53 protein-coding genes and 2 tRNA genes (2 of these 55 only partly in view) are annotated in these 57,671 nt (G+C 34.5%); 24 read left to right on the top strand and 31 right to left on the bottom strand.

Annotated features, from left to right (window positions below; all coding sequences use genetic code 11):
• On the bottom strand, positions 1-654 hold the 5' portion of the coding sequence (locus GQ46_RS07555) for an electron transfer flavoprotein subunit alpha/FixB family protein (protein ID WP_044400043.1). It extends 309 nt beyond the left edge of the window; the window shows 654 of its 963 coding nt (coding positions 1-654); it begins with the start codon at positions 652-654; its stop codon lies beyond the left edge, outside the window.
• A 104-nt stretch (positions 655-758) separates the two neighbouring features.
• The gene (locus GQ46_RS07550; protein WP_044400040.1) at positions 759-1,505 is read right to left on the bottom strand and encodes an electron transfer flavoprotein subunit beta/FixA family protein; all 747 of its coding nucleotides are present in this window, start codon (positions 1,503-1,505) and stop codon (positions 759-761) included.
• A gap of 212 nt (positions 1,506-1,717) precedes the next feature.
• Here GQ46_RS07550 and GQ46_RS07545 point away from each other — a divergent pair, with 212 nt between their 5' ends.
• From GQ46_RS07545 to GQ46_RS07525, 5 genes are all read left to right on the top strand, one after another.
• Positions 1,718-2,698 carry a pyruvate dehydrogenase complex E1 component subunit beta gene (locus GQ46_RS07545; RefSeq protein WP_044400037.1) on the top strand — a complete coding sequence of 327 codons (981 nt, stop codon included), beginning with the start codon at positions 1,718-1,720 and terminating at the stop codon, positions 2,696-2,698.
• 161 nt (positions 2,699-2,859) lie between these two features.
• Positions 2,860-5,361, top strand: a complete 2,502-nt coding sequence (locus GQ46_RS07540; protein WP_044400034.1) for a DUF5686 and carboxypeptidase-like regulatory domain-containing protein — start codon at positions 2,860-2,862, stop codon at positions 5,359-5,361.
• Positions 5,362-5,505: 144 nt separating this feature from the next.
• Positions 5,506-6,033: an inorganic diphosphatase gene (locus GQ46_RS07535; RefSeq protein ID WP_044400031.1), complete on the top strand. Its 528-nt coding sequence runs from the start codon at positions 5,506-5,508 to the stop codon at positions 6,031-6,033.
• Positions 6,034-6,138: 105 nt separating this feature from the next.
• Positions 6,139-6,429 carry a twin-arginine translocase TatA/TatE family subunit gene (locus GQ46_RS07530; RefSeq protein ID WP_044400028.1) on the top strand — a complete coding sequence of 97 codons (291 nt, stop codon included), beginning with the start codon at positions 6,139-6,141 and terminating at the stop codon, positions 6,427-6,429.
• A gap of 104 nt (positions 6,430-6,533) precedes the next feature.
• Positions 6,534-8,045 carry a S8 family serine peptidase gene (locus GQ46_RS07525; RefSeq protein ID WP_044400025.1) on the top strand — a complete coding sequence of 504 codons (1,512 nt, stop codon included), beginning with the start codon at positions 6,534-6,536 and terminating at the stop codon, positions 8,043-8,045.
• A gap of 97 nt (positions 8,046-8,142) precedes the next feature.
• On the opposite strand, the gene GQ46_RS07520 is transcribed toward GQ46_RS07525, so the two are convergent.
• On the bottom strand, positions 8,143-9,309 hold the full coding sequence (locus GQ46_RS07520; protein ID WP_044400023.1) for a VWA domain-containing protein: 1,167 nt from the start codon (positions 9,307-9,309) through the stop codon (positions 8,143-8,145).
• Positions 9,310-9,314: 5 nt separating this feature from the next.
• A complete protein-coding gene (locus tag GQ46_RS07515; protein ID WP_044400021.1) occupies positions 9,315-10,328 on the bottom strand; it encodes an SIMPL domain-containing protein in 1,014 nt (337 codons plus the stop codon).
• 283 nt (positions 10,329-10,611) lie between these two features.
• Between GQ46_RS07515 and GQ46_RS07510 the strand changes: the two genes are divergently transcribed.
• The 3 genes from GQ46_RS07510 (at position 10,612) to GQ46_RS07500 (ending at position 14,202) form a co-directional block, all read left to right on the top strand.
• Positions 10,612-12,714 (top strand): histidine kinase, encoded by a 2,103-nt coding sequence (locus GQ46_RS07510; protein WP_044400019.1) that lies wholly within the window; start codon positions 10,612-10,614, stop codon positions 12,712-12,714.
• A 61-nt stretch (positions 12,715-12,775) separates the two neighbouring features.
• Entirely contained in the window at positions 12,776-13,513 is a 738-nt protein-coding gene (locus GQ46_RS07505) for a LytTR family DNA-binding domain-containing protein (protein WP_044400017.1), read from the top strand.
• 170 nt (positions 13,514-13,683) lie between these two features.
• Complete coding sequence (locus GQ46_RS07500) at positions 13,684-14,202, top strand: gamma carbonic anhydrase family protein (RefSeq protein WP_044400015.1); 519 nt, start codon at positions 13,684-13,686, stop codon at positions 14,200-14,202.
• Positions 14,203-14,301: 99 nt separating this feature from the next.
• On the opposite strand, the gene murI is transcribed toward GQ46_RS07500, so the two are convergent.
• From murI to GQ46_RS07460, 8 genes are all read right to left on the bottom strand, one after another.
• Complete coding sequence (gene murI, locus GQ46_RS07495; protein ID WP_044400012.1) at positions 14,302-15,084, bottom strand: glutamate racemase; 783 nt, start codon at positions 15,082-15,084, stop codon at positions 14,302-14,304.
• A gap of 76 nt (positions 15,085-15,160) precedes the next feature.
• Complete coding sequence (locus GQ46_RS07490) at positions 15,161-15,670, bottom strand: OmpH family outer membrane protein (protein WP_044400009.1); 510 nt, start codon at positions 15,668-15,670, stop codon at positions 15,161-15,163.
• Positions 15,671-15,715: 45 nt separating this feature from the next.
• Positions 15,716-16,705 (bottom strand): OmpH family outer membrane protein, encoded by a 990-nt coding sequence (locus GQ46_RS07485; RefSeq protein WP_044400006.1) that lies wholly within the window; start codon positions 16,703-16,705, stop codon positions 15,716-15,718.
• Positions 16,706-16,942: 237 nt separating this feature from the next.
• The gene (gene bamA / locus GQ46_RS07480) at positions 16,943-19,516 is read right to left on the bottom strand and encodes an outer membrane protein assembly factor BamA (RefSeq protein WP_369793431.1); all 2,574 of its coding nucleotides are present in this window, start codon (positions 19,514-19,516) and stop codon (positions 16,943-16,945) included.
• 10 nt (positions 19,517-19,526) lie between these two features.
• Positions 19,527-20,210 (bottom strand): isoprenyl transferase, encoded by a 684-nt coding sequence (locus tag GQ46_RS07475; protein ID WP_044404714.1) that lies wholly within the window; start codon positions 20,208-20,210, stop codon positions 19,527-19,529.
• Positions 20,211-20,269: 59 nt separating this feature from the next.
• A complete protein-coding gene (locus GQ46_RS07470; protein ID WP_044399999.1) occupies positions 20,270-20,962 on the bottom strand; it encodes a DUF6089 family protein in 693 nt (230 codons plus the stop codon).
• Between the two features lie 109 nt (positions 20,963-21,071).
• Positions 21,072-21,947 carry an NAD kinase gene (locus tag GQ46_RS07465; protein WP_044399996.1) on the bottom strand — a complete coding sequence of 292 codons (876 nt, stop codon included), beginning with the start codon at positions 21,945-21,947 and terminating at the stop codon, positions 21,072-21,074.
• Positions 21,948-21,950: 3 nt separating this feature from the next.
• Positions 21,951-22,610 carry a CBS domain-containing protein gene (locus tag GQ46_RS07460; RefSeq protein WP_044399993.1) on the bottom strand — a complete coding sequence of 220 codons (660 nt, stop codon included), beginning with the start codon at positions 22,608-22,610 and terminating at the stop codon, positions 21,951-21,953.
• 91 nt (positions 22,611-22,701) lie between these two features.
• Between GQ46_RS07460 and GQ46_RS07455 the strand changes: the two genes are divergently transcribed.
• The 7 genes from GQ46_RS07455 (at position 22,702) to GQ46_RS07425 (ending at position 28,933) form a co-directional block, all read left to right on the top strand.
• A complete protein-coding gene (locus GQ46_RS07455) occupies positions 22,702-23,415 on the top strand; it encodes a pyridoxine 5'-phosphate synthase (RefSeq protein WP_044399990.1) in 714 nt (237 codons plus the stop codon).
• Between the two features lie 130 nt (positions 23,416-23,545).
• Positions 23,546-24,310: an alpha/beta fold hydrolase gene (locus tag GQ46_RS07450; RefSeq protein WP_044399987.1), complete on the top strand. Its 765-nt coding sequence runs from the start codon at positions 23,546-23,548 to the stop codon at positions 24,308-24,310.
• Positions 24,311-24,341: 31 nt separating this feature from the next.
• Positions 24,342-24,683 (top strand): phage holin family protein, encoded by a 342-nt coding sequence (locus GQ46_RS07445; protein WP_044399985.1) that lies wholly within the window; start codon positions 24,342-24,344, stop codon positions 24,681-24,683.
• A 110-nt stretch (positions 24,684-24,793) separates the two neighbouring features.
• Complete coding sequence (tig, locus tag GQ46_RS07440; protein ID WP_044399982.1) at positions 24,794-26,122, top strand: trigger factor; 1,329 nt, start codon at positions 24,794-24,796, stop codon at positions 26,120-26,122.
• 209 nt (positions 26,123-26,331) lie between these two features.
• A complete protein-coding gene (clpP, locus tag GQ46_RS07435) occupies positions 26,332-27,006 on the top strand; it encodes an ATP-dependent Clp endopeptidase proteolytic subunit ClpP (RefSeq protein ID WP_044399979.1) in 675 nt (224 codons plus the stop codon).
• Between the two features lie 99 nt (positions 27,007-27,105).
• On the top strand, positions 27,106-28,338 hold the full coding sequence (clpX, locus tag GQ46_RS07430) for an ATP-dependent Clp protease ATP-binding subunit ClpX (RefSeq protein WP_044399976.1): 1,233 nt from the start codon (positions 27,106-27,108) through the stop codon (positions 28,336-28,338).
• A gap of 67 nt (positions 28,339-28,405) precedes the next feature.
• Positions 28,406-28,933: a GNAT family N-acetyltransferase gene (locus GQ46_RS07425; RefSeq protein ID WP_044399973.1), complete on the top strand. Its 528-nt coding sequence runs from the start codon at positions 28,406-28,408 to the stop codon at positions 28,931-28,933.
• A gap of 142 nt (positions 28,934-29,075) precedes the next feature.
• Here GQ46_RS07425 and GQ46_RS07420 read toward each other — a convergent pair whose 3' ends face one another.
• A complete protein-coding gene (locus tag GQ46_RS07420; protein ID WP_044399969.1) occupies positions 29,076-30,683 on the bottom strand; it encodes an OmpA family protein in 1,608 nt (535 codons plus the stop codon).
• A 332-nt stretch (positions 30,684-31,015) separates the two neighbouring features.
• Positions 31,016-32,530: a GH3 auxin-responsive promoter family protein gene (locus GQ46_RS07415; protein WP_044399966.1), complete on the bottom strand. Its 1,515-nt coding sequence runs from the start codon at positions 32,528-32,530 to the stop codon at positions 31,016-31,018.
• Positions 32,531-32,572: 42 nt separating this feature from the next.
• Between GQ46_RS07415 and GQ46_RS07410 the strand changes: the two genes are divergently transcribed.
• Positions 32,573-33,367 (top strand): DUF2797 domain-containing protein, encoded by a 795-nt coding sequence (locus GQ46_RS07410; RefSeq protein WP_044399963.1) that lies wholly within the window; start codon positions 32,573-32,575, stop codon positions 33,365-33,367.
• Between the two features lie 64 nt (positions 33,368-33,431).
• On the opposite strand, the gene rpsU is transcribed toward GQ46_RS07410, so the two are convergent.
• From rpsU to GQ46_RS07395, 3 genes are all read right to left on the bottom strand, one after another.
• Positions 33,432-33,626 (bottom strand): 30S ribosomal protein S21, encoded by a 195-nt coding sequence (gene rpsU / locus GQ46_RS07405; protein ID WP_044399960.1) that lies wholly within the window; start codon positions 33,624-33,626, stop codon positions 33,432-33,434.
• A gap of 101 nt (positions 33,627-33,727) precedes the next feature.
• Positions 33,728-36,415: an AsmA-like C-terminal region-containing protein gene (locus GQ46_RS07400; protein WP_044399957.1), complete on the bottom strand. Its 2,688-nt coding sequence runs from the start codon at positions 36,413-36,415 to the stop codon at positions 33,728-33,730.
• A 161-nt stretch (positions 36,416-36,576) separates the two neighbouring features.
• On the bottom strand, positions 36,577-37,281 hold the full coding sequence (locus GQ46_RS07395) for a queuosine precursor transporter (protein ID WP_044399954.1): 705 nt from the start codon (positions 37,279-37,281) through the stop codon (positions 36,577-36,579).
• A gap of 148 nt (positions 37,282-37,429) precedes the next feature.
• Here GQ46_RS07395 and folK point away from each other — a divergent pair, with 148 nt between their 5' ends.
• On the top strand, positions 37,430-38,605 hold the full coding sequence (folK, locus tag GQ46_RS07390; RefSeq protein ID WP_044399951.1) for a 2-amino-4-hydroxy-6-hydroxymethyldihydropteridine diphosphokinase: 1,176 nt from the start codon (positions 37,430-37,432) through the stop codon (positions 38,603-38,605).
• Here folK and GQ46_RS07385 read toward each other — a convergent pair.
• Both GQ46_RS07385 and GQ46_RS07380 read right to left on the bottom strand, forming a co-directional pair.
• Positions 38,568-39,161, bottom strand: coding sequence for a hypothetical protein (locus GQ46_RS07385; protein WP_156133119.1), 594 nt, complete (start codon positions 39,159-39,161; stop codon positions 38,568-38,570). The genes folK and GQ46_RS07385 overlap by 38 nt on opposite strands.
• A gap of 12 nt (positions 39,162-39,173) precedes the next feature.
• Positions 39,174-39,704, bottom strand: a complete 531-nt coding sequence (locus tag GQ46_RS07380; protein ID WP_044399945.1) for an RNA methyltransferase — start codon at positions 39,702-39,704, stop codon at positions 39,174-39,176.
• 157 nt (positions 39,705-39,861) lie between these two features.
• On the opposite strand from GQ46_RS07380, the gene mutS reads away from it, so the two are divergent.
• From mutS to GQ46_RS07365, 3 genes are all read left to right on the top strand, one after another.
• Complete coding sequence (gene mutS / locus GQ46_RS07375; RefSeq protein WP_044399942.1) at positions 39,862-42,480, top strand: DNA mismatch repair protein MutS; 2,619 nt, start codon at positions 39,862-39,864, stop codon at positions 42,478-42,480.
• Between the two features lie 91 nt (positions 42,481-42,571).
• Positions 42,572-42,643, top strand: a tRNA-Gly gene (locus GQ46_RS07370).
• 30 nt (positions 42,644-42,673) lie between these two features.
• Positions 42,674-42,757: transfer RNA gene (locus tag GQ46_RS07365), tRNA-Leu, on the top strand.
• Between the two features lie 172 nt (positions 42,758-42,929).
• Here the strand turns inward: GQ46_RS07365 and GQ46_RS07360 are convergent.
• Entirely contained in the window at positions 42,930-43,940 is a 1,011-nt protein-coding gene (locus tag GQ46_RS07360) for a type IX secretion system membrane protein PorP/SprF (protein WP_044399940.1), read from the bottom strand.
• Positions 43,941-44,205: 265 nt separating this feature from the next.
• Between GQ46_RS07360 and GQ46_RS07355 the strand changes: the two genes are divergently transcribed.
• Both GQ46_RS07355 and GQ46_RS07350 read left to right on the top strand, forming a co-directional pair.
• Positions 44,206-45,108 (top strand): NifU family protein, encoded by a 903-nt coding sequence (locus GQ46_RS07355; RefSeq protein WP_044399938.1) that lies wholly within the window; start codon positions 44,206-44,208, stop codon positions 45,106-45,108.
• A 111-nt stretch (positions 45,109-45,219) separates the two neighbouring features.
• A complete protein-coding gene (locus GQ46_RS07350) occupies positions 45,220-45,420 on the top strand; it encodes a dodecin family protein (RefSeq protein WP_044399935.1) in 201 nt (66 codons plus the stop codon).
• A gap of 88 nt (positions 45,421-45,508) precedes the next feature.
• Here GQ46_RS07350 and GQ46_RS07345 read toward each other — a convergent pair whose 3' ends face one another.
• The 8 genes from GQ46_RS07345 to kynU all read right to left on the bottom strand — a co-directional run bounded on the left by GQ46_RS07345 (position 45,509) and on the right by kynU (position 54,083).
• Positions 45,509-46,150, bottom strand: coding sequence for an O-methyltransferase (locus GQ46_RS07345; protein ID WP_044399932.1), 642 nt, complete (start codon positions 46,148-46,150; stop codon positions 45,509-45,511).
• Between the two features lie 87 nt (positions 46,151-46,237).
• Positions 46,238-47,323 (bottom strand): amidohydrolase family protein, encoded by a 1,086-nt coding sequence (locus GQ46_RS07340; protein ID WP_044399929.1) that lies wholly within the window; start codon positions 47,321-47,323, stop codon positions 46,238-46,240.
• A 135-nt stretch (positions 47,324-47,458) separates the two neighbouring features.
• Positions 47,459-47,992: a 3-hydroxyanthranilate 3,4-dioxygenase gene (locus tag GQ46_RS07335; RefSeq protein ID WP_044404711.1), complete on the bottom strand. Its 534-nt coding sequence runs from the start codon at positions 47,990-47,992 to the stop codon at positions 47,459-47,461.
• Between the two features lie 242 nt (positions 47,993-48,234).
• The gene (locus GQ46_RS07330) at positions 48,235-49,017 is read right to left on the bottom strand and encodes an SDR family oxidoreductase (protein ID WP_044399926.1); all 783 of its coding nucleotides are present in this window, start codon (positions 49,015-49,017) and stop codon (positions 48,235-48,237) included.
• A 139-nt stretch (positions 49,018-49,156) separates the two neighbouring features.
• Positions 49,157-50,596, bottom strand: coding sequence for an aldehyde dehydrogenase (locus GQ46_RS07325; RefSeq protein ID WP_044404707.1), 1,440 nt, complete (start codon positions 50,594-50,596; stop codon positions 49,157-49,159).
• Positions 50,597-50,662: 66 nt separating this feature from the next.
• Entirely contained in the window at positions 50,663-51,070 is a 408-nt protein-coding gene (locus GQ46_RS07320; protein WP_044404704.1) for a RidA family protein, read from the bottom strand.
• A gap of 179 nt (positions 51,071-51,249) precedes the next feature.
• Positions 51,250-52,653: an NAD(P)/FAD-dependent oxidoreductase gene (locus tag GQ46_RS07315; protein ID WP_044399923.1), complete on the bottom strand. Its 1,404-nt coding sequence runs from the start codon at positions 52,651-52,653 to the stop codon at positions 51,250-51,252.
• Between the two features lie 158 nt (positions 52,654-52,811).
• The gene (gene kynU / locus GQ46_RS07310) at positions 52,812-54,083 is read right to left on the bottom strand and encodes a kynureninase (protein WP_044399920.1); all 1,272 of its coding nucleotides are present in this window, start codon (positions 54,081-54,083) and stop codon (positions 52,812-52,814) included.
• A 113-nt stretch (positions 54,084-54,196) separates the two neighbouring features.
• Between kynU and GQ46_RS07305 the strand changes: the two genes are divergently transcribed.
• Positions 54,197-54,616, top strand: a complete 420-nt coding sequence (locus tag GQ46_RS07305) for a (4Fe-4S)-binding protein (RefSeq protein WP_044399917.1) — start codon at positions 54,197-54,199, stop codon at positions 54,614-54,616.
• 26 nt (positions 54,617-54,642) lie between these two features.
• On the opposite strand, the gene GQ46_RS07300 is transcribed toward GQ46_RS07305, so the two are convergent.
• Positions 54,643-55,299 carry a hypothetical protein gene (locus GQ46_RS07300; RefSeq protein ID WP_044399914.1) on the bottom strand — a complete coding sequence of 219 codons (657 nt, stop codon included), beginning with the start codon at positions 55,297-55,299 and terminating at the stop codon, positions 54,643-54,645.
• Between the two features lie 61 nt (positions 55,300-55,360).
• Between GQ46_RS07300 and GQ46_RS07295 the strand changes: the two genes are divergently transcribed.
• A complete protein-coding gene (locus GQ46_RS07295; protein ID WP_044399911.1) occupies positions 55,361-56,161 on the top strand; it encodes a bifunctional 2-polyprenyl-6-hydroxyphenol methylase/3-demethylubiquinol 3-O-methyltransferase UbiG in 801 nt (266 codons plus the stop codon).
• A 92-nt stretch (positions 56,162-56,253) separates the two neighbouring features.
• Here GQ46_RS07295 and msrA read toward each other — a convergent pair whose 3' ends face one another.
• Together msrA and GQ46_RS07285 are read right to left on the bottom strand one after the other, a co-directional pair.
• Positions 56,254-56,919: a peptide-methionine (S)-S-oxide reductase MsrA gene (msrA, locus tag GQ46_RS07290; protein ID WP_044404701.1), complete on the bottom strand. Its 666-nt coding sequence runs from the start codon at positions 56,917-56,919 to the stop codon at positions 56,254-56,256.
• A gap of 119 nt (positions 56,920-57,038) precedes the next feature.
• Positions 57,039-57,671, bottom strand: partial view of a zinc ribbon domain-containing protein gene (locus tag GQ46_RS07285; protein ID WP_044399908.1) — the 3' portion only. 147 nt of this gene lie beyond the right edge of the window; only the last 633 of its 780 coding nucleotides appear in the window; its start codon lies beyond the right edge, outside the window; its stop codon occupies positions 57,039-57,041.

Raw genomic sequence — 57,671 nt, 5'->3', positions numbered from 1 at the left:
TTCTTCTATCATGCCCCAGTTCTCTGGTCCTTTCATTCCACGACCAGCAGACACTACTATTTCTGCATCTGCAATAGTTACTTTGTCGGTTGCTTTGTCAACAGACTGTACTGTTACTCCAGAATCTGGAATGACAGGAGAAAAGTCTTCTGTAGTTGCACTTGCAGCGGTCTCAACCAAACCAAAAGAGTTATTAGAGACACCAACAACTTTAACGTCTGTATCTATAGTAGTAATGTTAAATGCTTTGTTTGTGAACGCGGTGCGTTTCACTGTAAACGGAGAAGTACTAGAAGGCGCTTCAACAACATTAGACGCATAACCGGCCTGTAAACCAACGGCTAAAATAGGTGCTAAGTACTTACTGTCTGCACTTTGACTAACAATAACTACTTTCGTACCTTCTTTTTCTGCGGCTTGCTTAATGGCAGCAGCGTAAGATTTTGCGTTGAATGTGTCTAAAGCTGAATTGGATACCTTTAAAACTTTATCGACTCCATATTTTTCTAATTCGCTGGTGTCTCCAGCATTTACTGCAATTGCAGTTACTGTTGTTCCCATTTGGTCTGCAACAGCTTTGGCATAAGAAGCAACTTCTAAAGCTGTTTTCTTAAATTTTCCATTTTCTGATTCTGTATATACTAAAACTGACATAATAAATATTTGTATTTGTCATTCCCACGAAGGTGGGAATCTAATTAATGTTACTGTAAACTTCAAGCGCTCTCAAAACAAGTTTGGGCCACTTTAGTTTACAACTAAATTACCTTAGCCTCATTATGAAGTAAGTTCACTAGTTCATCTAAATTATCTGCATCTACTAAAGTCACAGCGCCCTTAGGAACTGGCTTTTCAAATTTAACCGTTGTCGTTTCTGTCTCAGCCGTAGCCGGTTCAAGTACCGTTAAAGGTTTTTTACGCGCCATCATAATACCTCTCATATTTGGGATACGTAAGTCACTTTCTTCTACCAATCCTTTTTGTCCTCCAATAACTAAAGGCAAACTTGTGGTTACCGTTTCTTTTCCGCCATCAATTTCTCTAGTCGCTTTAGCAGTTGTACCATCAACATCTAAACTAATGCAATTGGTAACAAAATTAGCGTTCGTTAATTCGGCTAACATACCTGGTACCATGGCACCATTATAATCAATAGATTCACGACCGGCAATAACCAAATCGTAACCACCGTCTTTTACAACTTTAGCTAATTCTTTAGCGACTTGAAAACCATCTTTTGCTGTTGTGTTAACTCTAATCGCAGTGTCTGCGCCAATAGCTAAAGCCTTTCGTAATGTTGGTTCTGTTTCTGCACCCCCTACATTTACAACATCTACTGTTGCGCCTTGCTTTTCTTTAAACCACATCGCACGGGTTAAACCAAACTCATCATTAGGGTTGATTACAAATTGAACGCCGTTCGTATCGAATTTAGAATCTCCATCTGTAAAATTAATTTTCGATGTAGTGTCTGGAACGTGACTGATACACACTAAAATTTTCATATTTCTATAATTAAATTAAGACTATTTTATTTGAGAAGGCGAGAACTATAACGTTATCGTTTATTATTCGCTTCGCGCTTCTTTTTTCAAGTTACGAAGATAATTATTTTATTTTGGAAATATACTATGCATGCATAATAAATTTTAAATAAATTGTTAATGGAATAGTTTCGTTTTATTCTTATTTTTGTCCTTCAATTTTTACATGTAATATGAAGACTATTCAATTTAGAGAAGCTATTTGCGAAGCCATGAGTGAAGAAATGCGCAGAGATGAAAGCGTTTATTTGATGGGTGAGGAGGTCGCTGAATACAATGGTGCTTACAAAGCCTCTAAAGGGATGCTTGACGAGTTTGGCGCAAAACGTGTGATTGACACGCCTATTTCCGAACTTGGTTTTGCGGGTATCGCTATTGGGAGTACGATGACTGGTAACAGGCCCATTGTAGAGTATATGACTTTTAATTTCTCTTTAGTTGGAATTGATCAAATTATAAATAATGCAGCAAAGATTAGGCAAATGTCTGGTGGACAATTTAAGTGTCCTATTGTTTTTAGAGGTCCAACAGCTTCTGCAGGCCAATTAGGAGCAACACACTCTCAGGCATTTGAAAGCTGGTTTGCAAATACGCCTGGTTTAAAAGTGGTGGTGCCTTCAACACCTTATGACGCAAAAGGTTTATTAAAATCCGCAATACGTGATGACGATCCGGTTATTTTCATGGAAAGTGAGCAAATGTATGGCGATAAGGGTGAAGTGCCAGAAGGAGAATATACAATTCCTATAGGTGTTGCAGAGATAAAAAGAGAAGGTACAGATGTAACGATAGTCTCTTTTGGTAAAATTATTAAAGAAGCCTATAAAGCGGCAGATGAACTAGCTAAAGAAGGTATTTCATGTGAAATTATTGATTTACGTACCGTGCGACCTCTAGATAAAGCGGCCGTTTTAAAGTCGGTTAAAAAAACAAATCGTTTAGTGATTTTAGAAGAAGCATGGCCTTTTGGGAATGTGTCTACAGAGTTAACTTACATTGTACAGTCTGAGGCCTTTGATTATTTAGATGCGCCAGTGGTAAAAATAAATACAGCAGATACGCCAGCACCATATTCACCAGTTTTATTAGAAGAGTGGTTGCCAAATAGTGATGAAGTGGTAAAGGCAGTAAAAAAGGTAATGTACAAGAAATAAAATATTAAAACAGTGACTTAAAGCTTCATTAGCATAATTGTTGATGAAGTTTTTTGTTTATATTCGAAACCTATAAACCATTTATAGCTTATCATTTTTCGCAAAGTGGTATAATTAAATGCATGTTCTATAGGACCTTTGAAAAACATTAAAACCCAATCATGAAATTGAAATACCTATTACTCCTTTTATTCTTCGGAAGTCTTTCCGCTTTAGCTCAAACAAAAGTGAGTGGTCATATTTATGATGAATCTAAAGAACCTATTGCTTACGCAAATGTCTATTTTCAGGGTACCAGCATAGGAACGATTACCGATGAAAATGGGACCTTTTATCTGGAAAGTGATGAAAACTATGACGTCGTTATTTTTTCATTTATAGGGTATAAAACCCAAGTTGTCACCCTTGATAAAAAGGTGAATTATGAATTTAATGTGACTTTAAGTGAAGATGCAGCGGCACTAAACGAAGTTATCTTGGTGACTGGGAAACAGCCTAAAAAAAACAATCCAGCCATAGATATTCTAAGAAAAATCTGGGCAAACAAACGTAGTAATGGTCTAAAACAATACAAACAGTACCAATACGATAAATACGAAAAGGTAGAATTCGATTTAAACACCATCGACAGCGCAACAGTAAATAGTAAGTTGTTTCGTGGTATGGAATTCGTTTTCGAGCAAGTGGATACCTCAAGAGTAACGGGTAAAACGTATTTGCCAATGTTTATTAACGAGGCTTCAAGTGAAGTGTATGGAGATAATGTTATCAACGAAAAGCGTGAAATTTTAAGAGGAAATAAAAATTCTGGGTTTAGTAATAATCAGATTATTATAGACTTTATTGATGATTTATATAGCGAATATGATGTTTATGAGAACTACTTAAAGTTTTTTGATAAAAGCTTCACGAGTCCGTTATCAAGAACGGGAATACAGGTCTATAATTATGTATTGGCTGACAGCTCATTTATAGGTGATAAATGGTGCTACAATATTATTTACTACCCAAGGCGAAAGAATGAACTTACTTTTAAGGGTGATTTTTGGGTGGCCGACACGACCTATGCCATTAAGAATATAAATTTGCAAGCCTCAAAAAGTGCTAATATAAACTGGGTTAAAGAGATTTATATTGAGCAGGAATTTGACGTTTTAAATGACTCTACATTTTTAATTAAACGTGATTATTTCATGTCTGACTTTGCGTTAAATAAAAAGGAAGCGTCAAAAGGTATTTATGGAAAACGTACTACTTTATATGATAATTACGAATTTAATAAAGTTAAAGAGCCAGAATTTTATAATAAGAAAGTTTATAGTTTTGATGAAGATCTATACAACCAAGATGATGCTTTTTGGGAGAAGAATAGAATGGAGGAGCTAAGTAAAGATGAAAAGGGCGTTTACGTGATGTTAGATTCTTTAAAGCAAACTAAAAAATTTAAAAAATTATATAATTTAGGGAGTATTTTGGCTTCTGGTTACATAGAATTTGATCAATTAAATTTGGATGTTGGTCCCGTATTTTCGGTTTTTGGATACAACGATGTTGAAGGTGTGCGTTTAAGAGCAGGAGGACGAACGTATTTTGGACAAAATGATTTATGGCGATTAGAAGGGTTTACGGCTTATGGTTTTAAAGATAATAAGTTTAAGTATGGCATTTCAGGAAAATGGTTGTTAGACAAGAGAAGCCGACTTATCATCTCTGGAGGGAATAGGCGAGATGTCGAGCAAATAGGTGCAAATTTAACTTCATCTACCGATGTTTTGGGGAGGAGTTTGGCTTCGTCATCTGTTATCGGAACCGGTACAAATGATAAATTAACCAATGTAAATTTATCCACATTAGCACTAGAAGCAGAACCCTTTAGAAATTTTGTCACGCGAATTAGTGGTACTTACAGAACCTTAGAATCTGCATCATCAACTTTTAGTTTAGATTATTACACTGATGCTTCTCAAACCACGACAGAAAGTGAAGTTAAACAGTATGAGACCGCGATATCATTATCGTATTTTCCTCAGCGGGAAATGACCGGTTTTGGTGTTGAGCGTCGTACAAAAAATGATGATTTTGCAAGGCTTTTTGCACAAGTGACAAAAGGTGATAAGAGTGTTTTTAATAGTGATTTCGACTATACCAAGCTACAATTTTCATATTTACAACCCTGGGCTATTGGTGCCTTTGGGCGTTTAAGCACAACTGTTGAGGTTGGCAAAACCTATGGTGACATTCCCTTAGGTTTAATGAGTGTTATACCTGGAAATCAAACCTATTTCTCAATTTATAATACCTTTTCTCAATTAGATTTTTATGAATTTGTAACCGATGAATATGCTACTTTACACGTAGAACATAATTTTAATGGAAGATTATTCTCTCGTATACCGCTATTAAAAAAATACAACTTAAGAGCTATTTTAGGCTTTAGAGGTGTTGTTGGTAATGTCTCACAAGAGAACCGAGATATTAATGCTTCAGGTTTAGTGTATAGAGCACCAAGTAAAGAAGCGTATTATGAATATAGTGTGGGTGTTGGAAATATTTTTAAAATTTTAAGAATAGACTTTAATTTTAGAGGCAATTATTTAAACCCTGTTACAAATCCAGAGGCTAGAAAATTTGGTGTGACTGGAAGTTTTGGCTTTTATTTTTAAGTTAATAACAAGAATAAAATATTTCTTGCCAATACTCAAATCATTACGTATTTTTGCAGCCCGAAAAACAGTAGGTTCTTCAGGAAAATTAAGCAATAATAATAAGATTCCCACTGTCGTGGGAATGAAAAATAAATTTTTTCAATGAGTCCAGCAGGAAAATTAACGTTTGACGTTTTAATAGAAATCCCAAAAGGGAGTAGAAACAAATACGAATACGATTTTGATTTAAAGAAAATACGTTTCGATCGTATGTTGTTTTCTTCAATGATGTACCCGGCAGATTATGGTTTTATTCCAGAAACTTTAGCATTAGATGGTGATCCATTAGATGTTTTAGTTATGGGTGGTGAACCCACGTTTCCAATGTGTGTTGTTGAGGTAAAACCAATAGGTGTATTTCATATGGCAGATGAAAAGGGACCAGATGAAAAAGTAATTTGTGTACCGGTAAGTGATCCTATCTGGAATAGCTTAAATGATTTGTCTGATATGAATCCACATCAAATTAAAGAAATCGAACATTTCTTTCAGGTTTACAAAGACTTAGAAAAGAAAAAAGTAGACGTTGGTGGTTGGGGAGATGCAAAAGAAGCTTACATTATTTTAAATAAATGTATTGATCGTTACGAAAATAGCGTACATAAAACCAATGGAGACTTCACTATCTAGTAAGTTTTACAAATGAAACAAAAGCCTTTCAGAATTTATTTTCTGAAAGGCTTTTCTTTTTAACTTAGAAAATGTTTTAAACCCAATACAACTTATTATATTTGCATGGTGATACAGTTAGTAACCTTTTTATTTATAAGCGGCGCAGAAATAGCAGTAATACTACTTATTGTGGTTATGGTTTTTGGTGCCGATAAAATTCCTGAAATCGCCCGCGGTTTGGGTAAGGGCATGCGCACACTTAAAGACGCGACTAATGATATTAAGGGGGAGATTACAAAATCTGCCGACAAACACGGTATCGATACCAGCATCACTAAAGATGTCAATGAAGAGCTGAAAAAGGTAAAAGACGATCTTGAGGATTTTACGGGTTCTATCAGGCGTAAACTATAGATTTACAAATATTTTCACAACATATTGTGAATTTCATATTTCAAAAGCTAAATAAATGTTAAATATTTAATATCTTGAGGGTCTAATCCATTAAAAGATATTAAATGAAAACCAATTTTTCAAAACTACTTTTATTAGTAGCAGTATGTATGCTGTCTTCCTGTGCAGAGGATACGACAAACGATTTTAAAGAAATCGAAGAACAAACTATTGATCAATCAAAGCCCTTAACCATTGCTGAGATTAATGCAGAAATCGAATTGCAGTTGAGTAAGGGTCAGGAGTTTGATTGGAAAAACGAATCCAATCATTTTCTTTGGAGTGCTGTAATACACGGTAATAACATTTTAACGGTAGGTTACGGTAACGACAATGAAAGTTTTAGTGAAAATCGTTCGGCTGCCTTGGAAACAAAGAAAGATAATATCTTGAAAATAATCGAGGCCAACGAAAACTACTCCCGCGGAAAGGAAACGGTTGTAGAGCATGAAATTATTAATGTGATCGATGTAAAAGTAGAGAACATTAAAACAATCGAAGACTTAAGAAAAGCAGATAACGTTCGTTATTTAGAACCAAATGGATACAATCATTTTGGAGCAGACAATGCCATGCGTTCAAGTTCTGGTTGTAATAAAGATGGTGCGTCTATTAATAGTTCACATTATACTACCATAGCACCAAACAACGCTCAGGTAGCCTGGAATTTTCAAAAGCACAACATTCCACAAGCCTGGAACTATAGTACAGGTGCTGGAGTTACTATTGGTTTAATTGATACGGGAGTCTCTCAATCTCAATCTTTGCTAAATTCTGGTGGTATAAACGATGGGTATTCAAATGGGCGTTTTGTACAAAAGTATGGGACGTTTATAGATTCTGCTTGGTGGTGGTCTAATAATTATGATGGCCCACATGATAAATGTGGTCATGGGACGCAAATGGCATCAACAATGGCAGCACCAAGAAACGATAACGGCATGCCTGTAGGTGTAGCATACAATTCGAATTTAGTAGCGTATCGTGCCACAGAAGATGTATTGCTAAATGACTATCATGAACGTAAAGGTGTTTCTAAAGCATTAACTGAATTGGCTAACAGAAGTGATGTGAAAATTATTTCAATGTCTATTGGTTACGTGTGGTCTATTGGTAACATTAAAGATGCTGTAAAATATGCCTATAGTAAAAACAAATTAATTTTCGCAGCTGGAGGAACGTCTACTAGTTTTACCAATGGTTATGGTGTTATTTTTCCAGCGACTATGAGTGAAGTTGTGGCCGTAACAGGAGTTGATGATGGCCCTAATTACGAAAGATGTGAGACTTGCCATAGCGGAAGCAAAATTGATTTCACCATTATAATGGAAGGTGATAATAACACAAGTAAACACCCACCGGTTTTAGGTTTCTACGATAATCAAAGAAGTTATACCGGAGGTTCTTCTGTAGCAACAGCAACGACAGCAGGAATTGCAGCCTTAGTTTGGTCAATTCACCCAAGTTGGAGTAGAACACAAGTACTAAATAAATTAAAGCAATCTTCAGAATTCTATCCTAATAGAAATGGAAGTTTTGGCTACGGGAATATTGATGCATTACAAGCAGTACAATAACCATAGTTATACTAATTTGTTTTAAGAATATAAGTTATGTTGAAAAGTCGCGACACTGTCGCGGCTTTTTTTTTGCTAGTACTCTTAATAAAAGTGATTACTTCCAGCTGTAGTTTTTTTTCTCAGCCTGTGTTTTAATAGCTTTAACCATTACACTCTCTAAGCCATTAGTATTCTCTGTATTGCTTTTTAAAAGGAACGCTTTACGCTTTGTGTTTAAGGCTTGTATTTTACTTTGAATCGCTTCTCGTTCCGCTTTCTTTTTAGAGATATAGGTTTTAATTTCCGTTTCAGATTTACCCTGTAATTCGGCTGGAAGTTCAGATTTATCTAAATTTCCATATTCAAAATCAGCTTCTTTTGAAGCATCCACTAAATCCCAGGCAGCATTTTTATATAAGTGCGAACTTTTACTTACCGTTCTGCTCACCGCATTGGCATCGCTGTAAGTCTCAGCATTAGTATCTTGTTCTGCTTGTAAACTCATTTTTTCCCGCCCGCTTTTTCCATAAGCAATATAGGTATCGTTTAGTTTTTTGTTTTCCTTTAAAATAGTCTCATCATAAGGGGTAGAAACATGTACCGTTTCCTGGTTGTGATTAATAGCCATATAATCGCCATGGGCTAGATCTGCACCATCCTTCCAAAAGCTGGAAACACCTTGATTGTAGTCCCCACAAAAAATAGTGTTTACAGTAATGTCTTTATTGTGTGCACGTTTAGAAGCCGCTTTATAATTAACTTCCCCTTGCGTAAAAGGCTCGTTTCCAGCAATGAAAATAAATTTAAGATCGTCAGGGTTGTCATTCCATTTTAATTGGTCTAAAGCGGTATTAATAACGTAACCACAATATTCATTACCGCCTTTTGTAGTTAAAGAAAAGAGCTGTTTGGAGATTTCATCTAAATCATCGCTAAACGCTAAAACTTGGCGAATATAACCTTCCTCAGCATTCAGTCTATCGTTACCATATTCATAAATAGCGATTTGTAAATTTGGTTTTTCATCTTTACATTTTGCATAGGATAACTCGTTTACAATTTCCCAAAGTTGGGCTTTTGCCTGATCTATTAACCCATCCATACTATTACTGGTGTCCAGTAATAATGCGACTTTTATGTATTGCTTGTTAGGTTTGTGGGTGCTTGTTTTAGCTCCTTGGTTTAAACCATACCTGTCGCTTTGTTTTTTGTTATTGGCATTACAGGCGGTTATACCGAATACGGTGAGCAAAATTATGCCCGTTTTAAAAATTGTTTTCATAAGTTCTAATTTTCTAATTTTAACTCCTTTACGTTAATTGTACCTTCGTCTGAAACCATAAAGAATTTATTTTTAATCACTTCTTTTTCTTTTGGTGCTTCTTCTTTTGGCCTTTCAGCATACTGCAGTTTTATTTCCATACCTACTTGAATTACAGGCTCGACGATAGCAGCATTTAAAACTACATCATACGCCTTAAAAGATAAGGGATCATAATAGTAAGAGATTTGTTTTTCTGCTGAGAGTACACCCTGATTTTTCTTTATAGCTTCTAAAGAAGTACAAGCAAAGGCCTCATAATGTTTGTAGAATTCTTTTGGGAAATAACAATATTTTGTATCTGCTATAATGGGTTTATAGTCCGTTAAATCAAAACCCAGATCTTTATAAAATTGTTGCTTTTCCTTTAATACTTTTAATATTTCGGCTCTTAAATTGGTGTAAACCGCTTTAATATCCTCAATAAAGTAATCGACTTTTACTAAGTTGTAAATTTCGTTATTAGCGCAAGCCGACAGGATTTTCTCAAATTGATTTACTTTAGAAAATTTTACATGAATGTTTTGTTGTAGTTCAAAACCAACAGGGACTTCATTGTATTTTTTGCTAAATAATTTTTTCTCAACGACGGTTTCGTAAACGGGCACGAAAGAAATAACATCGATCACGATGTCGTTGCTATTTATGCCATGAGTAATTAATTCCGTTTTAACTTTATTCACACGCTCATTCATTAAGGTGTTAGTGTCTTGACTGGTTTCTCCAATTTGCACCAAATTAAAAACAGCAGTATAGGCATCTGCGACTACATTATTAAGTGCCTTTACATCAATAGTTATGTTTGCGTTTGGTACTAATTGCTGTTGCCTAAAAGCCGTAGTAGCACCATAGACTTGGGCGTTGCCTAAATCTGCGCTACTCATCACATTCTGTCCGTAAACAGCAGGAGCATTGCCTTTAATTTGTGCCGAAGCAAATGTGCTAAGTAATACCAATAGGACATAAAATTTTAGTTTCATTGTATCTCTTTTTAAGTGAGTTACAAACCTATGTGTAATGTTTAAAAGAAAAAATCCAGAATGAGTGAATGCTATATAACAATGAGTGTGACTCCTTTTTTGAATGAGTAAACAAGGCAGAGTGTTGCTTTTTATACGTGATTTGATGAAAACGTATTTTAATATGCCAATTAAAGTGTGTAAGTTTATCGAATAGAAATAATAAATGAAACAAATCACCACCTATATATGTAGTCTTTTTTTTCTTTTGTGTCCAATAGTAATACTGGCTCAGACTCAGGATATGAAAAGTTCAACAGCTAAAGACAGAGACGCTTTTTTTTCTGTAAGAGGTTTTGTGCGTGAAAATGCAACATACGAACCGGTAAGTGATGTGAATATTCAGGTAAATGGGGGTGCTTATACGGCTTCTAATAATGCTGGTGAATTTAGAATTAAGGTAAAGCAAGGAGACGAACTCACCATAAGTCATGAAGATTTTGAAACCATTTACTACACCATTAAAGACGATGATCGTATTACTGTAGATGTTATGCCCAGGACCGGAAGTAGCGATGTAAACCTATTCAAAGCGAAACAAAATAACACCTTTAATAATTTAATAGACTCTGCAACAACTTATAAAAAGATTTCTGCGGAAAAAAGCATGCAGTTCATTGCCGAAGGCATAAAAAAAAGCAATTCTGTAAAAGAAAATGCTGAGGCTTTTGAAGTATTAGGAGATGTAAATATGTATTGGAAACAGTACGATCTTGCGGTATCTAATTATCGTATTAGCTTAAATAGTTATCAGTCTAACGAAGTAAAACTTAAGCTTGGTGAGGCTTATATGAAGAATAATAATTACCAAGAAAGTGTAGCCATCTATAGTAAACTAAATACCCGTGAATTATCAAATTACCAAAAAGTAGAACTCTATGAAGGATTAGGTGATGTGTATTTTAAAATGAATGACTATAAAAATGCTATTACAGCCTATAAAGAAGGCTTGGGCCTAGCGCAAAAGCATTTAATTATGCCAAAAGTCACCGATTTAAATTCTAAAATTGCAGAAACTTTTGATGCGAGCGGAAAGACTAATAAAGCAAAAGAGTTTTACGGTAATTCACTTAGTTTAGCTTCAAAAGAAAACAAAAAACGAGCGGTTGAAGAAAAAATAAAGGTTGCCGATTTTAATAATTCTAAAGAGGATTACGCCGATGAGATTAAACTTCGAGAAGAAGCTATTCTTGATATTAAAGATATAGAAACAGATGCGATAGTAGGCAATGAAAGTGATTTCACAATTCAAAAACAAAATTATAAAATAGGGAATGCCTTATACCTTCAGAAAAACTATGTAGAAGCCATTCCGTATTTAGAAAAAAGTATTGCTGAGGCAGATAAACGAGAGGATTTAGTAGTAGAAAAAGATGCAAAAAGAAAGCTGTCTGAAGTGTACGATGTCACTGGAAACTATGAAAAGGCATACGAAACATATAAAGCGTATACTGAGTCTGTAGAGGAGTTATATATTAAAAAAAATCAAGAAATCACTCAGGCGACAAGATTAGCAAAACGCATTTCTGAAAATCAAAATCGGATTGTTTCTCTTGAAAAAGACCGGGAATTGTCTGAAGGTAAATATCAGCTTAATATTGAGCAAAATAAGAATCAGAAAATAATTATCTATTCACTTATTGGCGGTTTATTACTGTTATTATTAACCGCTTATTTAATGTATAAATACATCAAACAACAAAAGCTGGCTAATAATTTGTTGGCTTTAAAATCGTTACGCAGTCAGATGAATCCGCATTTTATATTCAACGCACTAAATTCGGTTAACAGTTTTATTGCAACGAACGATGAGCGCACAGCTAACCGATATTTAAGTGATTTCTCTAAACTTATGCGAGCGGTTTTAGAAAATAGTGAGCAAGATTTTATTCCGTTACAAAAAGAGATAGAATTACTGGAACTATACACCAAACTCGAGCATTTTAGATTTCAAGATAAGTTTGATTATAACATCACAATAGCTGAGTCGGTAGATGTAGATAGTTATCAAATTCCTCCCATGTTGTTACAACCATATATAGAGAATGCGGTTTGGCACGGCTTACGTTATAAAAAAGAAAAAGGGTTTTTAGACATTTCAATAACTAAAACTGCTAAAGATGAGATTTCTATTACCATTGCAGATAATGGTATTGGACGCGAAAAATCACAGGCTTTAAAAACCGAAAATCAACAAAAGCAAAACTCTAAAGGCATGGGCAATATTAAAAAACGGGTGTCTATTTTAAATGAAATGTATAAAGATAAGGTTGACGTCTTTATTGACGATTACCAAGTAGAAGGTGATACAGGAACAAAGGTTGTCGTAACTTTGAGACGCGATTAAAAAAGGATTAAACCAGAAATTTCAAGCTTTAAAGGCTAAGCTTCCAACTCATAAAAAACAAATGAAACTAAAATCAATACTAGTAGAAGACGAAGAAACCAGTAGAGAAATCTTAAAAAACTATCTCAATAAATACTGTCCCAATGTTGACATTGTAGGAGAAGCATCTAACATAAATGAGGCTCTAGAATTAATAAGAACTCAAGAACTGGATTTGGTGTTCCTAGATGTAGAAATGCCTTATGGCAATGCGTTCGATTTATTAGATAAAGTAGGCGATCGTCATTTCGAAACTGTTTTCGTTACCGCTTATAACCATTATGCCCTTGATGCTTTAAATGCCCATGCCTCTTATTATTTAATGAAGCCAATTGATATTGACGAGTTAATTAAAGCGGTTGACTATGTCGTTGAAATAAAAACAAAAGAAGATGCATTGCAAGATCAGGTGTTAGTGCCTAATACCACAAATAATATTGATGGAAAAATAACCATTCCTCAGCAAGATGGTTTTGAAGTGATTAGTACAGCAGATATATTATTCTGTAAAGCAGATGATAATTATACCGAAATCTATCTCAATAATAACAAAAAGAAAGTCGTTAGTAAGACACTCAAGTATTTTGAAGAGGCACTACAAGATTCAAACTTTGCGCGGATTCACAAAAGTTACCTCGTCAATGTCAATGAGGTGGTTAAGTATGTTAAAGGTAAAGGAGGAAGCGTCATTTTAAGTAATGGAAAAGAAGTCATGGTCTCACCCTCCAAAAAATCTGAACTCTTATCTTATTTTAAGTAACTAATAAATGTCTGCTATAGACAGAGAGGTCATGAATGAATTATTAAAAAGGAATTCCTCTATATAATATGTACCACAAGCAAAGCCCGTGGTAAAAAAATTGAAAATAATTTAACTCTAAAGGAAACTCAACAACCAAAGGTATGAGTCTCCTTTTTTAAAGAAAGACTATGCCAATAATAAAACCAGTAAACGGAAAATCACCAAAATTACCAGAAGATTGTTACATCGCAGAAAATGCTACCATTGTTGGCGATGTAGAAGTAGGAAACCAATGTAGTATTTGGTTTAATGCTGTTTTACGAGGTGACGTTAATTACATAAGATTAGGAAATAAGGTCAATGTGCAAGATGGAGCAGTGGTGCATTGTACCTATCAAAAATACCCAACGGTAATTGGAAATAATGTCTCCATTGGGCATAATGCTATTGTACACGGGTGTACTATTCACGATAATGTGCTTATTGGTATGGGAAGTATTGTGATGGATAATTGTATTGTGGAAAGCAATAGTATTATAGCTGCTGGCGCGGTAGTGACGCAAAATACGAGAGTAGCATCTGGAAGTATTTATGCTGGTGTTCCTGCGAAAAAGGTAAAAGATATTAGTGAGGAGTTAATAAACGGTGAAATTAATAGAATTGCTGAGAATTATGTGAAGTATTCAGGTTGGTTTAAAGCTGAATAACCTTTCCGACTTTTGAATTTCTTTAAAATTTAAAAATCGCCGTTTCTTTAAAAGGAAAGCGTTATCAGTTAGAAAATTATAAATTAGGAGAATAGCATACTAAAACATTAAATATTCAACATTAAATGTATCACCCAAAAGTGATTGCATCACTTCGGTATTCTTTATATTGATATAAAATTCATTTTTAGGTTTTAAAGTTATAGTATTTAACAACTCTTGTTTTTCTAAGATCACTTTAGTTTGCCTGGCTACGGCTTGACCAGAATCGATAATCTTAACGTGATTAGGAAGTATTTCTAATAACTCTGGTATCAAATACGGATAGTGTGTACAGCCCAACACCAGATAATCTATGTTAGCTTCCAACATTGGTTTTGTATATAGTCTGAGTAATTCTGACATTTCTGGACTTTGTGTTTTTCCGCTTTCAATGAGCTGCACGATGCCTTCTCCTACTTGTTCTACGATAGTAATGTGATGTCCGTATAAATCTAAGGTTTTATGGAACAAAGCGCTAGAGAGTGTTCCTTTTGTAGCGAGAATGCCAATAGTTTTAGTCTGTGTTTGTAAAGCGGCAGGTTTTATCGCAGGTTCAATACCAATAATGGGAATGTCGTATGCAGCTCTTAAAACTGATATGGCATTCGTTGTCGCTGTATTACAAGCAACAACAATAAGTTTACATCCCTTATCTAAAAGTAAGGCCGTATTTTTTATTGATAATTCTATAATCTTATTTTCACCTTTACTACCATAAGGCGCATTAACGCTGTCTGCTAAATAAATCGTGTTTTCGTTTGGTAAAAGCGCATGTATTTCTTTAAAAATAGAAGTGCCACCAACGCCAGAATCGAATATGCCAATAGGTTGTTTGCTCATAAAAATAAATCACCTTATAAAAATACAAAAGCCGACTTAATAAGTCGGCTTTTAGTAGATTATTTTGAAGGTGTTATTACATACCTAATTCTTTCTTAACATCTGCCATAAGGTCTTTTCCTTCTGCCATGATTACTCCTCCACCTTGAGCAGAGTCTAATACATAATTAAATCCTTGTGCTTTTGCTACTTTTACGATTGCAGCTTTAGCTTTTTCAGTAATAGGTTTTAATAAGTCGAATTCCTTCTTTTGTAATTGTTGTTGAGCATTAGTACCATACTGCTGGATCGCTAATTGATCTGCCTGTACTTCTTCATACCTCTTTTCGTTTTCTTCTTGTGTTTTTGTAGACGCTTCTGCTTCGTATTGCTTCATTTTTGTTTGAAGTTCACTTCGCATAGCAGCAATATCTGCTTCGTAAGTTTTTCCAACTTTCTCCATATCGGCTTGAGCAGTCTTCATTTGTGGCATCGCTTTTATAAGCTCTGAAGTGTTAATATGTGCTACTTTAGATTGAGCAGATACAAAACTTGTTGCTCCAATAAATAATGTTGCAGCGATAAATAGTGTTTTAAATTGTTTCATTTTAATAATAGTATTTGTGTGTTATAAATATTAATAGTTATTCTCTTAGTTTCCGTCGTCTGTAGTACTATCTTTTTCTTCTTTTGCTTTTTGACGTTCTTCTAAGATTTTTTTTCTTCTTTCTTCTAGTTCTTTCTTTCTAGCTTCTCTATCTGCCAGTTTTTGTTGTCTGCGCTCTTCTAAAATTTCCTCTCTTGTTTTTGGAGCTTCATCAGTAGTTGTCTTTTCTACTTCTTTTGCTGCTCCTTCTTCTTCATTAGTCTCTTCAGAGTCTTCTCCTGCATTATTTCTTTCGTCAAGTTTTTCTTGCCTATCGTTCTCTCGCTCAGCAATAATTTGTGCTCTTTTTTCAGCGGCGGCCTTTCTGCGATCTTCTACTAATTTTGCACGCGCCTCTCTTTTATCGTCTAATAGTTGTTCTCTTTCGTCTTTCCCTTCATTAATTTCTACTGTGACATCTTCTTCTTTTGCTTCTTTTTTCTCTTTATTAGACTTAAGCTGTTGTCTTTTTGCAGAGCGTGTAATGGTTCTTAGCACTTGCTCACTCATATCAAAACGTTCTGTTGCATATAACATTACAACATCTGCAGACTTGTCAAACACAAAATCATACTTTTTTGCTTTGGCAATATCTTGAACGGCTTGGAAAATTTGATCTTGAACAGGCTGGATTAATTGTCGTTTCTGGATCATTAAATCTCCATTAGGACCAAATCGCTTTTGTTGGTAATCTAATATTTCCTTTTCTTCAAATGTAATATCTTCTTCGCGCTCTTCTATAAGCTCTTTTGTTAAAAGGGCTCTTTCATTATTTAGAGTTTTGCGCTTTTGCTCGATAGCACTTAATTTTATTTCTATCTCACTTTTCCATTTTTGTACTTTAGACTCTAACTGTGTGGTAGCCTCTGCATACTCAGGTACATTTTCTAAAATATATTCGGTATCTATGTAACCAATTCTTACACCACGTTGCGCCTGCGCTTGAAAAGATAGCATGAATACTATTGTCAATAAAAAAAGAACTTTAAATTTCATTTGGCTATATTTTAAATTTATTAACTGTTTAACTCAAAAACGGACAGCTAATTGTTATGCTACTGTCTTAATTTAAATTACATAGTATCAAAATAACGAATTTTAAATTTAAAAATTTTAATTCTTGAACCAAATCCTCAAAATGTATATTGAAAATATCGTGCCAAAAATAAAAACTTATGTGAAATAGATATCATAAGGTGACATTTTATTGTGATCGAAAAATGTCTTTAGGTATTAAAATTGTTGCCCTATTATAAAATGTGTTTCCCAACCATGCTTGATAGTATTACCTGGTAAAGGATCGAAACCATGACCGAAATCAATACCCAATAAACCAAATGCTGGCATAAATATTCTTACACCTAATCCAGCAGAGCGTTTTACATTAAAAGGATTGTAATCTTTAAAGTTAGAGTAGGATGCACCTGCATCTAGGAAACCTAATGCATAAATCTTTGCAGATTGCTTTAATGTAATTGGATAACGTAGTTCTAAAGAAAATTTATTATAAATAGTTCCCCCATCATTATCTGATAGGCCTTGGTTAGGATACCCTCTTAGTGCAACAACCTCTCTGCCGTCTAAACTAAAGGCTCCTAATCCATCTCCTCCCAGGAAGAAACGTTCGAAAGGAATAATACCTCTATCTTGATTATAAGCGCCTAAGAAGCCAAATTCTATAGTTGATTTAAATACAAACTTATCAACTAATTTTGTGTACCAATCACCTTTAAATTTAACTTTGTAAAATTCTAACCAGTTAAAACGTTTTTGATCAATTTCGGAAATTCTTGCGGATGCTGCTGTTCTTTCATCAATGCCTTGTGTACCATCATTAACAATTTCTGAATTAGCTTCTCGTTCTGCAGCAAGTGATTCATAATCTACACCGTTAAGTAAGGAATAAGGTAGCGATAGTTTTGCCGTTACAGCAAAATTGGAACCACCAGTAGGAAAAACGGGGTCGTTAAAGGTGTTGTTTCTAGTTAAACCAACAGTGTAAGATAAATTGTTTGAGTAACCATCACCAAAGGTAAAAAGTCCTGTGTTGTAATTTTTTAAGTTATAATGCTGAAAACTTAATGCTTGTGACAAGGTGAAATAGTCATCTGGAACAGATAAACGTTTTGCTAAACCAACTGTTAAGCCAGTAATGTTAAAACGTCTGTCTTTATCGGCATTTCGCGTTTGCGGATTGTATAAAAACTGTTTTGTGTGTGAAAGCGATGTAGAAAACTGTACAGGTTTTTTTCCGCCCATCCAAGGTTCAGAAAATTGAAAACTGTAAGTTTGGTAAAAACGACTGGCTTGCAAACGCAATGCTAATTTTTGACCGTCACCCATTGGAATTGGCTTGTAAGCATCCTTGTTAAAGATATTCTTTAGTGAGAAGTTATTAAAAGACAAACCTAAAGTACCGATAAAACCACCACCACCATAACCACCTTGCAATTCAATTTGGCTTGATCCAGTTTCTACAACAGCGTATTCCATGTCAATAGAACCTTCATCTGGATTTGCATTTAGAAAGTTTGGTGAAATTTGCTCAGCATCAAAATAGCCTAATTGACTTAATTCACGTACCGTTCTAACTACATTTGCCTTACTGTATAATTCTCCTGGGCGTGTTCTTATTTCTCTGTATATAACGTGATCGTTTGTTTTCTCATTACCAACGACAGTTACTTTATTAAAATAGACTGGCTTACCTTCGGTAATTCTAATTTCCATGTCGATAACGTTGCCGTCTGCATTAACCTCAACAGGATTAATAGTTGAAAACAAATAGCCGTTATCTTGATAAAGGTTAGTAATGTCATCGCCATCTGGTCTTGACTCGTCAGCAATACGTTTTTGTAGTAAAACACCGTTGTAAGTGTCGCCTTTTTCTATGCGCAATTTGCGTTTTAAGAACTCGTCAGTATATATAGTGTTACCTATAAAAGAAATGTCTCCAAAACTGTATTTTTCTCCTTCTTCAAGTTTAATATTTAAACTAATTGTGTTTTTGTCGTTTACGATTAATGTATCTTTAATAATTCGGGCATCACGGTAACCACTCTCTTTATATTTATCAACGATACTCACTAAATCTTCTTCATAGTCTGCTTCTATATATTTTGAACGTTTTAAAATACGAAGCAGTTTTTTTTGCTTTGTATTCTTCATCGCTTTTCTAAGTTTTTTATCACTCAGAATTTCATTGCCTTCAAAATTAATTTGAGCAATTTTTACTTTCTCACCTTTATCTACAGTTAAAACCATATTCACTCTGGCTTTTTCTATAGAATCTTGAACAGGTATGGTGTTGATATTTACTTTAGTGTTAAAGTAACCCGCTTTCCTATTCTTTTTCTGGATGTAATTTTTAGTAGTGGTAATTAGATTTTCAGTAACTTTCTCTCCTTTCTGAAGTTTGTTTTCTTTAATAAGCGCTTCTCTTTTGCTCTTTTTTACGCCAACTACTTTTACTTCGTTTATCTCTGGTAAATCAGACAATCTTATTTCTAAATAGGCAGCATCTCCTTCTACTTTAAGTAAATAGACTTCAATGTCACTAAAGAGATTAGTATTCCATAATTTTTTTATGGCAGCACTAATTTCTTCACCAGGAATTAATATTTGGTCTCCTTTATTTAAACGTGAGAAGGCAACAATGGTTTGCTCACTAAAACTTGTGTTTCCTTTTACAGTAATTTCTGCTATGGTGTATTTTTTACCATCTTCAAAAGATAAGTTTTGGGCTTGTGTAAAAAAGCTAAATAAGAGTATTGTAGCGAATAGTGTAAATTGTAGGACTGTTTTCAATTGTAATTTTTTAACTAATTTGTTCACTTGTTTTTCCAAAGCGTCGTTCTCTGTTTTGATATTCTATAATGGCATCACAAAAGTGTTGCTTTGTAAAATCTGGCCAAAGTACTTTCGTGAAAAATAATTCAGCATAAGCGATTTGCCACAATAAAAAATTACTAATACGCTGTTCTCCACTTGTTCTTATAAGTAGATCAACGTCTGGTAAATTTCGCGTGTAAAGATGCTCATTAATAATTGATTCATCAATATTTTCCGCGGAAATTATATTATTTTTAACTTTAACACTTATTTCTTTAACCACATTTAATATTTCGGCACGTGAGCCGTAACTTAAAGCGAGTGTTAGCGTCGTGCGATTGTTGTTTTTTGTGCTTTCGATGACTTCTCTTAGTTCCTTAAGGACTTTCTTAGGCAAGGTTTCTAAGTTTCCTATTGCCTTAAGCTTTATGTTATTATCATGAAGTGTTTTAATCTCTTTTTTTAATGAAGACACTAAAAGTCTCATTAGGGTGTCTACTTCGAGTTTAGGTCTGTTCCAGTTTTCTGTAGAAAAGGCGTAAAGCGTTAAGTTTTCGATCCCTAATTCTGCTGCAGCTTCAACAGTTTGTCTTACAGATTTTGTTCCATTTTCATGACCTACTGCTCGTATTAATCCTTTTTGTTTCGCCCAACGCCCATTGCCGTCCATTATAATGGCAACGTGTTTAGGTAAAGCGTTTGTATTTATGTTTTTTAAATCCACGGTTATTATTCTGGGCAAAAACAGGGGTTTCTGCCAAAGGTATAGGTTAACGTTATTCCTGTAAACGTATACCAGTCATTATTATTAAGATTTCCAAAACTATTATTAGGTCTGCTTTCTTGAGCATCTGGCACACTACCATCTAGTTCATCACTAAAAGTATAGCGAGCGCCTACTTCAAATGCAATAATAAAACCCGAGGATAATGCAGTCTTAAAGCCTAATGCCATGGGAATACCATAAGCGTAACTACTGGTGTTTTCATCTATAATTTCTCCCGCGCTATTAAAAAAGAAATTATCATGTTTAGCAATGCTAATACCAGTATATAAATAAGGAGTAGAAACATTTTTGCCTTCATGTAAGTCGAAATCAAAAAAAGTAAATTCCATTCCTGCAGATAATTCTATAATACTACTATTAAATTCGTAAGCTCTAATTTGTCTGCCGGGATCATCTGAATCCTGATCTATGCCTTCCAATTCAGTATAAATTAAAGAAAGTCTATACGCGTGTCTCGGACTTCTATTCCATTTGTAAAGACCACCAAACGCCAGTTGCTTTGGTGCTATATAGTCGGTTGCACCAACATCACCAATAAAATTACTACCACCAACAAAAAAGCCCAATTCGTTTATTTGAGCGTGACTTAGTTGTGTGCTAAAAAATAGTATTATTAAAACAGTTAAATACCTCATGAATCTTAAAAGTTTGCAAATATAATAAATAAGATTAGCCTATAATAATTTAGACCAAATAGTTACAGGTTAAACAGTTTTTTGCGGGAAATATTGTAAAATAAAAATGCTAATTACGGTTGTCTTCTCCCCAAAGCAGTTTTTTTCTTAATGTGGTTAAGAAGCTGCTGCCATCTAATTCTATCATGTTAATAGTAAAAGGTGCTTTTTTTATGGTGATGATTGTATTGTTTGAGAGTGTTGCTATTCTAGAATCTAAAGAAACGAGATAATTATCTTCCCGACCACTTACTTTTAGTTCAATAGTAAAAGAATCTTCAATCACTAGTGGTCTTGCGCTTAAATTATGAGGCGCAATTGGTGTTAAAACAAAACTGGTGGTGTCTGGTGTAATTACTGGTCCTGCGCAACTTAAAGAGTAGCCGGTAGATCCTGTTGGCGTGGCTATGATTAAACCATCACTCCAATAGGAGGTTAGATATTCTCCATTGAGCTTGGTTTCAACCGTAATCATTGAGGTTGTGTTTTTTCTGCTTATTGCAATTTCATTCAATGCAAAATCTAGGTCTAGGATATCCTTATTTTCAGGTGAGGTCTCAATAGATAGTAAGGTGCGTTTTGATAACGAATACTTTTTCTTGTAAATGTTTTCAATGGCTTCTTCAATATCTTCTGTTTGAATGGTTGCTAGAAAACCAAGTCTGCCCGTGTTGATACCAACAATAGGAATGTTTAAATCTTTAACAAAAGTAATGGCCCGTAAAATAGTACCGTCACCACCAATACTAATTAATAGGTCGAAGCTTTTATCTAAAGTCTCAAAGGTGTTATAATTGGAAGTATGCTGGAATTCATTTATAATGTCATTATAAAATTCTTTTTCTAGAAAAACAGCTGCCTTTCGTTTGTAAAGTGCTTTTGTTAATACGTCTAGTGCTTGTTCAGATTGTTTTTTAGGATATTGACTATAAACGGCTACCTTCATTAATTACATGTTTAGGTATTTTTTTAAATAATCTGAACGTTCTTTTAAGCTTATTAAATAAGTGTCATCTTCATGACCAGTTAATATGTTATAACTATAGCGTCTAAAACTTTGCATAATATCATTTAAATTGGCATTATTGATTTTCAGTGTGATTTGTGCAACATCATTCTCAATTTTAGAAATAAAGGCGCCTAGTAATTTTCCGTCGTTAGATTCTACAATCTGGCTTATTTCACTAAAAGAATAATCTGTTAAGCCTTTTTCGACAATTAATATAGCGCCAGCTTCAGAAAAGAAAGGTGTTTCGTTAAAAAGACTAATGACATCATTTAATTCATAATATCCTAAATACACATTTTTGTTGCTCAGTACTGGCATTATGTTTGTCGAATTTTGGGCAAAAGCTTCGAGGATATCTAACCAATTGGTGTCATCTCGAACAAAAAAACCTTCAGGCGCATAGGCATAATCTTTAATGAGTTTATCACTCTCAAAACAATGCACGTCGTTTTCAGAAACACAACCTAAATAGACGCCATCTTCATTTTTAATAGGAATATGTGAATAGGTTAACTGATTAAACAGTAACTGGGCTTCACTCACTTTTTGCGAATTTAAAAGTGGTTTTATATCGTTTATTATGTAGTCGAGAAGATTCATTATGACTGTGGTATTTTATGCAAATTAATTAAAAAATAATTCAAAACCGCAGTTCTACTTCGTATTTTTGTAAGATAAACTCTGAAGATAAATGACAAAACTAAGCGTCAACATAAATAAGATAGCCACACTGAGAAATTCACGAGGCGGAGATACGCCAAATTTAATTCAATTTGCAAAGGACGTGCAGCGTTTTGGAGCTGAAGGGGTAACCATTCACCCAAGACCAGATGAGCGCCACATTCGTTATCAAGATGCTCACGACTTAAAACCTGTTGTTTACACTGAGTATAATATAGAAGGGAATCCTAACGCTAAATTTATTGACTTGGTATTAGCGCTTAAACCAACACAGGTAACCTTGGTGCCTGATGCTGTTGATGCGATTACGAGTAATGCTGGGTGGGACACGATAAAAAATAAATCCTTTCTATCAGAAGTGATTAGTGAGTTTCAAAGAAATGGGATTAGAACCTCTATTTTTGTAGACCCAGAGACACGCCAGGTAGAAGGCGCAAAAGCAACAGGGACTGAGAGAATTGAATTGTATACTGAAGCCTTTGCACACGACTACGGTTTAGGAAATAAAAATGCTGTAAAGCCATACACAGCTTGCGCTGAATTAGCAAATAACATAGGGCTAGGTGTTAATGCAGGACACGATTTGTCGTTAGATAACATTGCGTTTTTCAAAAAAAACATACCGGGATTATTAGAGGTTTCAATTGGTCATGCCTTAATTTCTGAAAGCTTGTATTTAGGGATTGAGAATGTAGTAAACATGTATTTGAATAAATTGAAGTAGGTTTAGTCACAGTCTTCCGTTTGAATTGAGTTTATTTTGATTAGCGGCAGTTATAATAACCCTTTTGGTTAAAAAAATTAAGTGCCTCTCAGCAGAATCTCTGGGAGTTTCTATATAACATTAAAAAACAATGCAATTATACTCAAACATCATAGGAGAAGGTACGCCATTCTTAATATTACATGGATTTTTAGGTATGGGAGACAACTGGAAAACATTAGCAAAGCAATTTGCTGAACAAGATTTTCAAGTCCATTTAATAGACCAGCGCAACCATGGTAGGAGTTTTCATAGTGATGCTTTTAATTATGAAGTATTGGCTGAGGACCTAAAAGCCTATTGTGATAAAAATGAGTTAAAGGATTTTGTTTTATTAGGGCATTCAATGGGAGGGAAAACAGCCATGTTGTTTGCAACATTATATCCAGACCTGGTAGCCAAATTAATAGTGGCAGACATTTCTCCTCGATTTTATCCTACCCATCACGATGCTATTTTGGAAGGTTTAAGTCGCTTAGATTTTAGTCTGTTAAAAAGTAGAGGGGAGGCAGATGAGCAATTGTCAACCGCGGTAAACGATTTTGGAACACGACAATTTTTACTAAAAAATTTATATTGGGTTACAAAAGGGCAATTAGGCTTACGTATGAATCTAGAGGTGCTAAAAGAAAATGTATCTGAGGTAGGTGAAGCATTGCCCATACACGCCACCTTTGCTAAAGAGACGTTGTTTTTAAGAGGAGACAAAAGTGAATACATTGCTTTACAAGACGAAAAACTTATAAAATCACACTTTCCAAAAGTAGAAATAAAAACGATTGCAGATGCCGGACACTGGTTGCATGCTGAAAATCCTAAAGATTTTTATGAAGCTGTGATTAATTTTGTAAATTAAAACCCTAAACATTCAAAAAAAAATATAAATTATGAATCTTATCATTCGTCTACTACTAAATGCCATCGCGGTATTTGCATTAGCCCACATTTTAAATGGGGTTCAGGTTGATAGTTATGTCACGGCCATTATCGTTGCCCTGGTTCTTTCAGTTTTAAATCTTTTAGTCAAGCCACTTTTGGTTATTTTAACTTTTCCGATAACAGTCGTGACTTTGGGATTGTTTCTTTTAATTATTAACGGACTCATTATTTTACTGGCAGATAATTTTATCACTGGTTTTTCGGTTACTAATATTTGGTGGGCTATATTATTTAGTATCCTATTGTCAATATTTCAATCGGTGTTACAATCGCTTTTTAAAAGTGATTAAAAAGAGATATAATTGTAACTGAAATTCAAGCGATTAAAAACTTTGATGGAGTGTAAAAAAGTAGTATTTTTGCACTCCATTTTTGGTTACATTAAATAAGGCTATTTTAAATGAATATTACAAGAGAAAATAAAGACGCATTAAATGCTGTAGTAACAGTGGCAATCGATAAAGATGACTACGCTACAAAAGTTGAAAAAATCTTAACTGATTATAGAAAAACAGCAAACATTCCTGGTTTTAGAAAAGGACACGTGCCAATGGGAATGGTCAAAAAACAATACGGAAAAGCCGTGCTAATTGATGAGGTTAACAAACTAATTCAAGACGGATTAAACAAATATTTAACTGAAGAAAAGCTAGATGTTTTAGGGCAGCCATTACCAAAACGTCAAGACGATATTGATTGGAATTCTGAGAGCTTTTCTTTTGAATTTGAATTGGGTCTAGCGCCTGAATTCAGTGTTGATTTAAAAAGTAAAAAGGCCATCACACATTACAACATCAAAGCAGATGATAAAATGATTGATGATCAAATAATCAATATTCAAAAGCAATATGGGAAATTAGTCTCTCAAGACACGGTTACTAAAGACAGTGAAATTACGGGGATATATACCAATGAAGCTGAAGATATAGAAAATAAAGTGACGCTAACTTTAGATAAATTTAAAGGTAAAGCAACAGAAAAGCAGTTTGTAGGAGCTAAAGTTGGAGATGTAATTACATTAAAAACCAAAGGGCTATACGAAGACGATCATGAGCTCATGCATGCGTTAAAGGTAGAGCATGATAAAGCACATGGTTTAAATATTGAAGTTAATTTCGAGATTTCTGAAATTAATCAAAGAGAACTTGCAGATTTAGATCAAGAATTATTTGACAAGCTATTTGGAAAAGATGTAGTTAAATCTGTTACTGAATTAAAAGATAAGATTAGAGAAGATGCAGAAAAGCAATTCGTTCAACAATCAGATCAGAAGTTATTAAATGATATTACTGAACATTTAGTAGAAAACACAAAATTTGATTTACCAGCAGCGTTTCTTACAAAATGGATGCAAACGGCTGGCGAAACAACAATGGATGAAGCGACCGCTAAAGACGAATATGAAAAATCTGAAAAGAGTTTACGTTACCAGTTAATCGAAGCTAAAATCATGGAAGCAAACGGCTTGAAAGTTAATTTTGAAGACGTTAAAGAAAGTGCTAAAGCAATGATTAAAGTGCAAATGGCACAGTTTGGTCAAATGAATCCTTCAGATAAAGAATTAGACGATATTGCAGCGCGTGTATTATCTAATCAAGAGGAAGTGAAACGTTTGAGTGAGCAGGTAGTAAGCCAAAAACTATTAAATCTTTACAAAGAAAAAGCCAACGTAAAAACAAAAGAATTAACATACGATAAGTTTGTTAAGGAGGTTTACGGAGATAAATAGAATCGTATTACTAAAACGTCTTTGTTTAATTGAAAGAAAAAATTCTAGAATAATCATTATATTTAGGCGCTGAATTTTTGAAGATTTAGCGCCTATTTTTTAGCGTTAAATTCAGTACAAAACTTTTGTTAAACGCACAATTAGCATTACATTTAAGGCTATCTGATAGAATTTTAAAACATTTTAAAGACTAAAATTTTTACACATATATGGATTACGGAAAAGAATTCGAAAAGTTTGCAATAAAAGATCAAGGGATTAATAGTAACTACTACGATAAAATTATTACTAGTATGTATCCTCAAAGCATGACGCCTTATGTTATAGAAGAGCGTCAATTAAACATTTCTCAGTTAGATGTTTTTTCGCGTTTAATGATGGATAGAATCCTTTTTTTAGGAACAGGTATTAACGACAATATTGCTAATATAGTCCAAGCGCAATTATTATTTTTAGCTAGCACAGACGCTACTAAGGATATTCAAATGTATATTAATTCGCCAGGAGGAAGTGTTTATGCAGGATTAGGTATTTATGATACAATGCAGTTTATAAATCCTGATGTCGCTACTATTTGTACAGGAATGGCAGCCTCAATGGGAGCCGTATTGTTATGTGCTGGAGCAAAAGGAAAACGTAGTGGTTTAAAACATTCCCGTGTGATGATTCACCAACCTTTAGGTGGTGCTCAGGGGCAAGCGAGTGATATTGAAATTACTGCGCGTGAGATTTTGACGCTTAAAAAGGAGCTATACGAAATAATTAGTAAGCATTCAGGTCAAGATTACGACACGATTTATAATGACAGTGACCGGGATTATTGGATGAAAGCAGATAGAGCAAAAGAATACGGAATGATTGATGAAGTGTTAGCTAGAGATTAATCAAAGTTTTAAGATAAACGATAAGAATACGAGTTTGAATTTTTCGTGTGTGAACGAAAATCTTAACCACTGAATAGTTCAAACTATAAAAGTAAGACAATGGCAAAGGAAGAATTAGAATGTTCATTTTGTGGTAGGAAAAAGCCAGAAACCAGTTTATTAATTGCAGGATTAGATGCACATATTTGTGACCGCTGTATTGAACAAGCGCACGGTATTGTTATAGAAGAATCTAAGCAAAGTGACAATAGTGAATTGTCTGCAGAGCTAATGTTGCGTAAACCACAACAAATTAAGGGCTTTTTAGATGAATACATTATTGGTCAGGAATACACCAAAAAAGTGATGTCTGTTGCAGTTTACAATCATTACAAACGTTTGTTGCAACCGCCAACCAATGATGATATCGAAATTCAGAAATCGAATATTATTATTGTAGGAGAAACAGGAACAGGTAAAACCTTAATGGCTAAAACCATTTCTAAGATGTTGAATGTACCATTAGCTATTGTTGATGCTACAGTATTAACAGAGGCCGGTTATGTAGGTGAAGATGTAGAAAGTATATTAACACGTTTATTACAGGCTGCAGATTACAATTTAGAAAAAGCTGAAAAAGGTATTGTTTTTATAGATGAGATAGATAAAATAGCTCGTAAAAGTGATAATCCATCAATTACCAGAGATGTTTCTGGAGAAGGTGTGCAACAAGCTTTATTAAAGTTATTAGAGGGGACTGTTGTTAATGTGCCGCCAAAAGGAGGACGTAAACATCCAGATCAAAAGTTTATAGAGGTCAATACCGAAAATATTCTATTTATAGCCGGTGGTGCATTTGATGGTATAGAACGTGTTATTTCTAAACGATTAAACATGCAAGCTTTAGGTTATAGTGCTGCAATGAGTGAGGATGTTGTTGATAAAGATAATATCTTGCAATATATTATTCCTAAAGATTTAAAAGACTTTGGCTTAATTCCAGAAATTATAGGACGTTTACCGGTGTTAACACACATGGATCCATTAGATGCAAAAACATTAAGAGCGATTTTAACTGAGCCAAAAAATGCTATTATAAAGCAATACAAAAAGCTTTTTACCATGGATGGTATTGAATTGTCAATTACCGATGGTGCTTTGGATTATATTGTAGGTAAGGCAATTGAATACAAGTTAGGAGCCAGAGGTTTGCGTTCACTTTGTGAAGAAATATTAACAGATGCCATGTTTGAATTGCCAGGGTCTGAAATAACAAAAGTAAATGTTACAAAGTCTTATGCAGAGCAGAAACTTGTAAAAAGTACTTTAAAAAAGCTGAAAGCTGTTTCTTAAAAAGATAAATTAGTATATTTATAAAGCCTACATTTTTTAGTGTAGGCTTTTTTATACCAAAATAAATATGAAATTCAAAACACTTCCAGATATTGAAACCAACCGCCTTTGGTTAAAGAAAGTTGAGCCTAAACATATTGATGTTATTTTTAAGTTGCGCTCAAGTGCTATTGTTGCCAAGTATATTCAGAGACCGCTTTATAAAAACAGAAAAGAAGCTAGGCTTTATATCGATAAAGTGACTAATCAATTAACAAATGATGAGTCTATTACTTGGGTGATTAGCTTAAAAACTGAAAATCGTGAGGTTGGTACCATTTGTTTATGGAATTTTTCAGAAGATAAAAAAATAGCAGAAGTTGGTTTTGATTTATTGCCAGAATACTTTAATATGGGAATAATGACGGAGGCCTCAGAAGCTGTAATTAATTGTGGCTTTAATAGTCTTCAATTAAATACAATAGAGGCTTTTACCAAAAAAGAAAATATAGCTTCCATTAATTTAATACTAAAACAGGGCTTTGTTTTACAACCGGATAGAAAAGATCCTATGGTGACAAATAATGCTATCTATATTTTAAAAAGAGACAGATAACAAAAAACCACTCTTGTAAAAATTAAGAGTGGTTTTTTCTTGAAATCAGATTACCTTAATAATGCATCCTTCAACTAATTAGATTAATTAATAGCAATTAAATATACTAATAAATTACTCGCAATTAGTGCTTTTTTAATGATTATTCGATAATAATAAATTCTATTCTTCTGTTTTTCTGGAATTCATCTTGATTACAAGATGACCTACAATCTACTAATGGTTGTGTTTCTCCATAGCCTTTTGAAATTAATCTGCTGGCAGCAATGCCCTTTTTAATTAAATACCCTTTTGCAGCAGCCGCACGTTTTTGAGATAGGTTCATATTGTAGCGACTATTACCTTGATTATCTGTATGTGCATTAATTTCTATTTTCATGTCTGTATGCTCTAGTAATATGCGAGCAATACTATTTAATTGTACAAGCGATTCTTCTTTTACGCGCCACTTATTATAATCGAAATAGAGGTTATTAACAACAATCATTTTTTTGTTTTTAACTTCAGCTATTTCAGCTTCAATAGCGTTTAATTCTAAGTCTTTAGTATACGTGATATTCTCTCCAATATTAGCAATAAAGTCAAATGTCCCATTATTAAAACCATCCTTCATGGTTGTTATAGTATAGGTATCAAAAGGAGTGACATTAAATTTATAGGTTGCATTCTCACCCGTTGTTTGTCTCGCTATCTCTTCATCTTCTTCATTTAACAATACAACGGTTGTGTTTGGTAGTAAAATTTTAGAATCTAAATCAACGATTACACCTTCTATACTTTGTAATACCTCTTCATTAGAAAATTTATAAATATCAAAATTTCCTTTTCCAAAAGCTTTGTTTGAAGAAACGTAGCCCTTATTTCTTCCGGCCATAAAATAAGCGACTTCATCATACTTAGTATTAATGGTGTTTCCTAAATTTCTTGGCCTTCTGTATCCGTTAGTAATAATTTTACTTTTAAAGACGTCAAACCCCCCAATATTATCATGACCTTTTGAAGAAAAGTATAAATCTTTACCATCTTCTGAAATCGCGGGATACTTATCATCCAATGCGGTATTTATTTTAGCGCCTAAGTTTACAGGAATGTCTAAAGTGCCATCAGATTTTATGTTTGCGACATACAAGTCGAAGCCGCCAAAGCCACCCGGCTTATTAGAAGAGAAAAACAACTGCTTTCCGTCAGGTGAAACAAAAGGATTTTCTATTGAAGCATGGGCTACATTAACATCAAGTAGCTGTTGCCCAATCCAATTTCCATGAGAATCCTTTTCCAGATTAACCTTGTACAAATTGTATATTGAAGAGTCCTCTGGGGTACTTCTTGTGAAATACATCGTTTGCTCATCTGGAGAGAAAGTAAGTTGATCTTCGTTGTTTTCAAAGGTATTAATAATTCTAGAAAACAATAAAGGTAACTTTAATGAACCGTCTGCTCTTACGTCTAAACAGAATATGTTTTTATAACCTTCGCCAGTAACTTTGTCAGTTTTAGCTAAACCACCAAGTTTTTTTGACGAAACCATAATGAATTTATCCATAAAAAAACCAGAACCATATTCTAAGTATTTGGTGTTAATACCTGCGTCTAATGTTGTGAACGCAAAACCGTTTGCACCAATACGATCTTCAGAAGTTGTAAGTGAATTGTTTTCGGTTGAGTTTGCTAATAAGTCAAATTGAGCGTATTGAGCGAAAGATAAATTTACAGCAAATAAAACAATGACTAGGAGAATAAAATTTTTCATAATTATAGGGAGAATAAATTATGAGGCAATAATACTAGAAGAATGTTGATTTTAACATATTTTTTAGATGAAGAGCAGTATTATTCGTTTATCTTTTTAACGCGCTAGGTGTTTTGTCGATATCTCAAAAATATTATGTTTCTTTTGAGTTTTTTTATGCAAAAATATTTTTTACTGTTAATTTTTTATTAAAAAATACTATACGTTGAATAATATTCAGAGCTGGTGCTTTCTTAAAAGCATGAGAAGTTTTTTTAACAGAAATTTGTGCGTTTTATCTGATTAATAGTTGAAAACCGAATAATACTCATCGATAAACGGCAAATGATAAATTACAAATTGAGCTTAAGGAGTTCGTCTATATAGTCTCTGGTATTCGATAATCTAGGAACTTTATGTTGCCCACCAAGCTTGTTGTTTTGCTTTAACCAATCGTAGAAGAGTTGTTTTCTAGCGACATTAATTTTTGGTTTGTTTAATGTCATGTTATTATAACGTTTTGCTTCGTAATCAGAATTTAGCGACTTCAGTGCATTATCAAATAATTCATTAAAGTAATTTATGTCTTGAGGAGGAGTCTTAAACTCTATAAGCCATTCATGTGCGCCTTTTTCTCGACCTTCCATAAAAACAGGGGCTGCTGTATAGTCTACAATTTCACTTTTTGTTTTTTTGCAGGCTTGCTTTAAGGCATCCTCAGCATTTTCGATAATTAACTCTTCACCAAAAACATTAATGTGATGCTTTGTTCGGCCTGAAACTTTAATACGGTATGGAGAGATGGAGGTAAAACGAACGGTGTCTCCAATTTTATAACGCCATAAGCCTGCATTTGTTGAAATAATTACAGCGTAATTTTTATTTTTTTCTACTTCAGCCAAAGGAATCACTCTCTCTTCAGGAGTACCATGAGTTTCCATGGGAATAAATTCGTAGAAAATACCATAGTCTAACATCAATAAAAGTTCGTCGGAATTATTGTGATCTTGTATAGCGAAAAAGCCTTCTGACGCATTATAAATTTCATAATACTTAAAATCCTTTTTTGGTAAAATTTTACGATACTGTTCTACATAGGGGTTAAAGTTTACACCGCCATGAAAGTAGACTTCAAGGTTTGGCCAAATATCGAATAACGAGTCTTTTTCGGTTTTATCTAAAATGTTATTAAGTAGTACCAGCATCCATGACGGTACACCAGCTAGGCTTGTTACGTTTTCATTAATCGTTTCATTAACTATGGCTGTCATTTTAGTCTCCCATTCACTCATTAGAGAGACTTTGTTGCTCGGCGTGCTACTATATTCAGCCCAAAAGGGCATATTATGAATTAAAATAGCACTCAAATCACCAAAAACGGTACCATTCTCTTTATATAATTCTTTGCTACCTCCTAATCGTAAACTTTTTCCCGTAAAGAGTTGGGAGTTTGGATTGTTGTTTAAATACATGCACAATAAATCTTTACTGGCAGCGTAATGGCAATCTTCTAAAGACTCTGTGCTCACAGGAATAAATTTGCTTTTTGCGTTGGTTGTACCGCTGGATTTAGCAAACCATTTTATTGGACTAGGCCAAAAAATATTATTTTCACCTTGTCTTGAGCGTTCGATTAAATCTTTATGGCCTTCGTAATTTTTAACAGGTATACGTGCGGCATATTCTCTGTAACTTTTTATGGAAGCAAAATCATATAACCGTCCTATCTCAGTGTTTTTAGCGGTTTCAATAAGACTAAAAAGTAATTCTTCTTGTACTTCATTTGGATATTTTAAAAATAAATCAATTTGGTGAAATCGTTTTTTTAAAAACCATGAGGCAATAGAATTTACAAGAGGGATTGGCATTTTTTGGTGTATATTTAGAGTTTAAAAATAACACTTTTTTTTATGACTTACCAAGGCGTTTTGACAAAAATGACTACTGAATTTTCTCAGCCTATACAGTACTATCTAGTTTTTGAAAATGATTTTATTCATATGAATCAGTTATTAAATAAAACACTCAAGTTTCAATTTGTTAAGCATCAATGTTTAAACTGTAAATTAGACAAGCCTATTTACAGACAAGGCTTTTGTAAAAGCTGTTTTTTTGATATTCCTCAGGCTGCAGATTGGATAATGAGACCAGAATTAAGTGTGGCTCATTTAGATAAAGAAGATCGTGATTTAGAATATGAGAAAAAAGTGCAACTACAACCTCATATTGTGTACTTAGCAAATTCAAGTAATGTAAAAGTTGGTGTGACAAGAAAAACACAAGTACCTACACGTTGGATAGATCAAGGTGCTCACGAAGCTATCGAGATTGTTGAAGTGCCCAACAGGTATTTGGCGGGAATTACTGAAGTTGCTTTGAAAGACCACGTTGCAGATAAAACGAATTGGCGAAAAATGCTTAAAAACGATGTGGAAGATGAAAATTTAGTGATATGGAGGAATACCCTCAAGCAGTACATTCCAATAGAAGCACAGGAATATTTTATTGAAAATAATACGGAAACGACTATAGAATTTCCAGTCTTGCAATATCCTGAAAAACCTAAAAGCTTAAATTTTGAAAAAGCAGGCACTTACCAGGGGGTTTTAAAAGGAATAAAAGGGCAGTATCTTATTTTTGAAGACAATACCGTTTGTAATATTCGAGGTAATGAAGGAAGTGTGGTTTCTGTTGAGATAATGTAAACCAAAAAAACCCCGCATTTTAAAAATGCGAGGTTTACTATATTATAAAGCTAAAACGTAATTATTATACGTTTTCTGCGTCTCTTAATCCTTGGATGTAAGACGCTTTTTGAATTTGACGTCTGCGAGTTACAGAAGGCTTAGTAAAGAATTGATTTTCTCTTAAGTTTTGCATTACTTTAATGTTACGGTGTTTTCTTTTGTAACGTTTTAATGCTCTTTCTATATTCTCTCCGTCTTTAATTTCTATTCTTAACATATCTATATATTATGTGTGTCTTAAAATTCAGGTTGCAAATGTACGTTTTACTTTTAATTTCTACAATAGCAAAATACTTTTTTTAATTTTTTTATTTCAATTTAATTTACAGTATCCTTTTTCTTCTTTCTCTTTCCAAAAAGACCTAGGATCTCTTTCACCGGATCTCCTGTTGAATTTGTAGAATCTTTTGTTGACGAATTGTTTGGTGACGTATTACCACTACCCATAATAACATCTTTAATAATGTCTTTCACAGGCGCGTTGGTTTGAGTCTTTGTAGAGTCTTTAGGTGTTTGGTTGCCAGTAATTCCGCCTAAGAGGTCTTTTATTTTATCCTTACCTGTATTAAGTAGTTTTTGCTTTTCAATTTCTATAAGTTGCGCTGTTAATTGTTTAACACCACTTGTTAGATCTGTAGAGACCTTTGGGTTATCAAAACTGCCTGTTAAATTTGCGGTAATTGGAATAGAGATGTTATTAACCTCTGGATCATTTATTTTTCCAATTAGTCGGTTAACGTCACTTCCTAAATATTTAGCAGGAACATTAAAAACCAGATTATAATCCATTGTTTTATCAAAGCCATGAGAACCACCTACGGTGATGCCAATGTCTTTATAATTTATATTAAAAGGTGAAATACTTACTTTGCCATTGTCAAATTTTAAAGCGGTTTTAAGGTCTTTTAAATCTAATTTATCGAAATCTATAAAATTTAATTTGCTCGATAGCGCCTCAAATAATTCAGCATTTTTTGGTTCAATACGTGTTGTTAATAATTCTGCTAAAGCACCTCCAGCAATACTCTTTAACACGGGTGTGAAATCATCGCCAAGGTTGCCATTAACACTAATGGCGCTATTTAATTTCCCTTGTAGTGCTTGTGCTATTGGGGCTAAGGCTTTTAACATGTCCAGATTGCTAAAAGACTGTGAAATATCAAAATTCTCAATACCTAAATCCATATTAAAAGTAGGGACTTCTGTTTTTGTATCTACAATACCACTAAGTGATAAGTTGCCATCAAAAATATTTGTTGTGATTTTCTTGAAGTCCGCTTTTTCATCTTGAATGACTAAAGTTCCCTTAACATCTTTAAGGATTAAATTATCATATATAACAGTCTTGGCGTCTGCAGTTATGGTACAATCTAAAAAGGCAGGAATTTTAAGTTTGTCCTTTGGTTCTGTACTTTGGTTCGTTGATTTCTCAGCCACACCTTCAGTCATAAAATCACTAACCATAAACGTGTTAGAATTAATATTAAAATTGCCTTTTAGCTTTTTATCGCTTAATAAAAAGCCCAGCAAGTTATTAATAGTTCCTGTTGCATCTAAATCTGTTTTTCCAGTAGTCGCTTTAAAATGCTCTAGTTTTACGGTCATTGGATCAAAACTAACATTGGCTTGAGATATTTTTATAGGGTTAATAAGGTCTGCTGAAGTATATTCAAAACCAGTTAGGCTAATATTTCCATTGCTTTTTATGCGTTCGTAGGCATTGGTCTCGATAGCATTCATGTCGAAGTTTGTATCGATTTTAGCTTTTAAAATACCGTTTAAAGGATTGTCCAGATCTATAGGATACGCTTTGGAGAGGTTTGCTAAATTTAAAACACCATCAACAGTGGCGTTTACAGCAGGATTGCCAGTGATGTTTTTTATGGTTGCCGAAGATTTAAATACATCTTCATCAATTCTAAAGTTTAAAGTTTTAATGTCTAAAAAAGTGTCTTCTGTTTTTCCAGTAGTATTTTTAACCGTTGCATTAATGCTTATGTTTTGAACACTTTTTGGTAAATCGGGATATTTAAACGACGCATTATTGGAAACCACGTTGATGTCTAAGGTAGGAATGGTTTCATCAGAAACCAACCCTTTAATAATACCATTGACTTTAAAGGTGCCTGAAGTTTGAACGTTGCTAATATTTTTAGAATAGATCTCGGGTATAACCGCTAGGAAATCTTTAAAATCTGAACCAAGATTCTCAAAGGAGATAGCTATGTTTTGACCATTTTCTACATTTTGTACATAGCCATTAAATTCTAGAGGTAGGTTATTTACAAAACCCTTGTTTTCCTTAAATGTATATTTGTTTTGTTCTAAATCCAAATCAATTAAAGCATCCAATTTAATTTTGTTGTTGCTCAAATATTCAGTGTCTTCAATACTTAACGTCACATTTGCTTTGCTTTTAGTGTCTAATTCTGAAACGGTTTCAGAAAATGTGCCTTTTCCAGTATGATTTAATTCAGTAACATAAACTTTAGTATTATTTTCTTCATCTAAATAGGTTAAAGCGCTATTATTTATGGCATAATCTTTAATGTCAAGGGTGAATGCCTCAGAGGTTGTAGTGGTGTCTTTTGTATTTTCTGTTTCTTTAACAATATCCCAATTCGTGTCTCCAAATTTATTTATTTTTAGAGTAACTAAAGCCTCGTTAATAGCAATACTATTAATTATTACAGGGCCTTCACTTGCACTTTTGAATAATTCTTTTACCGACATATCAAAAGAAAAAGATTTAACACTTGCCAGTGTTTCGTCTTTGAACGGCTCAAAATTGGTGATTTTTAGTTCATCTACAGTGACATTGGCTTGAGGAAAACTACTAATGAAACTCAAACTAACATCTGCAAATTCAACTTTTGCATTTAGATTTTGATTAATGAAATTGCGAACCATATCTTTTATTTGTGACTGAAAAACAAAAGGGGCGGCTATTAAGAGCAGTATGATGATTAGTAATGTGATTCCTGTTATTTTTAGGATTTTCTTCATTGAATGGTATTTTATTTTTATTTCTACAAAGGCAGAAATCTTAATGTTATCGCACTACAATTTGGTTATTGATAATGAGAATTTTAGTTAAAAATAATCGTAATTTAAGATACACAAAATTGTTAAAAAAAGTTCAAAGCAAACTATGTTTTATGATAAATTTACAATAAATCTAGTTCTTCGTTAATCTTAAGGTTAAAATGCTTTCTAAATAAGTAAACACCTAAGTATAAGAAAGGAGTGTCTAAGGCGGCAATAATGACTTTAAACAGAAAGCCACTGACCAATAATCCGTAAAAATGTTTCCAAGGAATAATACCAAATGAACATAGCAATAAAAGAATAGTAAGAGTGTCTATCAATTGTGAAAGCCAGGTGGAAAAGTTATTTCGCAACCAAAGTTTTTTTCCTTTGGTGATGCGTTTCCAGAAATGATAAATTTGAATATCTACAAACTGAGCAAGTAAATAAGCTAGCATACTAGCAAATACTGCGAGTGCAGAATTACCAAATACGGTAGTAAACATCTCGTCTTTAACATAGGACCATGACGTTGCAGGAGCACTATTGGCTACCAAAATAATGAGTAATGAAAACAAGGAGGCGAAAATACCAGCAATAACAATATCGTTAGCTCTCTTTTTGCCATAAATCTCACTAATTAAATCGGTAATTAAAAAGGTAATCGGATAGGGTAAAATGCCAACCGAAATTTCAAACAACCGACTTCCGAAAACCTCGAATTTTATAGGATACCAATAGAAGAACTTCTGAAAAATTAGATTAGAAACAACCAGAGAGGTAATGAATAAAGCCCCTAAAAAAAGGTAAATACGTTGTGCAAGTAGTTTGTTTTTTAGGGTCATATTGCCTTTGTTTTGATTTTCTTTTGTGTATTAAGTGCAGTTAGTGTTTTTAAACTACGGCGCTCTTATCAGGGAATAAAAATCGTTAATAAATAGTTTGAGTAAAGATAAAAGAAACCATTTACTTTTAGTTATTTTGCTTTCTCTTATGTCACAAGCACAACATTTTTACGTAGCACTCGGAAGTAATACAGGCGATAAATTAAATAATTTACAGGCTGCTATTGATGCTATTTATAGGCGTATTGGTTGTGTGAGGTTAATTTCAAGGGTCTATAAAACGCCGCCTTTTGGCTTTAATGAGGGCGATAAAGCTGCGGACTTTTACAACGCCTGTTTGCTATTGGAAAGTGATTTAAAACCTTTTAAAGTTTTAAAAGAATTATTAGCTATTGAAACTAGTCTGGGCCGCGTAAGAACTAAGAAAGAAGGCTACCAATCCCGAACGCTGGATTTAGATATTTTATTAGTAACGTCTAAAGATGGTGATGCGGTCATTACTACTAAGGCCTTACAAGTACCACATCCCGAATTGCACAAACGCAGGTTTGTTTTAGAACCCTTGCATACGATAGCACCAAAACTAAGGCATCCAAAATTTGATAAAACCATTACTGAATTATTGGATGTTTGTGAAGATAATAGCAGTTTAGAGCCTATAAATATCTGGTTAAAAAATCCAAGTAAACAGCATGACTTTTCAAAATACAACTACATCGCTATTGAGGGTAATATAGGTGCGGGAAAAACAAGCTTAGCAAATAAAATTGCCACAGACTATAATGCGAAACTTATTTTAGAACGCTTTGCAGACAATCCCTTTCTGCCAAAATTTTACGAAGATGCACAGCGTTATGCCTTTACTTTAGAGATGTCTTTTTTAGCAGATCGATATCAGCAAATTAGTGACGATTTATCGCAGTTAGATCTCTTTAAAGATTTTATAGTTAGCGATTATGATATCTTTAAATCACTGATTTTTTCAAAAATCACGCTGCATGAAGATGAATTTAGGTTGTATAGAAAACTATTCTATTTAATGTATAAAGACATCGCCAAACCAGATTTATATATTTACCTCTATCAAAATACCGAAACACTTCAGGAAAACATTAGAAAACGCGGTAGAAAATACGAGCAAAATATTGACAATGACTATTTAGAAAAAATCAACTCGGGGTATTTGAAGTTCTTAAAGAATCAAACCGAATTGAATATTAAGGTCATTGATATTTCTAATCGTGATTTTATGAAAAGCCGGGAAGATTATTTATTTATCTTGGATGCTATTTGTTCGCACGATCCAGAGGTTTCTGCCATATAGCCTCTCCTCTTGCACCAGCCATAGGTGGTAAGGTTTTTCTGCCTCCAGTATGCCATAAAATATATTCTTTTTTAAATTCTATCATTCGGCCAGCCTCATATTCTTCTTGTATCAAAGCTTCTATTTCTTCAAAATATGATTTTGGAGCATTGGCAAATATTAAATAGGTTTTAGATATTTTTGATCCTAATCTTCTATGACTTGGAAAGCCATATTCTCTGGTAATATCAATAATTAATCTGGTACTCAAACTATCATGACGGAGCATCATTTTTGATAAACTATCAACTGATTTTTGATATAAGTCATAAGTAATAGAATCTAAATACTGTCTTTTAAAATCTTCAGACTTCATAAAGGTGTTTCTGTTCAAACCGTAGAGTTTGTCTGTGTTATCGAATGATTTTCTGGTCAATCGATTAATCTCGTAGATAGAATCAATTGTTTTATTCAACTGTGCTTTTTCGGAGTCACTAAGACTGTAGTTCTTTTTCGTATCGCATGAAAGACATGTAATAGACAAAAGCGTAATTAATAGTAATGGATATAAACGCATAAAATTTAAGTTTTAACTAGTTAATTTTGAAAACAAATCCCAAACGAGAACGCCACAACTCACCGAGATGTTTAAAGAGTGTTTCGTGCCAAATTGTGGGATCTCAATAACAACATCGCTTGCATTCACAACATCTTGTGTAACACCTTTTACTTCGTTGCCAAATATTAAAGCGTATGTTTTATCTGGTTCTGGAAAAAAAGCGTTGAGCATAGTCGCATTTTCAGCCTGTTCAATAGCGCACACAATAATTTGCTGCGCTTTTAATTGCGCAATTAAATCGATGGTGTTTTCAACATATTCCCATGAGACGGTATCTGTACTTCCCAAAGCTGTTTTGTGAATGTCTTTATGTGGGGGTTTAGCGGTAATACCGCACAAATAGACTTTTTTAATTAAAAAAGCGTCGCTGGTTCTAAATACAGAACCAATATTATTTAAACTGCGTATATTATCTAGAACAATAACGATTGGTGTTTTTTTTGCCCCTTTAAAATCACTAACGGTTAACCGGTCTAATTCGCTGTTTTTTAATTTTCGCATAAAATAAATCGCGTCATTACGACGAGTTTACGACGTGGCAATCTTTTAAAATGAAACACACATCGCTTGTGAATAATTATCAATAACTTCGTTACCATTGACTTCAAAAAAAATCAATATTTAACTACATTGCAAACTTACTTAAAACAAAATTTAATTGGCAGCAAAAACAAAAAAAGTAACACCTTTAATGAAACAATACAATGCCATTAAAGCAAAGTATCCCGACGCTTTATTGCTTTTTCGTGTCGGTGATTTTTATGAAACCTTTGGAAGCGATGCTGTAAAAGCTGCTGGGATTTTAGGTATTATTTTAACCAAAAGAGGTGCAGGTAGTGAATCAGAAATCGAATTAGCAGGTTTTCCTCATCATTCATTAAACACCTATTTGCCTAAATTAGTAAAAGCAGGAGAGCGCGTGGCTATTTGTGATCAATTAGAAGATCCAAAACTAACAAAAAACATTGTAAAACGAGGAGTAACAGAATTAGTAACACCAGGGGTGGCATTAAATGATGAGGTGCTTCAATCGAAAACGAATAATTTCTTATGTTCGGTGTACTTCGGGAAAAACAGTATAGGAGTCGCTTTTCTCGATATTTCTACCGGCGAATTTTTAACCTCTCAAGGAAATCAAGAATACATAGACAAACTACTTCAAAATTTTAGTCCAAGTGAAATATTAGTTTCAAAACAGAAACGCTCAAAATTTAATGAAAGCTTTGGTAAGGACTTTCATACCTTCAATTTGGAAGAATGGGTCTATCAAACCGATTATGCGAATGAAACCTTATTAAAACATTTCAACACAAAATCGCTTAAAGGTTTTGGCGTCGAAGATTTAAATGAAGGCATTATTGCCTCGGGCTCTATTTTGCATTATTTGGCCGAAACACAACACAATAAACTGCAGCACATTACATCAATTTCAAGAATTGCCGAAGATGAATACGTGTGGATGGATCGTTTTACCATTAGAAACTTAGAACTTTATAATTCAACAAATAATAATGCGGTCACGTTATTAAATGTTATTGATAAAACCATCTCACCAATGGGTGGGAGATTATTAAAACGTTGGTTGGCACTTCCGTTAAAGAATGTTGAAAAAATAAAACAACGTCATGAAGTGGTTTCTTTTTTAAAAACGGAGAAAACCATACACGAAAAAATTCAGAATCATATTAAGTCCATTGGAGATATCGAGCGATTGATTTCTAAAACAGCGACAGGAAAGGTTTGTCCGCGAGAAGTTATTCAGCTTAAAAATTCATTAGAATCCATTGTTCCAATAAAGACTTTAGCTGCGAATTGTGACAACGAATCGCTTAAAATCATTGGAGACACACTTCAAAGTTGTGAGGTCTTACGCGGAAAAATAAAAACGACGCTAAACGAAGAAGCGCCAGTAAATGTTTTAAAAGGAAATACCATTGCCGTTGGTTTTTCTGCCGAGCTAGATGAGTTAAGAGGGTTGTCTACTTCTGGTAAAAACTACCTCGACAAAATGCTACAGCGTGAAAGTGAACGCACAGGAATTACCTCATTAAAAATAGCGTCTAATAATGTGTTTGGTTATTATATTGAGGTTCGAAATACACACAAAGATAAGGTGCCAGAAGAATGGGTTCGTAAGCAAACCTTGGTGAATGCAGAACGCTATATTACAGAGGAACTTAAAGCGTACGAATCTAAAATTTTAGGCGCAGAAGAACGCATTTTGGCTATAGAACAACAGTTGTTTGGAGATTTAGTGGTTTGGATGAACCAATATATCAAGCCAGTACAGCAAAATGCTAATCTCATTGGGCAATTAGATTGCCTTTGCGGTTTTGCACAACTCGCCAATGAAAATGATTACAGTTATCCAACCATTGATGATTCTCACGATTTAGAAATTAAAGAAGGACGTCATCCTGTTATTGAAAAACAGCTACCCATTGGCGAGCAGTATATTGCTAATGATCTTTTTTTAGATAGAGAGCAGCAACAAATTATTATGATTACGGGGCCTAACATGTCTGGGAAGTCTGCTATTTTGAGGCAAACAGCATTGATTGTGTTGTTAGCACAAATAGGAAGTTTTGTGCCTGCAAAAACCGCTAGAATAGGCTTAGTAGATAAAATTTTTACCAGAGTAGGGGCTAGTGATAATATTTCTATGGGAGAATCGACCTTTATGGTAGAAATGAATGAAACGGCTTCCATTCTAAACAACATGTCAGAACGCAGTTTAGTGCTGTTAGATGAAATAGGAAGAGGAACGAGTACTTATGATGGAATTTCAATAGCCTGGGCGATTAGCGAATACCTCCATGAGCATCCAGCTAAAGCCAAAACCTTGTTTGCCACCCATTATCATGAATTAAATGAAATGACCGAGACGTTTCCAAGGATAAAGAATTTTAATGTGTCGGTTAAAGAATTAAAAGACAATGTACTTTTCCTTAGAAAACTAGTAGAAGGTGGAAGTGAACACAGTTTTGGTATTCATGTGGCAAAATTAGCAGGAATGCCTCAGCAAGTTTTGCATCGCGCGAATAAGATTCTAAAAAAATTAGAGCAATCACATTCCAGTGAGGAGCTCACAGATAAGGTAAAGTCTATAAAGGACGAAATGCAACTTAGTTTCTTTAATTTAGACGATCCGTTGTTAGAACAGATAAAAGAAGAGATCCTTTTAACCGATATTGATACGTTAACCCCTATTGAGGCACTCATGAAGCTAAATGAAATCAAGCGTATGTTGGTGAAGACCAAAGCAGTAAAAAATTAATTTAATTATTTTTAAAAAACCCTTTGGTATTAGGAGAAAAGTTTTAAATTTGCAACCGCAATAGCAATATTGTTAGTTCATTTAAAAGACTGCGAAAGTAGCTCAGGGGTAGAGCATCACCTTGCCAAGGTGGGGGTCGCGGGTTCAAATCCCGTCTTTCGCTCTGAGAAATTTTTTCTTAAAAATATTCCACGCTCGGGTGGTGGAATTGGTAGACACGTTGGACTTAAAATCCAATGTCCATTAGGACGTACGGGTTCAAGTCCCGTCCCGAGTACTAAAGCCTTTATCGATATAGATAAAGGCTTTTTTTATGCTCTTTTTTTACTATGTATTACAATTTATATGTTTTACTAAACCAAAGGATGGTAGTCATTAACAAAAACATTAAAAAGCAAAACCCACCAAAAGCTTACTCTTGGTGGGTTTTGTATTCCGTTGTTTTTTGTTTAGTTAACCGCAGGACAATTACAACTGTAGCGTTCTTTTCTACAACCAAAGTTATAGCCTAAAGTTATTTGGTGGAATCCACCATTATTAAACACTACTGAATTGGCCTGGTAACTATACGTATAAGCAAACATGAAATTGTTTACGTCTACACCAAGAATTGGTGTAATGTATTGCAGTTTTTGACTACTAACACCTGGGCCGTCTAAAAACTCAGCGCCATCTAAGCTTCTGCGGTAAGAAATACCACCCCACAGCTTACCAAATTCTGTGCTTTTGTAGGCTTTTAGGTTGACGTCAAAAGAAGCTTCCTCAGTGGCATCTCTGTACATAAACATCACTGAAGGCTCAAAGCTCCAATCATTATTATAGTTGCTAAAGGTATTGCCTAAAGAAAACAGGTACGTTCTTAAATTTTGATAGCTTAAGCCTTGTTCGTTAAAATTTACACCGTCATTTTCTAGTAAATTTTTAACAGTAGCATGGGCATAAAAGTTATAGAGGTGATATGAAAAACCAAAATCGACATTGAAATTAGAAGCCGATTGTTCTATACCTGCAATAATTGGATCGAAACCATCTTGTAAAAATTTCGATTCATCTAATTTGTATTGAATAACTCCAACGCTCAAACCAAAAGAGAGCATGTTTAAGTCAACCTCATTTCTTGAGAACATAAGGTGATGCGCATAAGTAGCATAGGCACCTGTTTGAGAATGGTAGCCATTTTTATCAGAATAAACAATACCTCCAATACCTGACTGAGATTCTCCAATGCGACCATTAACACTAGCCGTCAATAGCGCTGGTGCATCATCATCTCCAAACCATTGTTGGCGACCAGTGATTCTCACTTTTGAGCAATTGGCAACACCAGCCATAGAGGGGTGAATTAAATAATAATTATCTGTTAAGTAATCTGAATAGATAGGAAGTCCTTCTTGTGTGTGAGCAATTTTGCTGCTCACTAATAAAGTAATGACTAATATGAATATTGATTTTAATCTCATAATCTCTTTTTTCGAGGTAGATTGATATAGGTTTAAACAAACAGCTAACGCTATTTATAACTCACTTTTATCGAATAAATTATTTTGAAGTCAAATATATAACTTTCATTGATATTATTTAGGTCACAAAAGTTAAAGCTACCAAGATGAAAAGGTTTTAGCAGAAAATGCCAAGTTTTTCAATACATTGGGTTTACCTTTAATCCTCAAATATATAGATATCTCTACTTTCTTTTAGTATTTTTGCATAAAATTTTAATTGCAGATGAATACGTTTAAAGTCACCATACAGGAAACATCAAATCCTTCTATATTAAAGTTCGAAATAAATCAGTTTATAACGCAACATCAAAGTTTCGAATTTAATAATATTGACGAAGCAAAAGCCTCGCCATTAGCACAACAATTATTCTATTTACCTTTTGTTAAAAAGGTTTACATTACCAGTAATTTTGTTGCCATCGAGCGATTTAGTATAGTGGAATGGGAAGATGTTCAAAAGGAAGTTGCAAATCAAATTGAAGACTACCTAAATGCAGATGGTGTTGTAATTAACCAAGATGATGCACCAAAAAAAGTACCAGTAACGGTATACGCGGAAAGCACACCTAACCCATCAGTAATGAAATTTGTAGCAAATAAAAAACTAGTGACTGCTACCTATGAATTTGTTTCAATTGATACAGCAAAGGCGTCGCCTATGGCTACGGAATTATTTCATTTTCCGTTTGTAAAAAGTGTGTTTATAGATGAAAATTATGTGTCGGTTACGAAGTATGATGTAGCAGATTGGAATGATATTACTAACGAGGTTCGCGAATTTATTAGATCATATATTGAAAACGGAAAAGAAATTATAGCTGTCAATGCTCCAGAAACAATCGCTAAAACTGCCGAAAAGGTTGATGCACATTTTGAAACATTAGACGATACTTCAAAAGAAATAATAAACATTTTAGAAGAGTATGTAAAACCAGCTGTAGCGAGTGATGGTGGTAATATTGAATTTCAATCTTACGACGAAGCGACTAAAACCGTTAAAGTTATTTTACAAGGCGCTTGTAGTGGTTGTCCGTCATCGACCTTCACTTTAAAAAATGGGATAGAAAATATGCTAAAGGAAATGTTGGCTGGTAAAGTAAATACTGTTGAAGCTATAAATGGGTAGTTATTGGTCTTTTATTAAGAAGATTAACAATCATTTGGCTTTTTTTAAGTCATGAAATACTCTAATTCTTTGTAACTTTAGTCTTGTATTAATCTTTAAAAACCAAAAATTATGGCAGTACTAAAAGTTATAGAAATATTATCAAACTCTGATAAAAGTTGGGAAGACGCAACCAGAAAAGCAGTAAAACACGCGTCAAAAAGTGTTAAGAACATTCGTTCGGTTTATGTTAAAGAACAGAGCGCAAGCGTAAGTAATAACGAAGTAACAGACTTTAGAGTCAATGTAAAAATAACATTTGAAGTAGATTAAATCATTTACTTTTTATAAATATCATTCAACCATCAAAAGCTTATTGCTTTTGGTGGTTTTTTTTACTACTTATTAATTAGTTATGGAATTATCGCTTCCTGCTAATAGTCAAGCCATCTCTAATGGGTAATACTATAGTTTCAACACGTTCATCTGTTTTTAAAAGTGCATTATAATCTAAAACTGCTTTTGTCATTTTATCTTTTGGATCCAGTGGTTCTATCACTTTACCACTCCATAAAACGTTATCTGATAAAATGATTCCACCGGTATTGAGGCTGTCAATAATTAAGTTAAAATAATTGATATAATTATCTTTGTCGGCATCTATAAATACAAGATCAAAGGTTTTTTTTAGTTTCGGAATCACCTCTAAAGCATTCCCTAAATGTTGAAAGATTTGCGAGCCATATTGAGATTTATCAAAAAATTGACGTTGAAAATCAAAGAGCTCTTCATTGATATCTATGGTATCAATAGTACCATCAGGCTTCAATCCTTCCGCTAAGCACAACGTAGAATAGCCTGTAAAGGTACCAATTTCCAGTATGCTATTAGGGTGTATTAATTTTGAAATCATGCTTAACACACGACCTTGATACGGTCCGCTGGACATTCGCGGCTGCAATATTTTTTGAAAGGTTTCTCGTGTAAGCTGTTGCAGTAATTCTGGTTCACTTTCAGAATGTGCTACTACATAATCGTCTAATTCTTCTGGTATAAAATGCATGGTCTCATTAATTATTCACTTTCTTAATAGGAGCATTCGAAGTATCAGCTCAAAGATGCTTTATCCCTTTTCAGAAAGATGAAAAAATTATCCTAAAATCCGTTTTACTAATTTATCTTTTGCCGCCTGATCATCGCCACACAACCATTGTATTACGTTATCTTCCCAAATAGCATCATGTTGCGTTTCTGTAATAATATGACGTTCTATAGCTAGATCTAGAATCTTTCCAGGATAAGACGACTGTTTTTCACTTTCCATTTCTCCTAATGGATACGGGTCATCTAGCCCCATGAGCACTTGCTTGGAGCCTTGGTTTTTAATTAATAATTCTAAACCACCAGTGTCATGAACCAAAGTATCAAAAAAGATATTTTTGTGACCAACAGCCTTTCTTGGGTGACTCTTACCTTCAAACAAATCGGGTCTCCCATCAAAACCTTGAATACGACGCCCTAAATTTATTTGAGCGAGTTGACCACCATGTGCAAAACAGGTGCGCATGTTAGGGTATTTATCTTGATAGCCATTTAAGGTTAAAAAATGGTAGGCATCTGCACATTGCGCCAACATCCAGATTAAATGAAAACGCCAAGATGTGTTTTCTAGTTTTATAAATTTCTCACCATCGTAAGGGTGAATTTCTACTGCTAAGTTATATTTGTTAGCCAGCTCAAAAATGGGCTCATTTTCTTCATCAAAAATACAACGCCAGGTCCCAATGGTATCCATGTAGTGCGTGGGTAAACAAAGCAATTGCAGGCCTAACTCTTCAACACAGCGCTCGATTTCCCAGCAAGCGCCACGTACAAAGCCAGGATGCACCACAAAGCCACAGGTAAATTTACTTGGATTTTCACGCTGCACCTTGGCATTAAAATCATTCTGAAAACGCAAGGCTTGTTTCATTTCCTCTACACGTAAACCATTACCATAAAGCTGAGATAAATTTAAAACCACAGCATGATCAATTTTAAAACGTGCCATCCATTCCAGTTTCTCATTTAAAAAGAAACTAGAATCTGTTACAGGACGACTCCAGTCTTTTTGAAGCATAAATTTCCGATCCTTATCTACCCAAAAAATACCTTTATCATGCATAAATTGAGGGATTTCCTCAGGATAAGGTAGTAAGTGTGAGTGGCCGTTTATTCTTAGTTTTCTTTTGTTCATGTTTGTCGTTCCTACTAAAGCAGGAGTCTATTAAATGTTTGTTTTAGTGTCATGCAAGTATTGTTGACGTTTTTCATTACCAGAGTATTCTTAAATAATACTTAAGTAGTTTCAATACTATTTAGAATAACACTTTTACTCAATCTTTACTTTACTCGGCGGTTGCATCACTTCACCACAATTTGGGCAGCTGCGTTTATCTTTATCACCATAATATTTATCGAAAATTTTAGGCATATCCGTTTCAATATTTTTGACCGTAAAATCTTCTTCGTATAACTTAGTCGTACAGTTTTCGCAAAACCAAAGTAGCGCATCACGCATGCCTTCAGGGCGTTTGTACTCTATCACTAAGCCAACAGTATTTGCACCACGCTGCGGTGAATGTGGTACTTTCGGAGGTAATAAATAAATATCACCCTCTCTAATATGCACATCTTTTGGCGTGCCTTGATCTATAATTTTTAAGACCATGTCACCTTCCACCTGATAGAAAAACTCAGGGGTTTCGTTGTAATGGTAATCTTTTCTATTGTTAGGACCACCAACGACCATAACGATGAAATCGCCATCTTTCCAAACCACTTTATTGCCAACCGGTGGTTTTAAAAGGTGTCTGTTTTCTTCAATCCAAGCTTTAAAATTTAATGGAGATACTAAGTTGCTCATTTGTTTTATTATTTGGGCGTTAGTTTTATTCATGCCTACTGGCTTTTTACGAGCTTGCAGAATAACAAAAGTCAGGCTTTAGGTAGTTGCTCTCTGCGAGGAGCTCCAAAACACCCTCAAACCTTTAGGTTCACGCACATAATTTTCTAAAAATTAAGTTGTGAGTCATCCTTAACGCAAAATTACGGTACTAATATACAAAAAAGACCTGTCAGGTTTTATAAACCTAACAGGTCAATATATTATAGTGACTTTGTACGGCCTCCATCTACAGGTAAATTAATACCATTAATATAGGCAGCGCGCTCACTTGCCAAAAAAGCGATAGCATCAGCTAATTCTTCTGGTTTTGCAAAGCGTTTTGCCGGAACTGCGTTTTTCATGGCGTTGGCGGCGTCTTCTTCGGTAGTTCCAGATTTAGCCGATTTGTTTTTTATAATTTCAGTTAGGCGCTCGGTTCCTGTGGCACCAGGCAATACATTGTTTACAGTAATGCCAAATTGCCCAAGCTCATTAGCCAAAGTCTTACTCCAGTTGGCTACTGCACCACGAATGGTGTTACTAACGCCTAAACCGTCTAAGGGTTGCTTTACAGAGGTGGAAATCACATTCACAATACGACCATAACCTTCACTTTTCATAAAAGGCACAACCGTTTGTGCTAACACATGATTACATTTTAAATGTTGCGTAAAAGCACTCTCAAACTCATCAATTTCTGCAGAAAAAATAGGTCCGCCTTTTGGGCCGCCCGTATTATTTACTAAAATATGAAAGCCATGGTGTTGCGAAATATAGTCTGACACTATTGCTTTTAATTCTTCAGAATTGGAGAAATCGGCAACAATATAGTCGTGGTCTCTGTGTTGAGGTAATTCCAATAAAGTAGCTTTTAACTTGTCTTCATTTCTAGCAATTAATGTAACAATAGTGCCTTCTTCAGCTAAGGCTAAAGCAGTAGCTTTTCCTATGCCCGCTGTGCTTCCACAAACTAGTGCGTATTTGTTGTTGAGTTGTAAGTCCATATTTTTTTTATTTCTGCAGCGGCAGGTGTTTTATAATGCCTTCCTGCTATTTTTAACAGATGGTCACACCTAAAGGCCCGCAATGACAGTTAATTTATAGTATTTGTTTCAATTTATGAGATTCCCACTGTCGTGAGAATTAGTACTTTATACAAACATTTTTAGCTTCAGTAAAAAAGCGTAACGCTTCAAAACCTCCTTCGCGACCAATACCACTTGCTTTTACACCACCAAAAGGTGTACGTAAATCACGGAGCATCCAGGTGTTTACCCAAACGATGCCTGCTTGTAGTTGGTTGCTCATGCTCATGGTGCGTTTTAAATCGTTGGTCCACAAGGTTGCTGAGAGACCGTATTTCACCTTATTAGCCATTTCTAATACAGCTTCTTCCGTTTTAAAAGGCATAATCGTAACCACTGGGCCAAAAATTTCTTCTTGGTTGACGCGGCATTCATCATTTTTTACTTCTATAACTGTTGGTTCTAAATAGTAACCGTTCTCGTAACCTTTAATAGTGACTTCATTGCCTCCGCAAAGAACCATTGCATGCTCTTCTTTTGCTATGGCGATATAGTCTTTTACTTTTTCTAAATGTGCTTTTGACACTAAAGCACCAATATTTGTGTCATGTTCTGAGGGATGCCCTACTTTCAACGCTTTTACTTTGGTTACAAAATCTTTTTTGAAACGGTCGTAAATAGCGTCTTCTATAAAAATACGACTTCCACAAAGGCAAATCTGACCTTGATTAGCAAAAGAAGAACGGACTGTTGTGTCCAGCATATCTTCATAATCACAATCGGCGAAAATAATGTTTGGGTTTTTTCCACCCAATTCTAAAGACAATTTTTTAAACATGGGTGCCGCGACTTTGGCAATATGGGCACCAGTTGCCGTTCCGCCAGTAAACGAAATGGCTTTAATGTCTTCATGCGCTATAATGGCTTGTCCTGTTGTAGTGCCTAAACCATGCACGATATTTAGCACCCCCTTTGGTAAGCCTGCTTCGTTACAAATTTCACCTAATAAATAGGCGGTCATTGGGGTGACTTCGCTTGGTTTTGCAATCACGCAGTTTCCAGCTGCAATGGCTGGTGCTATTTTCCACGTAAATAAATACAATGGTAAGTTCCAAGGAGAAATACAACCCACAACCCCTATAGGTTGCCGTAACGTGTAATTTATGGCTTTTAGACCAATACTTTCATGGCTTTCACTGGCAAATTGTGTAATAGCGTTTCCAAAGAAGCGAAAGTTACTCGCCGCTCTAGGGATATCTACTGCTTTAGCTAAACTAATGGGTTTACCGTTGTCTTTACTTTCGGCTTCTGCAAAACGCTGCAAATTGGCTTCTAATAATTCTGAAATTTTGATTAAAATACGACTGCGTTCTTCTAATGAGGTTTGTGACCACATTGGGAAAGCAGTTTTTGCGGCGTTGTAGGCCTTTTCAACATCTGTTTTGTCTGAGTTTGGTAGTTGACCATAGACTTCGCCATTAGCAGGGCAATAGTTGTCTATCCAGTTGTTCTTGATAGGATTGTGGAACTCGCCGTTGATGTAGTTTTTAATAGTAATCACTAATTTATAGGTATTTTGTTTTATTAGGCCTCACAGGTTTTGAAAATCTGTAAGGGCTTCGCTTTATAATTTTTTAAAAGCCATCACCTTTATTTCTACCACCAAATCTGGATGTGGTAACTGATGTACTGCTACTGTTGTTCGTGTTGGTCCTGTTTCTTTTTCAAAAAACTCAGCATACGCTTTATTATAGCCAGAAAAGTCATTCATGTTTACTAGAAAAGAAGTCACGTCGACCACATCTTTTAATGTTGCGCCTTCATTAGCTAAATTCTTTTCAATATTTTTTAAGACTTCTCGCGTTTGTACTTCAGCATTTAAACGTTTTGTTCCCATGTCGTCTATGATATCTACACCAGCAATTGTATTATCTGCTCTACGGGAACTGGTGCCTGAAACGAAAATGAAATCGCCAACGCGTTTGGTATGTGGGTAGGCACCTCTTGGTGTTACTTTTTTTTGGTCACTCATCATTATGTTTTTAAGTCATTGCGCGGTTTTTTATTTTTAAAAATCGCGGCAATCTGTTTGTTTTAGATTCTTTGCCTTTTCGAACCTTTCCGATTTTCGAATGTCTTTTGGAAAATTAAAAAGGCATCTTTCTTTTATCCGGAATTGTTGGGGTATGGTGTTTTTCTATTATTAGTTTTTTAAGGCTTCATTGTTTTAGCGATAGTATCTTCCTCTAAAATGTCTTCGGTTTCTTTTAAGACTAATTTTAAAGTATGCTTTAAATCTGCGTTTAAATCTATTTTTCCATCGGCAATTAAATTTAAAAGCGCTTTGTCTTGTGCTCTTCCGCGAAGCATGGCTTCTCTATACCCAATCTGTTCATTAAAGGTAACCAATGAATATTTTGACGAATAGTCATTAGGGAATTCTTTTTCTAAAGCCATTTCTAATTTACGCTTTTCCTGGAAAATAGGATTAGAGACATGGTCTTTCATTTCGTGAAAATTATCAATGGCTAAATCGGCAATGGCATCGGTGTCTTTTTTTCTTGTTTTTTCATAGGCCGTAAAAGTGGCTTCCCAATTCTCTAGCTGTTGGTCTAAAATAGCGTCGAATTCTACGACATCCTCAAAAGAGGCATTCATCCCTTGTCCGTAAAACGGAACAATGGCATGAGCCGAATCTCCCATTAACAGGGTATTGCCTTTATAATGCCAAGGTGAACATTTTACGGTCCCTAAAGGCGCTGTTGGGTTTTCAAAGAAATCGGTTACTAAATTGGGCATGAGCTCTAAAGCATCAGGAAATTCTTTTGTAAAGAAGGCCGTAACAATTTCTGGAGTGGTTAAATTATTGAAGTTGTACTCGCCTTCAGCATAGCTTAAAAATAAAGTAACTGTAAAACTCCCATCTAAATTTGGTAATGCAATAACCATAAAATCGCCTCTTGGCCAAATGTGTAATGCATTTTTATAGGTTTTATAATCACCAGTTTCCGTTGGAAGAATACTGAGTTCTTTATAGCCATGTGTGAGGTAATTTTGTGAAAAACTAAATAAGAATTTTCTACCTAAATAATAGCTTTTTCGCAAGGCAGAACCAGCGCCGTCTGTAGCTATAATACAGTCTGCATCTTCAATAAATGTTTTTTTTGTTGTGTAATCCTGAAATAAAGCGGTGGTTTTTTCAAAATCTACCGATTGGCATTGTTTATTAAAATGAATCGTAACATTGTCGTGTTTCTCTGCTTCATCCAATAATAAGGCATTAAGTCCGCCACGCGAAATAGAGTTTATGTATTCATGGTCGCGCCCACTATAATTAGATAAAAAGGTGTTGCCTTCTTTATCATGAATCATACGGCCATTCATTGGAATACACAGTTCTTTTACCTGGTCTTCTATGCCAACTAATTTCATGGCTTTATTTCCACGATCTGAGAATGCTAAGTTTATTGAGCGTCCTGCAGAAATATCTGTTTTACGTAAATCTGGACGCATTTCGTAAACGGTGACGTTATAGCCACGCTGTCCTAGCCTTAAGGCTAAAAGGGAGCCACAAAGTCCAGCGCCAATAATGAGTATATTTTGTTGTTTTTTCATTTTATAAAATCGTCATTGCCAGAATTTTCTTATTTCAAAAATCGTGGCTATCTGTTTATTTTTTTTTATCTCTTTAACCTTTTCCGACTTTCGAATGTCTTTTTTGAAATTCAAAACCCAGCTTTCTTCTATTTCGAAGTGTTGGGAGGAAAGGGTTTTTATTCGTTTAAAACTGTTTTTAATTTCTCAACCATATCATACACATCCTCAAAAGAATTATACAGAGGTACTGGTGCGCAGCGAATCACATCTGGCTCTCGCCAATCGCTAATTACTCCAGCTTCTGTTAGTTTGTTATGTAGGCCTCTATCGGCATTTTTAACCTGGATAGAGAGTTGGCAACCGCGTTCGTTTGGATTGCTAGGGGTTATTATTTTAATATCAGGATTATTGAGTGCGTTGATTAGAAACTCGAAATAGCCTGTTAGTTTTTTTGATTTCTTAATTAAATTATCAAATCCTGCGGCTTTAAAGACATTTACTGATGCGCGAATGGCAGCCATTGATAATATGGGCGGATTGGATAATTGCCAACCTTCAGCGCCGGGTAATTGGTCAAATTCATCACGCATTCTAAAACGGGTCTGTTTATTGTGACTCCACCACCCCGTGAATCTATTTAGCGATTTATTGTTGGCATGTCGTTCGTGAACAAAGCAACCAGATAAACTTCCTGGTCCAGAATTCATGTATTTATAAGTACACCAAACGGCGAAATCAGCTCCAGAATCATGGAGATTCAGTGCCACATTTCCTGCACCATGGGCACAGTCAAAACCAACAACGCAGCCTTTTTTATGACCTAAGTTTGCAATGCGTTTTAAATCGAAAAACTGGCCGGTATAATAATTTACACCACCAATCATAACTAAAGCAATGTCTTCACCTTGTGTTTCCAGAATGCTTTCTAAATCCTCGTAGTTTGCCAATTCTTCGCCTTCGCGCGCTTTCCAAAGAATAAGACCTTCTGTATCATCAAAGCCATGATGGCGGAGTTGTGATTCTACTGCGTATTTATCTGAAGGAAACGCATCTGCCTCAATTAAAATCTTATAACGTTTTTGTGTGGGTTTGTAAAACGACACCATCATAAAATGCAAATTAGCGGTTAGTGTATTCATCACGACCACTTCAATGGGTTTTGCACCAACGACTTCTGCCATAGTTTCTGTTAAAAACTCATGATAATGTAACCACGGGTTTTTTCCTTCAGTATGCCCTTCAACGCCTAAATTGGCCCAATCTTCAAGTTCTTGATTAATATAGTCTTTTGTGATTTTAGGTTGTAATCCAAGAGAATTTCCGCAGAGATAAATGAGTTCGTTTCCATTTTTATCTTTTGGAATATGAAATTGATTTTTAAAATGTGCTAATGGATCTTCTTTATCTAATTGTTTGGCAAAGTCTGGACCTAATTTATAGTTGGACACTGTATATCGATTTTCGGTTTCCAACAAAAATAAGAATAATTAGCGTAGAAAGGAAGGCAGAACCCGATTGCAATGTTTAGACTGATTTTGTATCTTTAGTAAAACGGAAAATTATGAGTAAAACAAAAGAGTATAGCAACGGTGAAGTTACTGTAATTTGGAAACCAGAAGCCTGTATACATTCGGGAATTTGTGTAAAAGGTCTTGGAGACGTCTTTAAACCCAAGGAGAAACCGTGGATTAAAATTGATGCTGCAACGACCAGTGCTATTGTAAACCAAGTGAAAGCTTGCCCATCTGGAGCGTTGGGTTATGAAATGATTGGTGAAAACAACAAGGAAACGGAAACTTTAAACACCAAAGTTGACGTGCGTGAAAATGGCCCCTTATTAGTTTATGGAACACTAGAAGTGACGCACTGCGATGGTCGTAAGGAAGCTAAAGACAAAACAACAGCCTTTTGTAGATGCGGTGTCTCTAAAAATAAGCCCTATTGCGACGGATCCCATACAGCTGCTGATTTTAAAGATTAAAATAAATTGTTTTCCCGTTTTAGGTTTTATTTGGTTTTAACTGAAACGTTGGTAAAGTTAAGGCTCCAATTGCCTTCGGCTTTTTTATGGTCTAATGCTAAATTAAGACCCTTAATATTAGTGTAGTTTTCAAACGTATTTATCATTGTAGGTTCAGTAGCATTACCTTCTCTAAAAATCCATTCTTTAATAACGTAGTTGTCATCGTAGAAAATATCGTAAGCATCACCTGGAGTATAACCACCATTATCTGAATATAATAGTGTGGTTTTATTTAAAAGTTTTTTACTAATTGGAGCTTCCATTGTTATGGGTTTTGTTAGTGTAATACCATCATCCCAAACTAATTGATAAGGAAAAAGCAACCAGAATTTATCGTTTACAAAGGCACGATCGGCTGTGAGACTAGCTTGTTCGATTTTCAATCTGTTATAAGTAATCGTGTCGTTTACTGTTGTCTTTTTAACCTCAAAAGTGTTTGGATTCCAAGTCCAAAAACGTTCAAAATGGATGGTGTCTTGATCGACATTAAAAGTAAACTGAATCTCTTCAACGTTTTTCCAGTTTTCAAAACCGTGTGCGTTGGCGATTTTTTGTGCTAAAGTAAGCTCTTTTTCAACAGGCTTTGTTTCAGACTTACAAGAGGATAATAAAATCAGGCTAATAATGAGTAATCTATACATGCTTTTGCTTTTCTTTCAAAGCTAAGAAATATTAATTAGTTTTGATGAAAATCAAGCAGATATGAATGATCATTCAGTATTTTTTAATGTTAATAAAACCACTTGGAACACTAAAGTTAAGGTGCATGCTAATAGTGACCTGTATGATATGGCAGCTTTTAAAAACGGAAAATCCTCTTTAATGTCCTACGAGTTGAATGCTTTAGGGGATGTAAACGGAAAGTCTTTATTGCATTTACAGTGTCATTTTGGTCAAGACACACTTAGTTGGAGTAGACGAGGAGCCAAAGCGGTTGGTGTAGATTTAAGTGATGAAGGCATAAAACTGGCCAGAGCTTTGAATGAGGAATTAAATCTCGATGCCCGCTTTATCTGTTGTAATGTTTTAGATACGGCAAAACATCTCAAAGACACTTTTGATATTGTTTTTACAAGTTATGGTGTAATTGGTTGGTTACCAGATTTAAAGCCCTGGGGACGCATGATTGCTGAAAAATTAAAAAAAGGAGGTAGCTTTTACATGGTTGAATTCCATCCCATTGTTTGGATGTTTGATTATTTAGAGGGTACGCCTATTATGAAATATGGCTATATGCAGGATGAGGTAATCTATGAAGAATATGAAGGAACTTATGCGAACACTGCTTCTAAAATGGTGAGTAAAGAGTATGGTTGGAACCATGGTTTAAGCGAGGTCGTCAACGCGTTAACAGAAGCGGGATTACATATAGACTTTTTAAATGAATATGACGAAAGTCCTTATAACGTATTGCCCGAATTAGAAAAAACGGCATCGGGCAATTATGTGACTAAGGATAAATTGTATCCACTTATTTTCGAGATTAAAGCAACTAAGCTTTAATTTTTATAGCGTGTATAGAATTCACTTTTCATTTACTACTTAGAAAGATAATAAGTGAATGTTACTGGCTAAGTAAGTTAAAATGTGAATTGTTAATGCGTTTCTTTTAAAACAGCAGGCATTTTTGATTGGAAACGCTTTAACCGAGGGATAGACACATTTCTAATATAGCTATTGTCTGGATGCCGTTTTTCGTAGTTTTGATGGTAGTCTTCAGCAATCCAGAATTTTTGAAACGGATATACTTCTGCGGCTACCGCTTTATCTAGTTCATTTTTCAAAGCTGTTTTTTTAGCTTCAATAATTTTTTTCTGCGACTCGTTTTGATAAAAAATAATAGAACGGTATTGTGATCCTCTATCTGGACCTTGGCCGTTTACCTGGGTAGGATTTTGAGAGGCAAAATAAACGTCAACTAAGGTTTCGAAGCTTACAATTTTTGGATCATAAATAACCTCTACAGCTTCTGCATGTCCGGTGTTGCCAGTATTGCTTGCTTCGTAGGTTGGGTTTTTAGTATGGCCGCCAGCATAACCACTAATAGATTCTTCAACCCCTTTTACGCGCTCATAAATGGCTTCAACACACCAAAAGCAACCACTTGCAAAATAGGCTTTCGCCATTCCGTTTTCCAAAGGAACTTCAATAGGCTTGGCTGTTTTTATAGCGTTCTGATTTTGAGTCGTTTCGCTATTTTGAGCTGTGTTCTTACAGTTAAATAATAAGGTAAGCGAAATGAGAAATAGTATTTTTTTCATAATATTTTTTCTTCTTTGTCGCATTAAGTTAAGAATCCTTAATTCAAATTAGTTTAAAATTATATTAAAAAAAAAAGCCTTCAGGTTATGAAGGCTTTAAATATAATTTAAAATTGGAATTATAGTTTTTTAAACATTTTTTCCATTTTTTCTCTTTGCTCTTGAGCTAGTAACTCATCTACTAAAATACGTCCTGAATGCTCATCTGTAATGATTTTTTTACGAGAGCCAATTTCCATTTGTACTTGTGGTGGAATAGTAAAGTATGAACCTCCAGAAGCTCCTCTTTCAATTGGTACAACAGCTAAGCCATTTTTAACATTGGTACGAATACGGTGATAGGCTTTAACTAAGCGCTCTTCGATTTTCTTTTTGTATTCTTCAGATTTATTAATTAAAGCTTCTTCTTCTTTCGCCGTTTCACTTAAAATCGCGTCTAACTCACTCTTTTTATATTTTAAGTGAGATTCACGCTCTTTATTGTGCGCTTTAGTTTTATCAATAACTTCTTTTTTCTGCTCGATTTGTGCTTTGAATTCTCTAATGTGCTTTTCTGCTAATTCGATTTCAAGTTCTTGAAACTCTATTTCTTTAGTTAACGAGTTAAATTCTCTGTTATTTCTAACATTCTTTTGTTGTTCGCTATACTTTTTAATTAGTGCCTTAGCTTCTTCAATTAAGTTTTTCTTTTCGACTATTTGCGTGTCAATTGTAGCCAAACTATCTTGAAGTTTTTCTAATCTAGTGTTTAA

The organism is Lacinutrix sp. Hel_I_90 (assembly GCF_000934685.1).
In the GTDB taxonomy this organism is placed as follows: domain Bacteria; phylum Bacteroidota; class Bacteroidia; order Flavobacteriales; family Flavobacteriaceae; genus Lacinutrix.
Note: the sequence above shows the minus strand (reverse complement) of the source record. Positions and strands in the feature narration are given on the sequence as shown.

What these genes read in the sequence shown, in the direction of transcription:
- GQ46_RS07455 (WP_044399990.1), top strand. Translation starts at nt 22,702, where the DNA reads ATGACAAAACTAAGCGTCAACATAAATAAGATAGCCACACTGAGAAAT.
- GQ46_RS07500 (WP_044400015.1), top strand. Translation starts at nt 13,684, where the DNA reads ATGCCAATAATAAAACCAGTAAACGGAAAATCACCAAAATTACCAGAA.
- GQ46_RS07400 (WP_044399957.1), bottom strand. Translation starts at nt 36,415, where the DNA reads ATGAAGAAAATCCTAAAAATAACAGGAATCACATTACTAATCATCATA.
- GQ46_RS07320 (WP_044404704.1), bottom strand. Translation starts at nt 51,070, where the DNA reads ATGAGTGACCAAAAAAAAGTAACACCAAGAGGTGCCTACCCACATACC.
- GQ46_RS07450 (WP_044399987.1), top strand. Translation starts at nt 23,546, where the DNA reads ATGCAATTATACTCAAACATCATAGGAGAAGGTACGCCATTCTTAATA.
- GQ46_RS07360 (WP_044399940.1), bottom strand. Translation starts at nt 43,940, where the DNA reads ATGAGATTAAAATCAATATTCATATTAGTCATTACTTTATTAGTGAGC.
- GQ46_RS07475 (WP_044404714.1), bottom strand. Translation starts at nt 20,210, where the DNA reads ATGGACGGCAATGGGCGTTGGGCGAAACAAAAAGGATTAATACGAGCA.
- GQ46_RS07530 (WP_044400028.1), top strand. Translation starts at nt 6,139, where the DNA reads ATGGTGATACAGTTAGTAACCTTTTTATTTATAAGCGGCGCAGAAATA.
- GQ46_RS07300 (WP_044399914.1), bottom strand. Translation starts at nt 55,299, where the DNA reads ATGTATAGATTACTCATTATTAGCCTGATTTTATTATCCTCTTGTAAG.
- GQ46_RS07550 (WP_044400040.1), bottom strand. Translation starts at nt 1,505, where the DNA reads ATGAAAATTTTAGTGTGTATCAGTCACGTTCCAGACACTACATCGAAA.
- GQ46_RS07510 (WP_044400019.1), top strand. Translation starts at nt 10,612, where the DNA reads ATGAAAAGTTCAACAGCTAAAGACAGAGACGCTTTTTTTTCTGTAAGA.
- GQ46_RS07445 (WP_044399985.1), top strand. Translation starts at nt 24,342, where the DNA reads ATGAATCTTATCATTCGTCTACTACTAAATGCCATCGCGGTATTTGCA.
- GQ46_RS07460 (WP_044399993.1), bottom strand. Translation starts at nt 22,610, where the DNA reads ATGAATCTTCTCGACTACATAATAAACGATATAAAACCACTTTTAAAT.
- GQ46_RS07385 (WP_156133119.1), bottom strand. Translation starts at nt 39,161, where the DNA reads ATGCGTTTATATCCATTACTATTAATTACGCTTTTGTCTATTACATGT.
- GQ46_RS07525 (WP_044400025.1), top strand. Translation starts at nt 6,534, where the DNA reads ATGAAAACCAATTTTTCAAAACTACTTTTATTAGTAGCAGTATGTATG.
- GQ46_RS07410 (WP_044399963.1), top strand. Translation starts at nt 32,573, where the DNA reads ATGACTTACCAAGGCGTTTTGACAAAAATGACTACTGAATTTTCTCAG.
- GQ46_RS07505 (WP_044400017.1), top strand. Translation starts at nt 12,776, where the DNA reads ATGAAACTAAAATCAATACTAGTAGAAGACGAAGAAACCAGTAGAGAA.
- GQ46_RS07520 (WP_044400023.1), bottom strand. Translation starts at nt 9,309, where the DNA reads ATGAAAACAATTTTTAAAACGGGCATAATTTTGCTCACCGTATTCGGT.
- GQ46_RS07380 (WP_044399945.1), bottom strand. Translation starts at nt 39,704, where the DNA reads ATGCGAAAATTAAAAAACAGCGAATTAGACCGGTTAACCGTTAGTGAT.
- GQ46_RS07535 (WP_044400031.1), top strand. Translation starts at nt 5,506, where the DNA reads ATGAGTCCAGCAGGAAAATTAACGTTTGACGTTTTAATAGAAATCCCA.
- GQ46_RS07330 (WP_044399926.1), bottom strand. Translation starts at nt 49,017, where the DNA reads ATGGACTTACAACTCAACAACAAATACGCACTAGTTTGTGGAAGCACA.
- GQ46_RS07295 (WP_044399911.1), top strand. Translation starts at nt 55,361, where the DNA reads ATGAATGATCATTCAGTATTTTTTAATGTTAATAAAACCACTTGGAAC.
- GQ46_RS07490 (WP_044400009.1), bottom strand. Translation starts at nt 15,670, where the DNA reads ATGAAACAATTTAAAACACTATTTATCGCTGCAACATTATTTATTGGA.
- GQ46_RS07395 (WP_044399954.1), bottom strand. Translation starts at nt 37,281, where the DNA reads ATGACCCTAAAAAACAAACTACTTGCACAACGTATTTACCTTTTTTTA.
- tig (WP_044399982.1), top strand. Translation starts at nt 24,794, where the DNA reads ATGAATATTACAAGAGAAAATAAAGACGCATTAAATGCTGTAGTAACA.
- GQ46_RS07315 (WP_044399923.1), bottom strand. Translation starts at nt 52,653, where the DNA reads ATGAAAAAACAACAAAATATACTCATTATTGGCGCTGGACTTTGTGGC.
- folK (WP_044399951.1), top strand. Translation starts at nt 37,430, where the DNA reads ATGTCACAAGCACAACATTTTTACGTAGCACTCGGAAGTAATACAGGC.
- GQ46_RS07485 (WP_044400006.1), bottom strand. Translation starts at nt 16,705, where the DNA reads ATGAAATTTAAAGTTCTTTTTTTATTGACAATAGTATTCATGCTATCT.
- GQ46_RS07545 (WP_044400037.1), top strand. Translation starts at nt 1,718, where the DNA reads ATGAAGACTATTCAATTTAGAGAAGCTATTTGCGAAGCCATGAGTGAA.
- GQ46_RS07515 (WP_044400021.1), bottom strand. Translation starts at nt 10,328, where the DNA reads ATGAAACTAAAATTTTATGTCCTATTGGTATTACTTAGCACATTTGCT.
- murI (WP_044400012.1), bottom strand. Translation starts at nt 15,084, where the DNA reads ATGAGCAAACAACCTATTGGCATATTCGATTCTGGCGTTGGTGGCACT.
- GQ46_RS07425 (WP_044399973.1), top strand. Translation starts at nt 28,406, where the DNA reads ATGAAATTCAAAACACTTCCAGATATTGAAACCAACCGCCTTTGGTTA.
- msrA (WP_044404701.1), bottom strand. Translation starts at nt 56,919, where the DNA reads ATGAAAAAAATACTATTTCTCATTTCGCTTACCTTATTATTTAACTGT.
- GQ46_RS07540 (WP_044400034.1), top strand. Translation starts at nt 2,860, where the DNA reads ATGAAATTGAAATACCTATTACTCCTTTTATTCTTCGGAAGTCTTTCC.
- clpX (WP_044399976.1), top strand. Translation starts at nt 27,106, where the DNA reads ATGGCAAAGGAAGAATTAGAATGTTCATTTTGTGGTAGGAAAAAGCCA.
- rpsU (WP_044399960.1), bottom strand. Translation starts at nt 33,626, where the DNA reads ATGTTAAGAATAGAAATTAAAGACGGAGAGAATATAGAAAGAGCATTA.
- GQ46_RS07420 (WP_044399969.1), bottom strand. Translation starts at nt 30,683, where the DNA reads ATGAAAAATTTTATTCTCCTAGTCATTGTTTTATTTGCTGTAAATTTA.
- GQ46_RS07415 (WP_044399966.1), bottom strand. Translation starts at nt 32,530, where the DNA reads ATGCCAATCCCTCTTGTAAATTCTATTGCCTCATGGTTTTTAAAAAAA.
- GQ46_RS07350 (WP_044399935.1), top strand. Translation starts at nt 45,220, where the DNA reads ATGGCAGTACTAAAAGTTATAGAAATATTATCAAACTCTGATAAAAGT.
- GQ46_RS07470 (WP_044399999.1), bottom strand. Translation starts at nt 20,962, where the DNA reads ATGAGGTATTTAACTGTTTTAATAATACTATTTTTTAGCACACAACTA.
- clpP (WP_044399979.1), top strand. Translation starts at nt 26,332, where the DNA reads ATGGATTACGGAAAAGAATTCGAAAAGTTTGCAATAAAAGATCAAGGG.
- GQ46_RS07465 (WP_044399996.1), bottom strand. Translation starts at nt 21,947, where the DNA reads ATGAAGGTAGCCGTTTATAGTCAATATCCTAAAAAACAATCTGAACAA.
- GQ46_RS07340 (WP_044399929.1), bottom strand. Translation starts at nt 47,323, where the DNA reads ATGAACAAAAGAAAACTAAGAATAAACGGCCACTCACACTTACTACCT.
- GQ46_RS07345 (WP_044399932.1), bottom strand. Translation starts at nt 46,150, where the DNA reads ATGCATTTTATACCAGAAGAATTAGACGATTATGTAGTAGCACATTCT.
- GQ46_RS07335 (WP_044404711.1), bottom strand. Translation starts at nt 47,992, where the DNA reads ATGAGCAACTTAGTATCTCCATTAAATTTTAAAGCTTGGATTGAAGAA.
- GQ46_RS07355 (WP_044399938.1), top strand. Translation starts at nt 44,206, where the DNA reads ATGAATACGTTTAAAGTCACCATACAGGAAACATCAAATCCTTCTATA.
- GQ46_RS07305 (WP_044399917.1), top strand. Translation starts at nt 54,197, where the DNA reads ATGAGTAAAACAAAAGAGTATAGCAACGGTGAAGTTACTGTAATTTGG.